We start from the raw sequence: 57671 nt of genomic DNA on the forward strand, positions 1-57671 counted from the left end.
GCAGTTCCAATACAGCATGGGGAGTATCATAGGCCAAGTACATAAAAAAGGGTTGATCTCCCTGCTTTTGTTGGTGCTCGACAATATATTTTTTGGCGACAGCCGTAAACAAATCCCCTGTATAGCATTTGTCCAGTGCACGGCTTATCTCATTGTTGTTTTCCCACACTTGTTTACTACCCCTGTATATCCCCTCTTTTGGATAATGCTCATGACCATCGACATGCGCTATATATCCAAAATAATAGTCAAACCCCCGTTTTAGTGGATGAGCTGGCCAATGGGGAGGTTCACCTTCTCCCTGCAATCCCCACTTGCCAATCGCGGCAGTGGTATATCCCGCTTTCTGCAGCACATTACCCAGGGTATAGTTGTCTTCCAATGCCTTATCAAACTGGTTGTCCCGGACATTGGCATGTCCCTGGCTGACTCCCAAAAGTAAGGATGCCCTAGAGGGAGCACACACAGGAGCTGCTGCATAATGATGAGACAGTATAGCTCCATCCTTTGCCATCTGATCCAGGTTTGGTGTCAACAGCCATGGGTCTTTTTCTCCGGGTTTGTGCTGTCTCGTTTTTTGAAACAATACCCCTAGATCTCCATAACCTAAATCATCGACAAGAATAAAGATAATATTGAGTTTCCGTGCAGTGACCTGTTGTGACCATGCGGTGTCCACTCCGCATCCCATCAGACAAAGTATTAAGAGTATTTTTTTTATATCCATCTGCATCTTGCTAGCCATTTGAGTTTTCCGTCAATATCATCATTCCAAAACGAGCATTTGATTTTTTATTTCAAAGACTTGACTATGTCACGGAAATTGATCACACTTTGTGTGACATCAGGCACATTATTATCCCAATTGTATTCGTATTCGGCCGAGATCATCCCCTTAAACCCTTGGCGTTTCAATTCAGCCAAAACACCAGGAATGTTGTTAACTCCCGTACCCCAATGTACATCATGGGCTTTCTTATTGTTCTTTTCATTCAAATCCTTGAAATGCAGATGATAGATTTTTCCCTCCAACTTCTTCAAGCACTCCACCGGATCCAGTCCTGAGCGTACCCAGTGGCCTATATCTGCCGCTGCCCCCATCCTCGTGCTTTTGCCTTTGAGGGATTCCAGAACAGTGTCTGGGTTCCAATAATAGGAAGGTTTCGGATGATTGTGGATAGCAGCCTTAATATCATATTTATCGCATAATCTGGACACGGCATCGAGTGAACGTACATCGGGTTCGCACGTAATGGTTTTGACGCCCATACTTTTGGCAAAAGCAAAGATTTCCTCCCACTCTGCATCATCCTTTGCCTTGACTACACCATAGGCTTCCACCGTAATATTTTTCTTCTTCAATAGATCTCTAACATATTGCTTGCTACGCTCGGACATCCGTGGCCCCATCTTTTCGTCGATACCTCCACCTATTTTTTGCTGCGGATAGGCTTCTACATACCGAAGACCACAGCTTTCGATTTTATCCACTGCTTCGGTAAAGGTGAAATTTTTAAACGTGTAAGCTTGCGCCCCCAGATGCCATCCTAAACTGGATTCCGGAAAGTTGGCTTGTTTAGTTGGCAAATTAGCATTTGAAGCACATTGGCTAAAAACTAATAAGATTATAAATGCCAAACTTTGCATATGCATATGCTTCCAAAGTGTCAAAAAAGATATTATACGTGTCATATTCATTTAAGCTTTTTTAAAATAAGATTTTTTCGTTCTTAAATGTACCATGGCTCACCTAATAAATCGCGATATAATTAACGTTATATTATGGTCGGTACCTAAGTAAATAAGAAATCGACAACTTCCCTACCTCAAAAATATCTATTATTAACAAAAGGAGTGTAACGATTATTTTCTTATCTATCCAACATCTTATCATTTTACAAAGAAATATAAACCGTATCACACCAATAAATCCTATACCCAAAAGATTATCCTTTTTTTGTTGCAGAATATTTTTTTGAGCATATTTTGGAACTCCCCTTTGGAGTTCAATAATTGGTTTTGTACGGTCTTTCGGGATATTTTCAGCAGGTCACTTATTTCCCGGGTCGAATAATCGTCTTCATATCTGAATCGGAATATCTCTTTTCTCTTTCTGGGAAGATTATCGTACCAGGCCGCAAACACACGCGCTAGTTCGGTATCATGAAGCCGTGTATCCGCATACTCACTTCCTACGATTATTTCAGCAAAATCATCGACGACTTCTACTGTATGAATATTTTTTCTAAAATAATCGATCACTTTTTTCTTGACACAATTGGTTAGATAGCCCATGAGATTGTCAATACATCTCACCTCACGCTTGATCCAGATATCCAGGTAAATCTCTTGTAAGATATCTTTTACTGCATCTTCATCTTTCAACCTGCTATACGCTATAGCGTAAAGTAAATCCCAGGTTTTGTCATAGATCAAATCAAAGGCATCCTTATCACCTTTCTTTACAAGGGTGTACAGTTCATCTAATGAAGGAATGTATGTCATAACGATCTCCTTTCCTTTATTATCCATATTCTTAACCCGGGGTTTAAGCACCCGGAGTTAAAGAATATTACAATTCGCGAAACCCCTCTATTCTGTGAAAGGTTAAAAAGTTCGCATCATGGTTATTTTTTGCGTCCACTTTACCATCGTTATATGCTGTCCGGCAAAGTACGATCATATCATTTCCTTCAAATAGCCAATCGACATACTGAAAGCCATGATTAATGACATCTTCATGTTCCAAAACAACTTTTACGTCCTGCCAATTGATCAAATCTTTGGATTTCCGAAGCATCAGTACATTTCGGAAACCTGCAGGGTTACGTTGTGGATATTGTTTACTATATTTTTCGAGTATAGAGTTGGTTAATGTGTAGTAATAATCCGATGTAGCATCATATTTGATGACAAATTTTTTACTACCCCCATCAAATGGAATAAAATCTTTCTTGGGGTCAAATGACAGTTTTTTGCCATCCTTGGAGATCTCGACCATCGCTGCTTTTTCCTGATGTGTCGTTTTATCATCTACACGCAGGATATTCCACAACCGATTGTCCTTCCCTACCACAAAATTACCTTCCAACCAACCAGTAAAGTTTCCATCGAGGTAAGTCGAGTCAAAAAACAACGTACTGCTCGTCCGCCAGGATTTCGCATCCATGAGGTCTGAATCTACAGAAGCCGACATTACCATAGCACCATAACGTTCACCCCATTTGAGAGAAGGGCCATGTGCAGTTTCCATAGGACGCCACAGACGTCCATTATGCTCAATGATCGGCATAGGCGCACAATGGTATTGGCCAGCGAGTACTATTCCATTTTGCCTATTGGTAGGTTGGGTCCAGGTTTTCCCCCCGTCTTGCGATTTACGGATCAATACTGTACCATGGTGCCTATCCGGCCCTAATAGGTAAAGGTCTCCTTTGTGGACAAAGAGCGAACTCCAGAATGCACCATGGACCGTGCTGATCTTTTCCCACGTTTTTCCTCTGTTTTTCGAGTGGTATACGACTGTTTCTGCCTGTTGCCATTCCGAACTCTGCGGACCGAAAAAATCATGTGAAGCGACATAATCGCCATTAGGAAGTATGACCAAACTCGGAGAGCCGATATACTTTTGTGTCGCTGTAGGTTGATACGTGACCACAGTGCCTGGTACATGAGCAAACTTTTGAGCGAAAGTGTCACACATCCCACTCAAGATAAATACTATTAATAAAAAGTAAACCTTTCTCATTTTTTTTTTAATTTTAGTCGTTTCGCTGATGTCATTTTAAAGTTACACATCTTCGTAACGGAGATCATAAGTCTTTTCACAAAATAGGCTAACTATTTTATAACGGTTAGGCCTTTAGGAGCAACTGCTGATTCTTCAATTCTATCCGTTAGTTGTTTATCTAATTTTTTTATCAGATCCCCATACTGCTGTGCCCCTGAAAGATTGTTCATTTCTTGTGGATCGGAGAGTCTGTCATACAATTCAGTCATATTTGGCCCATCTTTTCTCCACCGCGTATACCGATACTTTTCTGTCCTTAATGTGTATCCTCCTCTGACTTGGCTAAGTGCACTCTCCCTTGTTTTATAATTTGGGTCATCCAATACTTTCTTAAAACTTCTACCGGAAATATATCCCGGTGTCTTTATGCCTGCGAGCTGGCTCAGTGTTGGATATAAATCAATCATTTCAACGATAGAATTGCTGGTCTTTCCTCTGCTTTTCATACCAGGATAAGAAATAATCAGGGGGATTCTGTCGGAATCTTCAAACAAAGTGCTTTTTTGGTAGTGTCCGTGTTCGCCCATATGATAGCCGTTATCTGAAGTAAATACAATGATGGTATTATCACGCAACCCTAAACTGTCCAACGCCGCTAAAACCCGACCTACTTGTGCGTCTAAAAAAGAAATAGTAGCATAATACGCCTGTGCCGCACTTCGAGCCAGGGAATCGGGTAAATTTACCTGCTCTTTGTGAGCCTGTAATATTGCTGTAGCAGGCTCGGGTAAAGTAGCCAGATAGTTTTTAGGAACCTGCGGTACTTTTATATCATTTGTTTTGTATAGGTCAAAGTATTTAGCAGGAGCAACAAATGGGGTATGAGGTTTGTAAAATCCAATACCCAGAAAAAAAGGCTTGTCTTCTGATTTATACTTCCCAAGCAATTCAATGGCCTTAGTGGCCACTTTACCATCTGTATGCTCTTCGTCACTACCTTCTGCGGCTAACCAGCTTAGAGTAGCGCCAAATTTACCAGGCCTTAATGAGAATATCTTTTTTTCGATATCCTTATCTATACCGCGCGGATAATATCGTTCATTCCAAGATACAGAATCATCGTGGCCGGGAGTCCCAATGCCCGATGGATTATCATAATGATAAATTTTACCCACCCTTGCGGCAGTATATCCTGTGTTCATAAAATTTTGCGACATAGTTACTACATCCGGTACATGCTGCCGGATATGATCACGTAACTTATAATGCCCCGTCTGGTCGGGATACAGTCCTGTCATCATACTTGCTCTTGAAGGTCCGCATACAGGAAAGTTGCAAAAAGCATTATTGAACTGCATGCCATCTTTTGCAAGTTGATCAATATTAGGTGTTTTAACTAAATAATGATCGTAAGTTCCGAGATTACAATTCAAATCATCAGCGATTATAAATAGCACGTTCATTTTTTTACTTTGTGCCTGCACTTGAAAAGAAGTGAACAGCCCACTAGTCAAAAGAACGAGTATCCACCTGATTATATTAAAATTATCCATTGTTAGATTGTATCAAAATTATTCGTCATGTTCATCTCGGCTTACTATTCAGAAAATCAATCCGTCGGATCTTATAGTTGAAGAATGATCAACTTGCCAACACGCCAATTTTCTCGCTAAGCACCTGGTAATCTTCAAGCAAGATATCCAGTTGCTTTTTGGCATTCTCGTCTGGAAGTTTAGACGGTGTACGGCTAAAGGTACCGATAGCAATTCCTCGCTTCTGCAACACATACTTAGCCGATACAGGATAGGTATCATGCATCACATCCATATTGTCGATCAGGAACTGCTGTACTTGATCTACCTCATCTTTCTTTTCTAAATTATCAAAATTGTCGCACAACCAGACGACCATCTCCGGAAAATAGTTTCCCTGTATACACGATAGACCGGCAGAGCCAGCTTTCAATGTTTCTACAGCGTGAGCCATATACGCATCATACAAGCCGAAACTCTCATCATCTTTTGTCGCAACAATTTTTGCCCGGACACTGTTGATATCCAATGACGTATCTTTATGGTATTTGATACGGCCTGTTTTCACCAGTTGGCCTAAGAAATCTGCCGATAGAACCCTTTTATAAGGAACCGGACATTCGTAAAATCCTAGAGGTACATCGTCTGTTAGCGCGAGCAACTTCTCTACGTTTGCACGGAAAGTCTCTTCGCTGTCGTCTTCTTTGGCCAGCAAACCGGTTATCACAATAACAGCATCGACGCCGGTGGCATACATCGCTTTAACAAACTCTGCCTGATTTTCAATAGTATCCTCAAAAGTCCCTGTCGCTACGATAGGTACGCGTCCGTTTACTTTCTTCACGATGAACGATACGGACTCTAGCCTTTCTTCCTGCGACAATTGGTACATCTCACTGGACAAGCAGTTGGCAAACAATCCCCCTGCACCCGCCTCTAAATAGAAATCTACCAGATTATCCAACGTATTATAATCAATACTTCCATCTTCCTGAAAAGGCATAAGCATCACAGGAACAAATTTTTTATCCTTCTGAATCATTGTAAATTTTATATGTTTAGTTTATTTTAAATCTATCATCATATGTACGGGCGAAAGATTTTTCGCCCTTACCTTATTTCCTGCTGGCGCAAGCTTGTAGCTTGTGCCTCTTACTCCTTTGTCCTTGATCTTTGTTCCCTTATCCTTGCTCCTTCGCTTTCTCCCTCAACTTCCTGCTTAAATTTCCCGCCAGGAAAATCGACAAAGTCCCTACCACAATAATCATATTCGCATGCAGTGGATTTCTCAGATAAGCATATTGATCGGGTATCAGATAAGAGAATGTCATCCACAATATCACACAGATACCAATTATTGTTCCGATCAGCGCATCATTGTTTTTTACTTTTTTGCTGATCAGACCGAGTAAGAACAATCCCAGCATACCCCCCGCAAAAATACCGGACAGTGTCCACCAAGCATCCAATATACTTTCCACACCTATCATGGCAATTCCTGCGAGCATCCCTATCGTTCCAAAAACACCCGTACCGATTAAGAGTATACGCAAGCTTTGCTTATCAGAAGTTTTGGGATTGATATATCGCTTGTATATGTCTTCAGTAAATACCGTCGCCGAGGCATTCATACCCGAACTGATCGTACTCATCGCAGCAGCCAAAATAGCCGATACGATCAACCCTACGATACCAACCGGGATATGCGTAACCATATAGTTTGGCAATACCTTATCTCCATAGTCCGCAGGAGTGAGACTACCGATGACAGCACTTCCATTCAGTCCCCTTTCTTGAAGAACCTGCTCCTTAATCGGTGTCAATAAATCCTGATTTACATCATAATAAGCATACAAACATGCCCCGATGATAAAAAACAAAAGTGAGATAGGTACGTATAACCATACACACATCCAAACAGACTTCGCTGCGTCCTTTTGGTTAGGTGCAGCATGATAACGCTGCACATAGTTCTGATCCATCCCAAAATTCGTCATATTAATAAAAACCCCATATAGCAAGATCACCCAAAAGGTCGATGAACTAAAATCCGTCAACGAAAATGAGCCTAAGCTAAACTTATCATCCCGAATTCCAATATCAACGATCGTGCTCACTCCCCCAGGGATATTATAAACTAATGTGCCGATGATAATCAACGCACCTATCGTAAGAAGGATACCTTGGGCTACTTCTGTCCATATTACAGCCTCCAATCCTCCCAGTACCGTGTACACAATGATACAGACCCCTGTCACAATCATGATAAGGGCCATATCAAACCCTGTCAATGCCTGCAAGGTGAGTGAAATGCCAAAGAAAATAGATCCCATTCTTGCAATCTGAGTCAATAGAAAACAGATCACCGCATAACTTCTAGCCCAACGTCCAAATCTTTTTTCCAGATTTGTATAGGCTGATACTTCCGTATGGCTCCGATAGAAGGGGACAAAATATTTGGCCGCAAACCAGGCTGCTATCGGCATAGAAAGACTAAACACAAAAGCATTCCAATTTGACCCAAAGGCTTTACCCGGAACACCCAGAAAAGTATTGGAACTCAAAAAAGTCGCATACAAAGAAATGCCTATGGCCCAAGCAGGAATTTTTCCTGCGGCTTTGGTGTAAGCATCGGAGGATGTATTCCTCCGGGAGAAATAAACGCCGACCAATACCATAGCAATAAGGTATATAATGATGATAGAAATGTCTAATACGGGTAAATTGTTCATGTTTATAAATTGGTTAATGCTCTGTATCTCTTGTATAAAATATCATAAATTCTTTGTTTGGTGCGATCGGGTTCGTACGTGTGGGCTACCTGTGCTGCCATCACCGTTTTGGCGTCTTCTATATTTCTATACGCACCGCCGACTACAGCCGCAAATATAGCCGAGCCCAACGCACAAGTCTGGTCACTATCCACCACTTGTATAGCGCATCCCAAGACATCAGCCAACACTTGCACTACATAAGGCGACTTATTGGGAATACCTCCCGTCGCAATGACCGTTTTTATCGGAATATTAAATTCCCGGAAACGGTCGATAATAGCTCTGGAACCAAATGCCGTCGATTCGACAAGAGCCTTAAAAACATGGCCTGCCTGCGTAGCCAAGGTAAAACCATAAGCTGCTGCTTCTTTGGTAAAGTCTGCATCGGGCGTTCTTCTTCCATTGTAATAGTCCGTAAAGACCATATCCTCCTCTGTCACGGGCAACGCCGAGGCTTCTTTTGTCAAATAGCCAAATACCTCCTCTTCCAACAGTTGTTTTTGTTCCATCGTCAATCGTTCGCCCAGAATACCATGTACAGGTTTTAGGAGAAACTTTCGAAACCAATTATAAATATCTCCAAAAGCCGATTGACCTGCTTCAAAGCCGATCATGCCTGGATCTATGGAGCCATCCACCTGTCCACAGATACCTTCGACCAAAGGTGGGTTATCCCCTTGAGGGACAACCAACATATCACAGGTTGAAGTACCGATCACTTTGACCAATGCATAAGGTGCACTTCCCGATCCTACTGCCCCGTGATGGGCATCAATCGCACCGACAGTGATGATCGTCTCCGGATGAAAACCATACTTTTCGACGAAATAAGGTGAAATCTTGCCAAAAACCTCATCCGAAGTATATGTAGTAGTATAAAATCTATTGACTAAATGGTAAAAAGAAGGATCCAAAGAACAGAGAAATTCGGAGGATGGCAAACCGCCATGGTTCTCATTCCACATCGCTTTGTGTCCCGCAGCACAGCGGTTCCTTTTTATGTCAGCAGGTTTTTGCGTACCTGTCAGATAAGTGGGTATCCAATCCGATTGTTCTACCCAAGTAAAAGCCCTTTCCTTGATCTGAGCATCACGCCTATTGGTATACAGGATTTTGGACCAAAACCATTCGGAGGAATATATACCTCCGCTGTAAAGAGTATAATCGATAGGCCATCTTTTGGCTAAAGCATTGATCTCGTCGGCTTCTTGGATAGCCGAATGATCTTTCCAAAGGATAAACATGGCATTTGGATTGTCCTTAAATCCGTCCAATAGAGCCAATGGCTGACAATGTTCATCTATGGCGACGGGAGTCGATCCGGTTGTATTCGTTCCGATCGCTACAACATCTTTGATCAGATCCGGATCGATGCTTTGAAACAATCCCGCGAAAACCTCATCGATCGCTTCCATATAATCCAACGGATGCTGCCGGTATTGATCCTTCGAAGGATCACAATAAAGCCCTTGTGCCCATCTCTTAAAATACGAGATCGACTTCGAAAGGATTTCTCCGGTATACGGATTGACCAGTATACCTCTGGCCGAATCCGTTCCAAAATCCATCCCTATGACTAATTTATTGTTCATTGTGCTTTTATAAAAAAACCTGACCTTTACTGTCCGTAGTGTTAAGCGTAGCGCACTACGAATTTAACATATCCGAGGAGTCTCAGACTCCTTATTGCTTTTTCGAATCCATAGACACCCCTCGGAAGTGTACGGACAGTACCGAGAACTTTTCCAAAGTTTAAAACTTTGGAAAAGTTAATTATATCCCACAGTAATTAACCTTAATCCCCATCGCATTCAATGTCGTTGCCTTGATAGCTGCCGCACGCTTCACGTCAAAATCTCCATCTACATAGACCACTTGGATATGGTTGGCCTTATGCTTGGCCATCATCTGATCCCTGCTCACACCGTCCAGCACACCATGCATGATGGGCCATTGCTTATCTGTCAGGTTCCATCTCCTTTCGGTTTCTTCTTGCGGCAATTCAACCACCCTACCTGTTCCTATATCACACCAAAGCTCATCATTCTCTATATACACACGGCTCCAAACAATCTTACCCGGCCGGCTGACACCACGTAGTGTGCCACCACCTTTTTTAAAGAACATCGGAGGCTGACGCAGACTGTCTGCACCTTGGTATCCTCCAATAAAATGCGATGCTGGAGCTGCTCCCGAAATCAGAAACACCCACACAAATTCTTCTTGTCCATTGACCACAAAATTTTCACCATAGCGTAGGTCATGCAAGGTATTGTCTCCGTTCAGACCCAACTGCCTCCACAAATGGTATGTGACGTATCCATCTATACCGGCACATTCATCCACTTCGTTAAAGTGTGGTAGAGCTGCACCTGCATAAAGTTCTTTACCCTGCTCATCGTAGACCGGCGGCCTCTCAGTATTGTTCAACAACCCCTCAACCAAGTCGCTCGCCGGAACTAAGTCTTTCAATCCTTGCTGATATTGAATACCGACAGTGTCACACCCAAACTCATCGGCAAGACGCAATGCCGCGATATACATTTTACATTGCTCCAAGGTTTGCTCTTTTGTCAATTCATTGACATGATCCGTACCCCAAGCGAATTTCATACCTTTGGCCAGCATCCATTCCAATACCACATTGGCTTCTGCATCAGAGACGGTCAACATTTTAGCATATAAGGTAGATTGGCTCAATCGCTCTTTGAAAATTCCTAACTGATGGATCAAAGCATCCGGTACAATGGCATTGAACATCCCCATACAACCTTCGTCAAATACTCCCATAATGACTTTATCGCTCAGTATCTTGCTGGCGAACTGCTCTGCCAACACACGATCTTCTGCCGAAACAGTTTCCGGATCAAAAGGCCTAACATGCGAATAGTCCTGCGTGACTGTTCCTGTCTCCAACCATTCCTGAAGCCTACTGTTAAAAAAATCATCACTGAAGTCCTTACTCCATAGAAAACTGTATTTTACATTTGCCTTAGTCAACGAACCTGTCAAATTCAATGCACCGACCAAGCCGGGATAAGTACCATCCCAATTGGCCACAATCAAAATCGGCCCTTCGTGCGCAATCAATCCCGCCAAAACATGGTGGCTATATTGCCATACACTCTCCGCCACAATCAAAGGAGCCTTCTTATCAATCTGCCTGAAAATCTTTACACCGATATGCTGATAGTCGATAAAACCATGCCCTTTCTCTTCGTTATACCCATGTGCCCGCTTTGACGACCAGCCCATACTGTGTAAGGCCACGTTCAATTTTTCTTCCATCTGCTGCTGCATAGGCCAACATTTGATATTGGCAGAAGGTCTTAAATCTCCACTACAAACGACTAATACTTGCTTATTATCTATTACTTCCATGAGATATTTATACTTGGTTATACAATCACTACGACAAATATCCAAGAAAATAGCAGACAATTAGTTTCATAAGTTATCCTCTTATTCCAACATATTATCATAAATTTGATTATTATAAGGAAGTAATATAAATTAGTTAGCACAATTATACAGGGCTTCAGCCCGGAAAGAAAAATATAAAAGCCTATGAAACCCAAGTTCCACCAAGTCCCAAAGCCTCTTGACCATACCTTCAGTATCAGACATGATGTGCTTCCACATTTTGGTACGATATGGCATTATCACCCCGAGATCGAACTGCATTATCTTATAAAAGGGGACGGTATTCGGTTTATAGGAGAAAATATAAGCAACTTTGAAAAAGACGAGCTAATCTTGTTGGGGTCGAATGTACCCCATACCTGGAAATGCAATGTCAAGCAGGACAGCAATGACTATGTCGAAGCATTGGTCATGCACTTCCACCCCGAATGTCTGGGGCGGGATTTCCTTTCCCTTCCTGAGACCAAAAGCATACAAAAATTGCTGGTTGTGGCCAATCAGGGCTTACTGATCCAAGGAGAGACCAAAAAGAAAGCACGGAAACTCATGATGAAAATGAAGGACGAGCAAGGTGTAAACAAAATCGTTTTTCTATTACGTATTTTTGACATTCTTGCCAACTCAGATGAATACGAAGTGATTTCTTCCAATTATGACAGTACCAAATTCAATAAAATCGACGAACAAAGAATGAACAAGATATTCACATACACGTTTAGCAACTTTAAGAACAAAATACTAATAGAGGAACTTGCTGAACTCACTAATTTGAGTATTACCTCATTCTGCCGATATTTCAAAATGACGACCAGTAAGTCTTACTTTGATTTTCTGACCGAACTGAGACTGAACTATGCCTGTCGGCTATTGATCAACAGCGATCTGACTGTGAAGGCCATCGCCGAAGAAAGTGGTTTTGAAAACACCTCCAATTTCTATAGGCACTTCAAGAATTTCAAAAATTGTACCCCTAAAGACTATAAGGAAAGTTATATGCAATAAGGTGGGTAAACGGTTAACTCATGAGAAGTTGTAACAAGGAGTAACAAGAACAGTATTTAATAAACACTTCTTTCTAATATCCTCAAAAATTCTCATAACAGTCAAAAAATAAATCTCATCTTTGCAATAGAGATGAACAGTACATTCGAAAAGGACAATAATGCTTCTGGACCTATTGGCATATTTGATTCCGGATACGGTGGTTTGACCGTATTCAAGGAGATACATCGTATACTGCCCCAGTACAACTACATATATCTTGGGGACAATGCACGCGTGCCTTACGGCACACGTTCTTTTCAAACAGTCTACGAATATACCAAAGAATGTGTCTTCAAATTGTTTGACCTCGGATGCAATCTCGTCGTTCTCGCTTGTAATACGGCTTCCGCCAAAGCACTACGCACCATACAACAGCAAGATCTACCTCCCGGAAAAAAAATATTAGGTGTCATCCGTCCTACCACCGAAAGTATAGACCAATATACAAAAACGAATAAGATCGGGATCCTCGCCACACAGGGAACTGTACTCTCAGATTCCTATAAAATCGAAATCAATAAGTTCCACCCCAAAATTGAAGTCTTTCAACATGCCTGTCCTTTTTGGGTGCCGCTGGTGGAAAACAATGAAATAGACAGTTTAGGTGCACACTATTTTGTCAAAAACGACATAGAACAATTATTGACACAATCCAAGGAAATAGACACGATCGTATTGGCATGCACACATTATCCTTTACTACTCCCCATTATCGAAAAATATACACCGCAAGGTATACAGATTCTTGCCCAAGGCGAACTCGTCGCCCTTAGCCTGGCAGATTATCTTCAAAGACATCTCGAAATCGAAAAGAAATGTTCCAGAGGAGGAGATTTGCAATTCTATACGACTGACGATCCCCGAGCTTTCGAAGAAAAAGCCGAAATATTTTTTGGACAAAAAGTCCACGCTGCGAATATAAAGGTATAATCTATCAAATGATCTTGGGCTGCAGCCTAAGGAAGGAATAAAAACTATCGCTGGCGCAAGCCTCCTTCGTGTGCCTTTAACTACAAACTCTCGCCGTCTCTTTTAACCTGTGGCCTGCAAAGTCAATGCGTACAATTTCATTTGCTTGACCATAGACAACAATCCGTTGGCACGTGTGGGAGAAAGATGCTCCTTAAGCCCTATCTGGTCTATGAAATACAGGTCACTTGCGACGATCTCCTGTGGCGTATGTCCCGAAAGCACCTTGACCATCAGACTGACTAAACCCTTGGTGATCACGGCATCACTATCGGCCGTAAAATAAACTTTACCATCCTTTAATGTGGGGTACAACCACACCTTGGATTGACAGCCTTTGATCAGAAACTGGTCCTGTTTGTATTGCTCGTCGATCAAAGGGAGTTCTTTGCCCAATTGGATGATATGCTCATATTTTTCCATCCAATCCGAATAAAAAGTAAAATCCTCGATCAATTCGTCCTGTATTTCGTTTATAGTCATTTTTTTATTTAGTGATCAGCAGTCCGTTACCACAATCAAAAATCGTAATTCGTAAATCAAACCAACATTCCTACAGCCCGCTTGATTCCTTCCGTTAGCCTATCAATCTCCTCCTTAGTATTGTACATAGCCAAGCTGGCTCTTACTGTCCCCGGTATACCAAACTGATCCATTACGGGTTGAGCACAGTGGTGTCCGGTACGTACGGCTATTCCCAATTTGTCGAGGATCACGCCAATATCGTAAGGGTGCACACCTTCGATGACAAAAGATAATACCGAAGATTTAGATTTTGCCGTTCCTATCATTTTTAGACCTTCGATTTCTGTCAACCTTTGTGTTGCATACTCCAACAACTCATCTTCGTACGCCTTGATACGATCTAGCCCTATAGCCTCGATATAATCGATGGCAGCAGCCAGACAGATACCAGCCTCAATATTAGGCGTACCCGCCTCAAATTTAAATGGCAAATCGTTATAAGTAGTTTTTTCGAACGTCACATCCTTAATCATGTCCCCACCACCTTGATAAGGAGGAATGGCATTTAGCCACTGTTCCTTACCATACAGTACCCCTACACCCGTAGGACCATACATCTTATGCCCCGAAAACACCAGAAAGTCAACATCGAGATCCTGCACGTCAATTTTCAGATGCTGTACAGCCTGAGCAGCATCGATCAACACAGGTGTATTGTTTTGATGCGCCAAACGGATAATTTCTTTAACGGGATTTATCGTCCCCAATGCATTGGAAACATAGGTCACAGCCACCATTTTGGTTTTTGGAGAAAGTAAGGAACGGTATTGCGCTATGTCCAATTCGCCTTGCTCATCCATGGGAATGACCTTCAAGACAGCCCCTCTGTCTTCACAAAGCATTTGCCAGGGCACGATATTCGAATGGTGCTCCATAGCTGAGATAATGATCTCATCACCGGCATGTACAAAAACTTTACCATAACATTGAGCGACAAGATTAATACTATCCGTAGTACCTTTCGTGATGATAACCTCATGGTCATGCCCTGCATGAATGAATGCTTGTACTTTCCGACGTGTGACCTCAAATGCATCTGTCGAAATCTGGGACAAGTAATGTACCCCGCGATGCACATTGCTGTTCATATCTCGGTAGTAATGTGTGATGGCATCGATAACCTGCTGAGGTTTTTGTGTTGTCGCACCATTATCCAAATACACCAAAGGCCGACTATTTACCTCCCTACTCAGTAAAGGAAAATCAGCCCGAACACGTAATATATCAAAGTCTTCCAAACCTGCTAAATTCAAGATAATAAGACAAAGTTAGCATTTATATCCCCAAAATCTGTCAATAATATGTATTCTTTCTGAAAAACGGTAATCAGTGGTCAGTAACCAATAGTCAGTAACCTTGAAACACAAAACCCTAACTCAATACGCATATCTCAATACGCAATACTCACTACTTCATACTCAATACCCAAATATGACTTTCGTCATCTCTGTGTTTTTTTGACAAAAAAGAAAAGATGAATTTGCCCTAATTTATCTACCTTTGTCTAATATGCAAGAGAAACCGTTAAATATCCCAGAAGGATCGAGAAAAGAGGTCATGGCCTATCTCGAGCCGTTCATGTTGCATGAAATGAGCGAGTACTTAAAACCTGTGGAAGAAATGTGGCAACCTGCTGACTTTCTTCCCGATGCCTCTCGTAACACCTTTCACGAAGAAGTTCGTGAATTGCAGGAAAGTGCCAAAGAACTTCCGTACGATTTGGTAGCCGTATTGATCGGCGACACCATCACCGAAGAAGCACTTCCAACTTATGAATCGTGGCTTACCATGGTCGAAGATGTGGAAAAAAACGAACAAGGAGGCTGGATGAAATGGGTACGTGCATGGACGGCCGAAGAAAATAGACACGGTGACTTGCTCAACAAATACCTGTACCTGTCCGGACGTATCAATATGCGGGAATTCGAGATGAGTACGCAATATCTGATCCAAGATGGTTTTGATATCGGCACAGGTGCTGATCCTTATAGAAACTTTATATACACCTCATTTCAGGAATTGGCTACCAACATCTCCCACAGACGTGTAGCCGGTATATCCAAAAAAAGTGGAGACAAGCTATTAGCAAAGATGTGTGGTGTGATCGCCTCAGATGAAGCAAGGCACGCCAAAGCATATATGTCCTTTATATCCAAAGCCATCGAAGTAGACCCTAGCGAGGTTATGTTGGCCTTCGAGGATATGATGCGCAAAAAGATTGTTATGCCTGCACATTTTCTACGCGAATCCGGTGAACCACAAGGCGAAGCCTTTGCACACTTTTCGGATGCTGCCCAACGCATGGAAGTGTACACCGCGTTGGATTATGTAGACATCCTCAAAGAACTCATCGTCGAATGGAAAATAGATAAGGTATCCCACCTCAACGAACAAGGAGAGAAAGCCCGGGATTATATCATGAGATTACCCGACCGCCTGACCCGTTTGGCCGATCGTATCAAAATCCCCGAACTACAATACAAGTTCAAGTGGATATATGGATAAAACAAATCGAGGTGCGGTAAAAACTGTACCTCGATTTGTTTTACGCTATTTTGACTTTTAGCCATTCTTTTTCTCATTTTTTAAGCATATATTTGTTATACTAATTATTGTTATGCTAAAGGAAAAATATAATCAATATTCTTTCATTCTGGACAGGACAGCCAGGCGTGTCAAACAGTATGCTCAATCGGCTTTTAGCCAACATAATTTTGATCTCACAGTAGATCAATGGACAGCGTTGCGTACACTATACGAAAATCCAGAATGCACGAACAAAGAACTCGCCGAGTTATGTGGAAAAGATCAGCCTACATTGACCCGGATAATCGATCTGCTGATCAAAAAAAATTTGGTGGCCCGTGTCGACCATCCTTCGGACAGACGCTGTTTGAGCCTACAGTTGACCGATAAGGGACAAAGCAAAATTTTGGAGATTGCTCCCAAAGTAGCCGAATTCCGCATGCAGGCATGGCAAAATCTTACAGAAGAAGATTTTGCACACTTCACCCGGATTTTAAACACGATTTACGATAATTTGACTATAAAACAAAGGGATAATGGAGATGGAAGTTATGATTAGGATCTCGCCCAAATAACTTCTATAACCTTCATCACATACATAACTTTCATCACTTTAACACAAAGCACCATGATAACAACAGATATTTGCATCGTAGGAGCTGGTCCCGTCGGACTATTTGCCGTTTTTGAAGCTGGCTTGTTAAAAATGCGTTGCCACCTCATAGATGCCCTGCCTCAAGTGGGTGGACAGTTATCCGAAATATACCCCCACAAGCCTATCTACGACATTCCGGGATACCCCATCGTCACTGCACAGCAATTGATCGACAACCAAATGGAGCAGATCAAGCCATTTGCTCCGACCTTTACATTGGGCGAACGAGTAGAACAACTAGCTAAGCAAGCGGATGGTTCCTATATCGTCAGCACATCCGAAGGTACAGATGTACATTGCCAGGTCATCGCAATTGCCGGTGGACTCGGATGCTTTGAGCCCCGTAAGCCTGATCTGCAAGATATCGAGACTTACGAACGAAAGGGAATAGATTATATGGTCAAAAATCCGGACAGCTACCGCAACAAAAAACTGGTCATCGCAGGTGGTGGAGATTCCGCATTGGATTGGACGATTTTCCTAAGCGATATTGCCCAAAGGGTAACCTTGGTACATCGCAGCGACAGCTTTCGTGGAGTACCAGATTCGGCAGACAAAGTATATGAATTGGCACAACAGGGTAAGATAGATCTCCTGCTGTCCCACAACCTATTGGGGGTACATGGCAATGGTGTACTTACGCACGTCAAGTTGTCCAACAAAAACAAGGAAGAATTTAGTATAGAAGCTGACAATTTGATTCCGTTATATGGTCTTACACCAAAACTAGGCCCTATCGCCGAGTGGGGGTTGCATATCGATAAAAACGCGATCGAAGTCGACACATTCGATTATTCGACAAATGTAGAGCGGATTTATGCTATAGGTGACATCAACACCTATCCCGGAAAATTGAAATTGATCCTTTGCGGATACCACGAAGCCACATTGATGGTACAGAGCGCATTCAAATATGTGTACCCTGAACAAAAATTGAGTTTTAAATACACAACCGTAAACGGTATCCATGCTTTTTAGGAAAAAAAAGATGGGAGTGATGATGGTTATAGAGGTTATAAATGGTCATGATATACGGTGATTCCATAACTTCCTTCACCATCATAACTTCGTAACTTTAAAATAAAGAGACAGAGGTGGTAAACGTGAAGATGAGCACGATATTTCTCACAAAGCTTTTTCTTAGCGGCTCTGCGAGGAATTTTGAGACGTAAAGAGATGTTTGTCGTACACCTAAACAAAAACCTCAATTAAAGAAAATCAATGGAAGACAACATAATTGACATACACATCGAAGATAGGGATGGCACTATACAAACAGTGGCCATACCTACTGATGTCAACCTCAGTCTGATGGAGATTCTCAAAGCGGCCGAATACGATATATTGGCCACTTGTGGAGGAATGGCATTATGCGCAACATGCCATGTACAGATAAAGTCCGGAGCAGAACATCTTCCTCCTCCTCAAGACCAGGAACTGGATATGCTGGATACGTTGCCGGACGCCGATCTCGACAGTAGATTGGCTTGTCAGCTAAGGCTTTCAAACGACAACGACGGCTTATCCTTCAAAATAAGGGGAGCCTTACAATAGGCATCCATACACATGTGTATATATTACACTATGTATATCACGGTTTTAGCTTAAAAATTTGCAGAGAAAATTAGAAATAGCGGTATTATCAAGCAAAAACAAGGTTATAAATCACAAAATAAAAATAAATATTTTATGATTTTTTGAGATATTTGTCACATATTAGAAAAAACACGAATAAGACATGTTGTTGAATCGTTCAGAGCGTTCTTTCCCTCGTATCATCGTTATCGGTGGCGGTTTTGGTGGTGTAGAAGTGGCACGCACATTAAAAGATAAAGATGTAGAGGTGCTTCTTATTGACAGAAACAACTTCCACACCTTCCAACCACTCATGTATCAGGTTGCTACAGGTACACTGGCCGAAGATTCCATTTCCTTTCCCCTTCGTAAAATGTTCAAGTCCCAGATGAATTTTAAATTTCGTCTGGCCGAAGTACAACATATCGACAACGAGAAAAAAGAAGTACATACATCTATCGGGATACTCGATTACGACTACTTGGTCATTGCGACTGGCGCTACAACAAATTTCTTTGGTAACCAGGAAGTGGAAAAATACGCTCTTCCGATGAAAAGTGTCAAAGAAGCGTTGAATATCCGTAGTTATGTATTACAAAATCTGGAAGAAGCCGTTTTGCGCAAAAATATCGCCGACAGAGAACGTTATCTGAATTTCGTAATCGTAGGAGGGGGACCAACAGGTGTCGAACTGTCCGGAGCTATCGCCGAAATCCAGTTGCATATGCTCAAAAAAGATTACCCCGAATTGAGTGAACACGAAATGAAAGTTTACCTTATCGAAGGAACAGACAAGATCCTGGGAGCTCTTTCGGAAAAATCTTCCCGTGATGCCGAACGGTATTTGAAGGAGCTTGGCGTGAAGGTCAAGCTCAACACCCAAGTGACAGGTTACGACGGCAATACCATTACATTCAATAACGGCGAAAGTATCCCAACAAAGACCGTGATATGGGGAGCTGGCGTAAAAGGACAGTTTCCAGACGGCCTTCCATCCGAGCTCATCGAACGCGGCAATCGTATCCGAACCAATGGTCAATGTCAGGTCGAAGGCATGAAAGACGTATATGCCATTGGTGATGTAGCCGCCATGATTACCGACGATACACCACGGGGGCTTCCAGGCGTAGCGCCGGCAGCACAGCAACAAGGTAAATACGTTGCCCAGCATATCCTGAATTCCGTCGATGGAAAGCCCAATGAAGAAGAATTCAAGTACTTCGACAAAGGCTCCATGGCTACAGTAGGTCGCAACAGAGCTGTAGTAGACGTAGGCAAGTTTCACATGAAAGGCTTTATTGCCTGGATGATATGGATGTTCATCCATCTGGTCTCTATCTTCGGATTTAGAAACAAAGTCGTCACTTTTGTCAATTGGACCATCAAGTTCCTGACAAAAAATTCGGGAATACGGCTCATCGTCTATCCATACAACCGGCCACGGCCCACCTCTCCAATAAAATAATATCCTGTAGAGACGCGATTAATCGCGTCTCTACGAATACAATAATTCCCATATCTGTCTTTAGAGTTCCGAAAGATCCTACGGACTTTTTAATAGAGATATTTTCTTATTTTTGGAAAAACGACAAAATAAATCCTGCTATGGACAATAAAACGATTGCACGTACTTTTAGGCTTTGCAGCCAATTGATGGAATTGCACAACGAAAACCCTTTTCGCACCAAAGCAATGGCCAGTGCATCGTTCAAAATAGACAAATTACCTTTCTCCGCTATTGAAGCCAACATCGAACAGCTGAGTGCCCAACAAGGTATTGGAAAAAGTACAGCCGAAAAAATCAAACAGATCGTGGACAAAGGATCTTTTACCGAGTTGGATAGCCTATTGGAGAAAACGCCAGAAGGAATCTTGGAAATGCTCAAGATCAAGGGTCTCGGACCCAAGAAAATTCAAATTATTTGGCAAGACCTTCAGATCGAAAGCGTAGGCGAGCTCTATTATGCCTGCAACGAAAACCGACTGATCGAAGCCAAAGGATTCGGTCTCAAAACTCAGGAAGAGATCAAAAAAGCTATCGAATTTACATTGGCCAATCAAGGTTGGTATCTCTATGCAAAACTGTTACCTGCAGCAGAAAATGTTTACAGGCACCTCTCAACAAGCCTTCCCTCTCATCAGATCTCATATACAGGAGCTATCCGACGAAAATGCGAGATACTATCCCATATAGAGGTCATCTGCGATGCCACACTGGAAAACCTGTGTACGGCCATTCAGCAATTGGACAACGAATGGAAGATAGAGACAAAAGAAAATACGATCTCTTTCCGGGACGAAAACAATTGCCCATTTGTCATATATAGTACCACAGCCGATCTTTTCGCCTTGGATTTATTATTGACGACAGGTTCCGAACAACACCTAAAACTTCTGCAACACATCAAAACACCTATTCCCATTGGCAATAGTGAGCAAGACATATATCGGTCCTTAGGACTTGCTTACATCGAACCCGAACTACGAGAGGGGCTCGACGAAATCGAATGGGCAAAAGACAATCAATTGCCGACACTGATCACCTTCGACGACCTCAAAGGCTCTCTACACAACCACTCCACCTATTCGGATGGTGTACATACATTGGCCGAAATGGCCCGATACTGCAAAGAAGAATTGAATCTGGAATATTTTGGTATCTGTGACCACTCCCGTACTGCCGTGTACGCAGGAGGCCTGTCTGTCGAAAGCGTGGAGCGACAATGGGCGGAGATAGATCAGCTAAACCAACAGATGGCCCCTTTCAAAATCTTCAAAGGCATTGAAAGCGATATTCTTTCTGACGGTACTCTGGATTATCCAGATGAGATATTGGCACAATTTGACTTTGTCGTTGCATCTATCCACAGCAACCTTAAAATGGATGAAGATCGAGCTACGACACGCCTGCTAAAAGCCATTGAAAATCCCTATACGACGATATTAGGGCACCCTACTGGCCGGCTTCTTTTATCCAGAAGTGGCTATCCACTGAATTTTAAGAAAATAATAGATGCTTGTGCGGCCAACCAAGTTGTCATCGAGATAAATGCCAATCCTTTACGTTTGGATTTGGACTGGCGCTGGCATCGATATGCACTGGAAAAAGGGGTACTCCTCTCGATCAATCCTGATGCGCATCGCACAGAGGGATTACTAGACATGCACTATGGTGTGTATGTAGCACGAAAGGGAGGATTGACCAAGGAAAAATGTCTAAATGCCTTCTCATTGGCTGAAATTACGACATACTTTAAATCAAAAAAAACATCTTAATAGAGACGTTGCATGCAACGTCTCTATTAAATAAAATTAACAATTTCCTGCAATCTGACACCCAAGCCTTCGGATATCTGGTAGAGATAATAAAATGAAGGGTTGATTTTTCCCTTTTCCAATCTCTGTATGGACTGCTGGTCCTTATTAATGGAATAAGCCAACATTTCCTGTGTTATCCCCTTTTCTTTTCTGATGTATTTTATACGTTCTCCCAACTTTCGGAGTGTGATCTGCCTGTCTTCCATAGTAGGTAAAGGAAAGACTATTGAATTTTAAAACTTACAACGAATATGTTGTATTTTTCAAGGGTTTGTGTACCTTTGATACAACCAAACATTATTCATTATCAAACTCTATATATGAATAGCTATAAAAAAAGTATCGATATCTTACATCGCAGATTGATAAGAGTGAGGGTATTTTGTTTTGTTTTAACTATAGGTGTAATACCTCTATTTTATTTTTTCGGCGAAATCACATGGCATCACGCCTTCATTATCGGAATAACATTCGGCTTAATCGTTTTCCAGTCTTTTCATTTTAAATATGCTATCGAACAGAAAGCCTTAAAGAACTATGTCTATCATCTCGAACATAAAAATAAGGAAACCGCCCTTCATTGGGGAAGAAAATACTATGCTATCAAGCGCTTGGGAGCCCTAGGTATTCGGCATATGAATATTTCAATAGAGGACGAACAGACCATCAGCCATGATATACGGAAAAACCTATAAGGCTTTGTATCTATATTACCTTAGACTAGGATCACTAAAAGTATCTCCCGCATGAATATCCCCCGTTTCATACCCTTTCTTAAACCAATACATCCGCTGTTCCGATGTACCATGCGTAAAAGATTCCGGATTAGCGTGGCCATGTGCCTGCTCTTGAATATGATCATCCCCTACGGCAGCCGCAGCACGCATACCATCCACAATATCGTCATAAGTCAACTCAATATCCGTCATTTTGTTGACATAATGTGCCCACACCCCTGCATAGAAATCTGCCTGTAGTTCGGTCATGACAGAAATCTTATTATACTCCCTTTCACTCATTTTGGCACGCATCGCATTTGTCTTCTGCAATACACCAAGTACTTGCTGAATATGATGCCCCACCTCGTGTGCAATGACATAAGCCAACGCAAATTCGCCTTTTGCACCGAATCGTTGGGACAACTCCCGATTAAAACTCAAATCCAAGTATATTTTTTGATCACCTGGACAATAGAACGGTCCAAAGGCTGATTGCCCATAACCACATCCTCCCGTTTCTGTACCTTGTGTGTACACGACCAACGAAGGTTTAGGATAAGCCTGTCCCGATTGTCGAAACAATGCTGTCCAAATATCATCTGTACTGACCAACACAACATCGGCAAAATCAAGCAATCTATCCTCCTCCGGTGTAGACTGATACTCGCCTTGCTGTGTAGCTGCACCTCCGGCATTCTGCATCTGTTCCAACAATTGGGTCGGATCGCCCCCCATAAAAAGACTGATCAACAAGACGATTACCCCTCCGATACCACCAAGGGCAACTTTGCCACCGGTAGACATCCTTCTCCTATCTTCGATATTGCCGCCTCTGCGGCCCCCTTGCCATTTCATAATTCTGTTTGTTTCAAGTTAAAACAATTATACGAATTCTTTGGCATATCCTTTTTATTTTTAAACTGGGATTGTTATTTTTTTGTAGAGATGCAATGCATTGCGTCTCTACTACAAATTTTATTACCTTTGCCGCAATGAATATCGAACAACAACTCAAGGAACGCAGTCACAATATCTGCGAATTATGCGGCAACACGAATGGGCTCTCTATATACGAAGTACCTCCGGTCGATATACCCAATGTCAACAATTGTATCTTGGTATGCGAGACATGCAAGTCTCAAATAGAGAAAAAAGAACAATTGAATCCCGACCATTGGAAAACCTTGACCGATACTATGTGGTCCGAATATCCAGCAGTGCAAATAGTTGCATGGCGTATGTTGAGTCGCCTCCGCAATGAAAGCTGGGCAGCAGACAACTTAGAAATCCTTTATTTAGACGATGAAAATCTCGAATGGGCAAAGAAAACCGGTGACCATGAGCAAGACGGAACCGTACAGTTCCACCAAGATTCCAACGGGACAAGACTTTATGACGGCGATACTGTCGTGCTTATCAAGACATTGGATGTAAAAGGATCCTCTTTAAGTGCAAAATTGGGTACAGTCGTTAAAAACATACGATTGGTACAAGACAATATCGAACAGATCGAAGGGAAAGTCGAAGGACAAACGATCGTTATCCTTACCAAATACCTCCGAAAAGGGTAAATAGCATAAAAATATTAAAGGAGGAACCTCTTGTTCCTCCTTTAATATTTTATCGGATAATCTTCGATAAACTCAAACTTATAATCTTGCTTTTGTAAGCTATCTAGTAATTGCAAGAGCAATTGTTTGCCTTTACGTGTCTGAAACATATCATCATGCATGAGTAGCACCACATTATTAGGTCGCATGGACGATTTGTTGTTCATAAAGTTTCGCATACGATTAAACACTTCATTCAACGGTTGCACAGGGATACCCGTCGTACTCTGTATCCTCCACTCCACATCCCAACCGTAAACACGATAACCATTCGAATACAGTAGATCTGCTGTACTTGCCCCACTTTTCAAGTCTATTTTCCGTACATTATCGTAGATCCAAATATTACGTCCCGGAAGCCGGACAATTTTATGTTCTAGTCTCAAATCCACTTCATTCTTCTCAAAGTCAGCCAATGCTGAAGTCGGATTGCTATAAAATGTATTGAACCTATTGTACGCGTGTGTAAAACTATGGTTATAACAAGCCACATAAGGATTGGCCTTATACCTTTCCAAATCTCTTTGACGCCCTTTGCCCATACCCGCATGGCGACCGACCAAAAAAGCACTTACTTTGATCTTTCGGGCACGTGCAATAGAGTCTATCGCGGCACTGCCCACCAAGGGGCCATCATCAAAAGTCAAAAATACATGTTTAGGGTGCTTGTTAAATTCTTTACGAAGGGAGTCCCTCAGCAGCCTCTTTTGCACTTTAACATCAACAGGACGCAACGAGTCCACGGGAAAAATAACCAAATTCTTTTGCAACGAATCCCATTTGTCCAGCAGAAGAGGTGTAGGCTCAGGCTCAGCTTCCGGAATCGTATCTATCCCTTCTGGTTGCCCCTTTCGCGTATTTTTAAGACTGTCTAAAGTCGTACTGGATATATTCTGGCAAGAAGAAAAGCAAAACAGCACAATAGCCAAACCAAACCATCCCATGGACATCATCCACCCACGCTTATTCATGTATTTTAATTTAAAAAAATATTTTCAACAAAATTAGCATAAAAAAATGAAAAGCAACATCTTTATTGTTTAACTGTTTAAGGGTTTAATCGGTTAACTGACAGCACATCTCCTAAGCAGTTAAACTTTTAAACGATTAACCCTTAATACGTACAAAATTCACTATCTTTGCGCCAAAATAAATCAAAATTATGCCACAGATATCACAGAAAGGCATCAATATGCCTGCATCTCCGATCCGAAAACTAACACCTTATGCAGATAAGGCTAAAAAAGAAGGAAAGAAAATATACCATCTCAACATAGGGCAACCCGATATCGAAACTCCTCAAGGCATGTTGGACGCCTTGAAAAACTGTGACTTCAAGGTATGGGCATACACCCCTTCCGAAGGGACAGCGTCATATAGGAGCAAGTTGGCTGAATATTACAACAAGCTTCACTACAACATTACTCCGACGGATATCCTTGTGACCAATGGTGGATCCGAAGCGATTACCATCGCGATGCAAGCCTGTCTCAATCCCGGCGAAGAAGTCATCATTCCCGAGCCATTTTATGCCAATTACAACGGCTTTGCATGTTCGGCCGATGTCATCGTCAAGCCCATCATGTCTCACATCGAAAATGGATTTGCCTTGCCCTCCATTGCCGAATTTGAGAAGGTCATCACCGACAAAACGAAAGCTATTGCGATATGTAATCCAAACAACCCAACTGGATATCTCTACTCTCGTGAAGAATTGGAAGCTTTGCGTGAATTGTGTCTCAAGTATGACCTCTACCTCTTTTCCGACGAAGCCTATAGAGAATTTTGCTACGATGGCCGTGAATTTATATCACCCATGCATCTGCAAGGTCTCGAAGAGCATGTCGTGGTATTCGACACCGTTTCCAAACGGTACTCGGCATGTGGAGCACGCATAGGCTGTATCATCACCAAAAACAAGTCTCTCTATCAGACAGCCCTCAAATTTGCGCAAGCGCGATTGAGCCCTTCTCTGGAAGGACAGATTGCCGGCGAAGCGGCGGTGGATACACCAGACTCTTATTTTGAAGCTGTTTCCAAGGAATATACCGCACGTCGGGACACGTTGGTCAATGGTCTCAACCGTATCGAAGGTGTGTTCTGTCCCAATCCGGGAGGAGCATTTTATGTTGTCGCCCGTCTACCAATAGACAATGCCGATGCATTTTGTCAATGGATGCTGGAGACATTTGCTTATGAAAACGAAACGGTCATGATGGCTCCCGCAACGGGTTTCTACAGTACACCCGGGGCAGGCACGAATGAGGTACGACTGGCATATGTACTGAATCAGCAAGATCTCCATAAAGCCCTTGTATGCCTCGAAAAAGGCCTGGCCGAATATCCGGGAAGGACTATTTAAAACGTAGAGACGCAATGCATTGCGTCTCTACATTCTATTTCCCCATACCCCTCTTTTATACCTTCTCGCTTCAGCCTGCAATTCCTGGAAAAAACCCGCATGTTTCACATTCGGAGGGATAGTCAGGATCACAGCATAACCATTTTTTATCAATTCGGCATTGACAAATGTGCCGTCCTCCAAGTAGGCATAAGCCAATGTTCGTCCAAAACGATCCAGTGAATCCACATCACTTACAAGCTGAACCCATTCACCCAACAAAAGCTCAGTCAGATATTCCTTAGCCTCTTCCCCATAATACCCCACATCTTTATGACCGGATTTCCTTGTTTCGGGCGCATCCAAACCGATCAGACGTACTTTAACATCTCTGGGCGAACCATTGCTCACCCAAAACGTATCTCCGTCGACCACCTTTGTCACACGATAATAGTCACTTTCATCTCTTTTGGTGCCATTGGCCTCCAAACAAGAAGTTTGAACCCCAAACACAAAAATAATAACAGTAATTCTTAATATTCGGTATAGCATTGTCTTTACTTTCACGAAACTTATGATATGATTAAAAGTTCACTTCCATCTTAACTTCCTCGACTATTAGATTTCTAAAGAAAAAAATGTAATGTATTAAAATCAAATTTACAAAAATTATCCTAGTATATCCATTGAACTTTGGAACTCGATTAGAGCAATATAATTAGGTCTCAATAAACAAAAACAGTATATCGTAAGGAGAAAAAGGTCATATCGAAATATCTGATAATTTCTTAGTTAAATCCCCTGTTGAGGATTCAAAATATTGAATTATTATTATTTTTTAAAAATAATTTATAAAAATTTATCTTTGCATCGAAATAATTAAACACCAAACGCAATAGACCTGTACGAACTATCTCCAAAAAGGATTAATAAATTCAGTTCGGACAAGTTTTATCATGGTTAAAAAAATTTACACTTATTATGAAAAAAATCTTTACAATATTACTAACAATAGTAGTAGGTTTCAGCGTCTACGGTCAGAAAAAAGAAAGACAACATACCGGATTCTTCTTATCGATGGGTCTTGGAGGCGTTTTCGGCCCTATCCACATGAACAGCAACGTAGATGGAGAGTACGACATGAGTGGCGTCGGCGGCTTGTTTGACCTCAAGATAGGAGGAGCGGTAAAGGAAAACCTTATTCTCTCCATGCCACACTACTTTCCAATTCGTTGGTGGGTCCAAAAATTACGGTTGCTGGCGGAAGTACGAAAACATCAAATCAGGTATCCATAAGTGAAACTATGTTTGGAGGTGGGGTTACTTACTATACACCCTCCAACCTGTTTGTTTCAGGTTCTTTAGGTTTAGGCAATTTCAGCATTTTAAATCAGGAAAATAATTATAGTGCCTCGACAGAGCATGGACTGAGTTTCCAACTTAAAGCAGGTAAAGAGTGGTGGATTTCCCGCCGATGGGGACTTGGTGCCGCTATCACTTATGGAAAAACCAGTGTAGATAGCAAACCAAGCAATGATCTACGAGAAATATTGAATAGTAATCGTTTTGGTATTTTGTTTAGTGCCACGCTTAATTGAGACTTATCAACAAAGAAAGTGATAAAGAAAACTTCACGGATTGTGAAGTTTTCTTTATCAGACCTTACCCCTTCTTCCCAACAACTACCTTTACCAACTTTTCAAAATCAAAATACCGGATAGCGATATCCTGCACACGCGAAGGGCTCATATTGGAAATGACATCGACATAATAATCGTAATAGGATAGATCCATATTGGACAGGTACACCGCTTTGAACTTGTCCACATGCGAAAATATACTTTCTAGACTGCCCAACATCCCTCCTTGCAGATAGCGGAACACCAAGTCGATCTCCTCCTGCTTCGTCTTCTCCTGCCGCAAAGTTTCAAACTCTCTTTCAATTTCGACCAATGTAGCATCCGTCACATCCACGCCTACTTCGGAAGCCAACGTAAAGAAACCTGTATGCTTCAAGCTACTCACCGCTGAGCCAATACTGTAGGTGTAGCCTTTATCCTCTCGGATATTGCGCATCAAACGTGAGCCGAAGAATCCTCCCAACAATGTATTTACAAACTGTATCGCAGGAAAATCGGCATGTGTACGGTTGACCGTCAAACTTCCCATACGAATAGCCGACTGCAAGGCCTCTGGCTTGTGCTCCAACACATTTTTTCCGGACATTTCGGTCAGGCTGACCAGATTATTGCCCGAAAGCTCGGCTATACCCTGCCAATCTTCACCAAAATAGACCTTTACCTTTTCCAATACAGTAGCATCCACATTTCCGGCAACGAACAATGTACAGTTATTCGGATGTATTTGCCGTTGGAAAAGATGGATCAAATGCGCACGGCCGATCTCATCATAGCTCTCCAGGGTCGGAATAGTTCCATACCTGTTTCCACCAAATATATTCTGGTAAAAAAGCCTTCGTGCCAACACTTCATTTTTTTGAAGAGCTATCTGCAAGGCCTGCTTGCTGTTGCGCACAAAAATTTCCAGTTCCTTCTCCGGAAAGATACTGTTTTTCAATACATCACTCACAATAGGCAACACCTTATCCACATACTTGTACATAGTGTACACGGTCAATGTCGTATGGTCAAGACTATATTCAGGAATCAGATAAGCCCCATAAAAATCTATTTTTTCAGCTATCTCCGCACTCGACAAAGATACTGTCCCCTCTTTCAGCATAGCTGCCATAGCCGTGTTGACAAGAGGATGTTCGTCCGCATCAAATACATTGTCAAAGACAAACTCAAATTTCATCAGTTCCTGTTGAGGCGCTTGAAATACAAAAGCCTCCAACCCGTTACCATATTTGACCGATTCGGGATGGATCAGTGTCAATGGTTTTATCGGGTTAAAATCGGGAGCTACAGATCTATTCAACATGCGGACCTCCTTTGGCTTTATAGATCAATGTTGATGAATTTTCCTTTCTAAATAAGTATTGTGCCATATTCTGGATCTGTTGAGGCGTTACGGCCAAATATTTTTCAACCTCTTTATTATAATCTTCTGCCCTGCTGATAGTTTCGTAATACGCAAGATTCATGGCTTTATCCAAAATAGACAATTCAGCAAAGAGCATGGTAGACTCGATCTTGTTTTTTACTTTTTGCAATTCTTCTTCCGATACCATTGTTGTACAGACTTCGTCCAACTGCTTCCATATAGCCTGTTCGGCTTCTTCCAAAGCGACATGAGGCAACGGTTTTCCTTCGACCACAAACAGATTGGGATCTATACTGCCCAACACATACGCATTGATCTCACTGAACAGTCGTTGATCCTTGATCAGGGAACGATAAAGCCGGGATGACGAACCGCGAGAAAGAATATCAGAGATCAGATCCATAGTTTGATAATCGTCCGACAGTCGGTCTGGCCCATGAAATGCGACATAAATACTGTCAGCCGGTACTTCAGCGACCACCTCTTCTCTCCTCGGCTCAGTCTGTACAGGTTCGGCAGGCAGATCGCGGACAAAACTTTCGCCTTTCGGAATATTGCCAAACCATTTTTCGGCCAGTCGTTTTACTTCTTGTGTATCCACATCTCCCGCCACGACCATGACAGCATTTTGAGGTGTGTAGTATTTTTTGAAAAATGCCTTGACATCATCCATCCTGGCCTCTTCGATATGTCGGAGTTCCTTGCCAATCGTCGCCCAGCGATAAGGGTGTACCTTATAAGCCAAGGGTCTCAAACGCAACCATACATCTCCATAGGGTTGGTTCAGATAGCGCTGCTTAAATTCCTCACACACCACCTGTCGTTGGATCTCTAGGCTTTGTTCGCTAAACGCCAGACTCAGCATACGGTCACTTTCCAACCAAAAAGCTGTTTCCAGATTATTGGCCGGCAATGTCAGGTAATAATTTGTGATATCATTGCTCGTAAAGGCATTGTTCTCCCCACCTACTTGCTGTAAGGGGGTGTCATAGCTTGGGATGTGGATAGATCCACCAAACATCAAGTGTTCGAACAAATGGGCAAACCCCGTTTGTTCGGGAGATTCGTCCCTCGCGCCCACTTTGTACAGGATATTGATTACCGCCATCGCCGTCGCACGATCCTCGTGGACCAATACGGTCAAGCCGTTGTCTAATGTAAATCTTGTAAAATCTATCATAGTTTTTAAATTATGAATGAAAAATTACGAATTACGAATGGAGAAAGTTTGAAATTCATAATTCCCAATTCATAATTCATAATTTCTAAGCCCAATCTATTCCTTTCCTCAGCAAATCCAATGTATGTTGTTCGTTTGAATCAGGTTTGGTTTTGAAATCATACAACCAACTGGCCTGGTTTGGAAGGCTCATCAGTATGGATTCTACACGGCCATTTGTCTCCAGGCCAAATTTTGTACCGGCATCATAGACCAAATTGAACTCTACATATCGGCCACGTCGAAGCAGTTGCCATTCCTTCTCTTCCGACGAGAAGTCACGATGCCGGTGTCTATTGACCAGTTCGGTATATATGGGAGCGAAATTGTGTCCCAGGTCACAGGAAAAATCAAAGATCTGCTGATAGGTGAGACCTGTTTTCAGTGGAGTCAATTTATCATAAAACACCCCTCCTATTCCCCGGGTTTCATTCCTGTGTTTGATAAAAAAGTAATCATCAGCCCAAGCCTTAAAATCCCTATAAAAGTCGGGGTGGTGTCTATCACAAACCGCTTTTAGCTGAGCATGAAAATACCGGGCATCTTCCTCCACAATATAATGTGGTGTCAGGTCAATACCTCCGCCAAACCACCTGATCTGCTCGTTCAACTCGAAATACCGGATATTCATGTGGATAATAGGTACGTGCGGATGGTTCGGATGGATGACAATAGACACGCCTGTAGCAAAAAAATCATCTTCATCTACACCGAGTGACTTTTTAATGACCTCTGGTAGCTTTCCGTGCACCGCCGAAAAATTCACACCTCCTTTTTCCAATATAGTACCGTTCTGGATAATGCGCGTACGTCCGCCGCCGCCACCGTCCCGTTCCCATACTTCCTGTTCAAACCTGGCTTTGCCATCAAGGGCCTCCAAAGCTGTACAAATCTCATCCTGTATATGCCGATACACTTCGGCAATGCGTTCTTTATCTATCATCTTATGTAAAGTTTTCGGCCAATTCTGCAACCGCTATATGGGCAGGTCTGTGCCTGTACAGTACGTCATAGACCATATTGCAAATTGGCATATCCAAATTTAGTTGATGGATTTTGTGCTGTATACAACTGGAAGCATAGAATCCCTCTGCTACCATATTCATTTCCAATTGCGCAGACTGCACGGTATAGCCTTTGCCGATCATATTACCAAACGTACGATTTCGGCTGAATTGCGAATAAGCCGTGACCAATAAATCCCCAAGATAAGCCGACGCATTGATTTCACGTCCTCTTGGCTCTAGCTTCTCCATGAAATGCTCCATCTCACGGATGGCATTGGATACCAGTACCGCCTGAAAATTGTCCCCGTATCCTAGCCCGTGGCATATCCCTCCTGCCAGAGCATAGATATTCTTGAGGACAGCTCCGTACTCAATTCCTATGGTATCAGAGGACAACACTGTCTTGATATAGCGGGTGCTAAATAAATTGGCAATCCACGCGGCCTTATCTATATTCCGGCAACCGAAGGTAAGATAAGACAATTTTTCCTGAGCCACTTCCTCTGCATGGCAAGGGCCTCCGATCACGACAATATTTTCTTCCTGAACAGCATACTGCTCTGCTAGATATTCGCCCACGATCAGGTTTTCATCCGGAATGATGCCCTTTATGGCGGAGACAATGATCTTGTCCTTTAGGTCAGTGGCATGTATATCTGCCAATGCCGCCTTCAGGTAGGCAGCCGGCGTGTTGAGTACCACAATATCCGACTGCTGTACGACCCACTTCGCATCCGAACTAATGGATCGTGGAGGAACTTTTATCTCAATCGCACTCAGATAGGTAGGATTATGCCGATAATTCCGGATAAAAGCGATATCCTCTTCTTTGCGTACCCACCAAAAGACAGGTTTGCCCGCATCATTATCTGTCAACATTTTTATCATAGCCGTAGCCCAACTACCGCTACCTATTACACCGATCTTTGCATATTTATCCATTCCGGCCAAAGATACTTAATAATAAATTAATAGTAAACCTATAAGGTTTTTACCCCTATTTCCACACGATATCTACCAAAAATGGTATTTTTGAAACAACTTGATTCACGAGCATGAAGTCCGAAAAAGAAAAAATGATAAATGGCGAACTCTATTACGCCAACACAAAAGAACTCACAACCCTACGGCTGGAAGCCCAGCGAGCCTGCTTCCGATATAACCAGATTGACCCGAAGCATCACAAGGAACGCAAAGCCCTGATCAAAAAACTGTTTGGAACTACCGGAACAATGTTCTGTGTCGAACAACCATTTTACTGCGACTACGGCTTCAATATCCACATAGGAGAAAACTTCTTTTCCAACTACCACCTTACCATTTTGGACTGCGCTCCGGTCAAGATCGGCAGCAATGTCATGTTTGGCCCTAACGTCTCCATCTATACAGCCGGACACCCCATAGAGGCCGAGGAACGCAACAGTGGATTGGAGTTTGCACTACCTGTGACTATTGGTGACAACGTGTGGATCGGCGGTAATACGATTATCAATCCCAACGTAAGCATAGGTGACAATACCGTCATCGGTTCCGGTTCCGTCGTGACCAAGGATATTCCCGCCAACGTCGTTGCCGTAGGTAACCCCTGTCGGGTATTGCGGGAGATTACAAAAAAAGATAAAGTAGAGACGTAAAATCTTACGTCTCCATAGACGCACGCCCCTACATAAAAAAATCCCGAGGCGGGGAGCCCCAGGATTTTACCAAACCAATTATTAACCTAAATATGAAATTATGAATCTTAAATTCACGTAAATTTGAACAAACATTATGCCAAAAAACCAACACAATATTGCCTTAACATTTTTTAACAGATTTATTTTTCATCCGGATCGGGAGCCAGTATATCGACCACTTTGTTTTTGATCTTCGTGATATCCGACTTGAGTCCCACCATGATAGTCAATGCCTGAAAAGGCTTTTTCTCTATTTTATCAAAATTGTACATATACCCCAGCTCTGTGCATAGAAAAAAACCTTTGAACTTATAGTCTGCTCCGAAACCTACTTTTGTACCAAAAGCAATGGACCTTAAGCTTTTGACACGAACTACATCCCCCTCGTCCACAGCCCTAGGCTCACTGACCAAGCCAATCGTTGGCCCGGCGTATACATACGTATTCAGACGGTCATACTGCCTACGACTCCCTCCCGCCAGACTCAACATATACACACTGGAAGGCCCATTCTCAATGATTTTATTGTATTGTGGATCCGGATACTGCTGTTTGTACTTGAAGGAAAGCATGTACAGTGCCGGATAGACATAATACTTCGGGTTTTTCAACGTAAAATCCACACCCATACTCCCTGCAAATACCTTGGGAGACAACACTTCCCTAGTCTTGCCCAAGGGTATCCCCAATCCGGTACCGGCAAAATAATACACTTTATTATAATGTATCGTATCCGCTCCCTTTTGGGCATGACTATATAGAAAAGATGCGGATACAACAACCAACAAAATCAGTCTATTCATAGGTTTTTTTTAATGGGAGCTGTCTCAAAAGTCAAACATTATCGTCATTCTGACCGAAACGAAGTGGAACGGAAGACCGCCGAAGGCAGCTGCGAAGCAAATCTCATCATGGTCAATCCCCATTTAAAATGAGATGTTTCGACTTCGCTAGGCTTCGCTCAACATGACGAGGACTTTTGAGGTAGCTCTTCAAATAAACATCATCTTCTGCCAAATTGTTTCAAAAAGCCAATTTCCCACTACAAATAAAGCTTACTCTGTGGCCCTTGATTGAAGAGCAAATCCAGAATACTCAGATCCGGGACAAATCCATGCCTATCCTCAAATATCTGATAATAAGGTTTTTCCGATGCATATGCACTTTCTTTTTTGGGGTGGATAGCCTCTCTATAATCGATCATGGACTCCGGTGATTTTTCATAGCTTTCCGTAAAAGATATAAAACGGTTTATTTTCAGAATTTTCAAGATAAGTTCCAATTGAGCCACATTGTAGTCCAACAGAAATTCATGCTTTTCCTCAAAAAAAGGCACAAAATCAGCTTCATAATACTCAAAATAAGCCGAACTCCTGTAGGCCGTCTGTATGCTCAACCAATGCAACCGCTGCCAATCGTGCTCATAGTTGATACGGATATCCTTCATCGACACACGCTCCTTACGACCATGGCGTATCGGCACGATCAAGTCCAGTACTCCATTTGCCGTAGCTATTCGAGTCCTATTGCGATAGGTTTGTTTCGGATAATGCTCGTGTTTCTCCAACAGAATGGGCAATTCGTCCTTTTGGATAGCATGAAAATAAGATATGCAGGGAAAGTAATTCGCAGCAAACAATAAAGCTAATGACATACTAAAAATTTAACCTGAAAATTTTGAACAAAAATAAGGATATTTGCAATAGAAAAAAGATCTTGAAACGCCCGAATGAGAAAAAGTATCCTTTCAGCAATTATATGGACTTTGTCGTTATTGCCGTTTTGGGTACTCTACAGGATATCGGACATATTGTACGTCCTTATTTTTTACGTCATCGGTTACCGAAAAAAAATCGTCTATACCAATCTTCGAAATTCCTTTCCTGAAAAATCAGACCAAGAGATACGACACATTGCCAAAAAATTCTATCGCTACCTTCCCGATATAGTCGTAGAATCCATCAAAATGCGTACAATCTCCAAAAAACAGGTAAAGGAGCGCATAGAATTGCTGAATGAGGAAGAAGTCATCCGTCATTTTGAAGCGGGCAAAGCAGTCATCGGTGTGACCGCACATTATGCGAATTGGGAATTGGGCATACACCGGCTTTCGTTAATGACCGACTATCCCAAGCTCATTATCTACAAACCCTTGAACAGCAAAGTTTTTGACGACATACAAAACCAGATACGCTGCCGCTTTGGGGCGATCATGGTACCTATGAAACAGATATTGCGACATATTGTCCGATTGAAGGGTCAACCCCATATCAGTATGTTCGTTGCCGATCAAACACCCTTATACCAAGATTCAGATTATTTCATGGATTTTCTCCACCAAGAAGCATTGGTATATACCGGCACCGAACGTATAGCCAGATTGACCAGTGACCCTGTTGTGTTTTGCCAAATCGGCCGAAAGAAAAAAAGAGGCTATTATTTCTGTAAATTTACTACTTTAGTAGAAAATCCGGAAATGTACACCGAACACGAAATTACCCAGTTGCACAATCGTTTTACCGAAGAGGTCATCCGGCAAGAACCTGCATACTGGCTGTGGTCGCACAATCGTTGGAAGCGCAAGAGGAGAGCTATATGAGGACAGCATATCCAAAAGTTGCCGTGGTCATACTGAACTGGAACGGCCGTTTTTTTCTTGAGAAATTTTTGCCTTCGGTGTACAACAGTACCTATCCGAATGTGGAATTCGTACTGGGTGACAATGCCTCCACAGATGATTCGGTAGATTTTATACGCAAAACATATCCCAATATTACCATTATCCAAAACGAGACCAACCATGGATTTGCGGGAGGATACAACCAGATCCTGGCACAAGTAGGTGCCGACTATTTCATCCTGCTCAATTCTGACGTAGAGGTAAGTCCAGGATGGATAGAGCCCATGATTGCGCTCATGGAAAAGGAAGGGTATGCAGCCGTACAGCCAAAAATCAAATCCTATCACCAAAAGACCCATTTCGAACATGCCGGGGCTGCGGGAGGTTTTATCGACACCTTTGGATACCCTTTTTGCAGAGGTCGCATATTGAATGTCTGCGAAGAAGATCATGGACAGTATGACCAGAACCGGGAAATATTCTGGGCATCAGGAGCAGCAATGTGCATAAGTTCCACCGCATGGCGCGAGGTCAACGGCTTCGATACGGACTTCTTTGCACACATGGAAGAAATAGATCTTTGCTGGAGACTGAAAAAACAAGGACACAAGATCGGTTATACCTACGAAAGTACCGTCTACCATGTCGGAGGGGGCACGCTCCCGACAAGCAATCCCCGAAAGACTTACCTCAACTTCCGCAATAACCTGGTCATGCTTCAAAAAAATCTCCCCTTTTGGCAGGCCGTATGGATTATAGGCTGCCGATTCTGGCTTGACCTGTTCGCGTTGGTACGTTTTCTATTCGAAGGCAAAAAAAAAGATGCTTGGGCCGTCAGTCGCGCACATCAATATTTTTGCCTCAAGTTCTTCCAAAATGCAAAAAAAAGAGAAAGAGCAGAGCGACATGAAAACAAAAAAGGAAAATATAAAAAGTGCATAATTTGGGATTTTTATATAAATAAAATACGCAGATATTCGGATTTGAACGAAAAAGATTTCACATAAAAGCCAACCAACCGAATACAGAAGATCAGCCCAGACACCGTGTTTTCCCTATTTGTAACCCTATTTTTTTAAAAATTATTTTTAGGTTTTAAAATTTCTTAATTTCGCTTCGATGTCACGCGATATTCAAGAAAAAATAGCACAACTTACACAAGAGCTGAACGAATATAATTACCAATATTATGTTCTGGCCAACTCCGTCATTTCGGATTATGACTTTGATATTAAACTCAAGGAGTTGGAAACCCTGGAAAAACAATTTCCTGAATACAAGGATCCCAATTCGCCAACCGCAAAAATCGGTGGCGACATCACGTCCAAATTTGAGACGGCAAGACACCGTTGGCCCATGCTTTCCCTAAGCAATACCTACAACGAACAAGAATTGCGGGACTTTGATGAGCGTGTACAGAAAGCCATAGGCACCCAGGTTCAATACGTGTGTGAGCTCAAATTTGACGGATTGTCCATATCGCTTACCTACGAACACGGTAAACTGGCTAAAGCCGTGACGCGTGGTGATGGTATACAAGGAGATATCGTGACGCAAAACGTGCGTACCATACGAAATATCCCCCATCAACTCAAGCACGGCTCATATCCCGACACTTTCGAAATCAGGGGAGAGATATTCATGCACAAAGCCGCCTTTTTACGCCTCAACAAAGAGCGTGCTGAAAACGAAGAGCAGACCTATGCCAACCCTCGAAATTTTGCCTCCGGCACAATAAAATTGCAGGATTCGGCCGAAGTCGCCAAGAGGCCATTGGACTGTTTTCTCTATTTCCTTTACGCCGACAATAGAAGCAGGATATTCAGTAGCCATTGGGAAAGCCTAATGGCCGTCAGATCATGGGGATTTCCGATATGTGAGCATGTCAGCTTATGCAACAATATAGATGAAGTCTTGGACTTTGTACACCTGTGGGATACACAACGGCACCAGCTCTCCTATGACATCGACGGGATTGTCGTCAAGGTCAATGACTTTGCCTATCAGGAAGAGTTGGGTTTTACGGCCAAATCACCCCGATGGGCTACCTCGTTCAAATTCAAGGCTGAGCGCGTCGAAACGACCCTGAAAGCCGTGACCTATCAGATAGGCCGTACAGGTGCGGTCACACCTGTAGCCAATCTCAAACCCGTGCTTTTGGCCGGTACCACCGTCAAAAGAGCCTCTTTGCACAACGCCAACGAAATACAACGCCTCGATTTGCACGAAGGGGATACGGTGTATGTAGAAAAAGGTGGAGAAATCATCCCCAAGGTCATGGGAGTCAATTTTGAAAAAAGACCCGAAAACGCCGCCGTTATCGTCTATCCCACCACTTGTCCCGAATGTGGTACTCCCCTGCTCAGACAAGAAGGCGAAGCTGTACACTATTGTCCCAATGAATATGGTTGTAGACCACAGATCGTGGGCAAATTGCAGCATTTCATAGGTCGCAAAATGATGGATATACAAGGTTTGGGCAACGAAACAATAGAAACATTCTATTCATTAGGGCTTATTTCGAAAATATCCGACATTTACACCCTAAAAGACAGGAAAGACGAGCTTGTACACATCGAAAGATTTGGACAGAAGTCTATCGAAAATATGTTGACAGGTATCGAGCAATCTAAAGAAAAACCTTTTGAAAAGGTACTTTTTGCGCTTGGTATCCGTCATGTAGGTGAGACAGTAGCCAAAAAACTGGCCGCACATTTCAAATCCCTGCAAAACCTACAAGCCGCCTCTATCGAAGAACTGGCTGCTGTACAGGATATCGGGATACGCATTGCCGAGAGTATCCATCATTACTTGAAGCAGGAATCTCACTTGATCGAACTTCACAAGTTGGCTGAAGCCGGATTACAGTTTGAAATAGTGGAAAAAGAGGTCGTACTGGCAGGTAATGGCCTATCAGGCAAGACCTTTTTGATTTCGGGAGTTTTCGAAAACTATTCCCGCGAAGAATTGACTGCCCTCATCGAGTCTCATGGCGGCAAAATGCTGAGTGGTATTTCTGCCAAACTCAACTTCTTGGTAGCAGGAGACAAAATGGGGCCTTCCAAACTCGTCAAGGCTGAAAAAATGAAAGTTCCCATTATTTCGGAGCAGGATTTATTAAACATGATCAATACATAACAATTTAAATATTACAAACAGAAATGAACGAGCTTAAAGGAGCAGGTGTGGCATTGGTTACTCCATTTGATGCAGACGGAGCCATTGATTTTGAGGCCCTTGGCAATCTGATCGAATATCAGATCACAGAAGGCATGGACTATCTCGTTTCGCTGGGAACAACGGGCGAAACGGCGACTCTGACTTCTGAGGAGCGAAAGCACGTTTGGAAATATACTGCCGATAAGGTCGCGGGACGTGTACCGCTGGTCGCTGGTATCGGTGGCAACAATACCGCCGAAATTGTCAAACAAATCAAAGAATTTGACGTGGCCGGGTATTGCGCTATCCTATCTGTATCTCCTTATTACAATAAGCCCACACAGGAAGGCATATATCAGCACTATAAAGCTATCGCCCAAGCCTCCTCCCTACCCGTCATACTATACAACGTACCGGGCAGAACAGGAAGCAACATCGCCGCAGCAACTACGGTCAGATTGGCCAGAGAATTCAACAATATCGTGGCGATCAAGGAAGCTTCGGGCAATTTTGCCCAGATGTCGGAAATTATGCGTGACAAACCGGAAGATTTCCTATTGATTTCGGGAGACGATCCGGCTACCCTGCCCATGATGGCCTTAGGCGCTGTCGGAATCATCTCCGTAGTAGGAAATGCTTTCCCCGCCAAAGTGGCCGAACTGGCCAGGCTATGCGCCGAAGGCCGTTATGCCGAAGCTCGGACAATCCACGCCCAATTGCTGTATATCACAGACCTCTGTTTTGTAGAAGGCAATCCCTGTGGTGTCAAGTACATCCTCCAGCAAAAAGGGTTCGGAAAAGACTGTGTACGCTTGCCTTTGGTTCCTGTCGGCGAACAGACACAGCAAAAGATAGATAATGAATTGAGGAAAATATAATTATAGTATGTAGAGACGCAATGCATTGTGTCTCTACATATTAAAAAAATACACTATCTTTAATCTGAATTAACGATACTATTAGTATGGAGGAAATCAATACAATAGAAAAAAAAGGTTCAAAAATAAAATCATTTTTGGGCTGGCTACTCGTCGTACTGCTATTGTCCATTGCTGGAATAGTGTATTTCAAATATTACTTTGTATTCGGCGAAGGTGTCAAATCCGGATATCTGAACTATGCCGTAAAGAAAGGCAACCTGTTCAAGACCTATGAAGGTAAATTGATACAGGAAGGTTTTGGCAGTGGTCGTACAGGTACGATTACGAGCAATGAATTTATTTTTTCCATAGAGAACGACTCGATTTTTCATCTTTTGGAAAGCAATAGCGGAAAGTTCTTCGACTTGCATTACAAGGAATACCACGGCGTACTGCCTTGGCGTGGCAATACCAAGTATGTCGTCGACAGGATTGTTCAGATGAAATAACCAATAAAAATTCCACTGTGATCAATCTTTGTCCATCTTCCATAATTTCATTTATTTGCAAATGTCTGGTGTGTTGTTGTCTCCTCAGTGTTTGGACAAACGAGGCATACGCTCAAAAAAGAAAAAAGCAACGGGTACAGATCGAACAGTCTCCGAGACAAACATTGGTCTACGCCAACAAGAATTACCTTCCCGAAATTCGTACGGTACAGTTTTACCCTGTAGGCCAGGAAAGCTCGCTTCCTATCTATACGTTGGGCAGTACCGAACAGCTTTTCTTATCCTTTGATGACTTACGCGGAGATGTACGCACCTATTTTTACAGTATAGAGCATTGTGATGCAAATTGGGAACCCAGTAGATTGAAAGCACTGGATTACGCTACTGGTTACAACGAGGATCGCATCGACAAATATGCCGTGTCACAAGGTACTCTTCAACCCTATACCCATTATGAGCTCCGCTTTCCAAACGAATATATCGCTCCGAAAGTTGCTGGAAATTACCTATTGAAGATTTATGAAGATGCCGACAAGCATCGCTTGGTCATCACAAAACGATTTTATGTCGTCCGCCCATTGATACAGGTCGAAAGCAGTATTATTCCCTCCTTGCAGGCCAACAAAAGGCTGACCAACCAAAAACTGAATGTCAATATCCGAACGTCGGCCCTGACGATCAACAACCCGCATCGGGATGTACAGTTGCATGTCTTCCAAAACCAACGGGAAGACAACAAGATGCTGCTTACTTCACCCATGTTTATCGGGCAGAATGAAATAAAGTACAACGGCAATGAAACATTGGACTTTTTAGGCAATAATGAATTCCGATATGTCGATCTGCGGAGTACCCAATCGGCTTCCGGGCAGGTCAAAGAGTTAAAACTGGACTCGGCAGTACATGCCATTCTCTTTACGGACGAAGACCACAGTTCCATGGCATATGCGACCACGTACGACGAAAATGGCCGTTTCTATATACGAAACATGGACAACCGTGATCCCGAAACCCAAAGTGATTACAGCCATGTACGATTTACCCTGCAAACCAGCCAGGATATCAAAGGCAAGATTTTTGTCGTCGGTGGTTTCAATGATTTTCAGCGAAACCCCGAAAACCAATTGGTGCTCAACAAACAAACAGGATTGTGGGAAGCCAATATCATGCTCAAACAAGGGCTTTACGACTACGAGTACGTACTGGAGACTCCTGACGGCAAAGTGATAACGGATGCATTTTCCAACACCTTCTATTCGACCGGCAATGACTATGTCATCCTGGTGTATCACCGCAGGACAGGAACCTATTGGGATGAGATATTGGGCATAGGTCATGTCTCTATACACAATAAACCCAACAAAAACCTCTAAAGCCTTGGAACAACCGAAAGAAGAAAAGAAGTTAAAGCGCGGATTGAGCAATCGACATATACAGTTGATTGCTTTGGGCGGTGCCATCGGTACAGGTTTGTTTTTGGGTATAGGACGGGCAGCAATATTGGCGGGCCCTTCAGTCATTCTGGGATATGCCTTGGCCGGTATCATTGCCTTTTTCATTATGCGCCAATTGGGCGAGATGGTCGTGGAAGAGCCCGTATCAGGTAGTTTCAGCTTCTTTGCTCATAAATACTGGGGATCATTTGCCGGATTTGCTTCGGGATGGAACTATTGGATATTGTACATTCTCGTTAGTATGGCCGAGCTGACCGCTATTGGAGTCTATGTACAGTTTTGGTGGCCCGAAATTCCATTATGGGTATCCAGTCTATTCTTTTTTATCGTCATCAACACCGTCAACCTCGCTTCGGTAAAAGTATATGGCGAGACCGAATTTTGGTTTTCCATCATCAAGGTCGTGGCGATCATTGCAATGATCCTGTTCGGTTCGTATCTCTTGATAAGTGGCAGTGGAGGCGAGCGGGCCACCGTCGCAAATCTATACAACGATGCCGGTTTTTTTCCAAAAGGATGGCTCTCTATAGCCGGAGATGGCAGCTATCAAGGTCTACTGGCCGCATTGGTCATCATCATGTTTTCTTTTGGCGGGTTAGAATTGGTAGGTATTACCGCTGCCGAAGCTGAAAACCCACAAAAGAACATCCCTAGAGCGACAAACCAGGTGCTGATCCGCATATTGATCTTCTACGTAGGTGCACTGTTTATCCTCTTTTCATTAATGCCTTGGCGGTCTATCACAGCTCATACAAGTCCGTTTGTAGAAGTATTCAACACATTGAATAGCTATCAGTTTGCCCTATGGGGAAAGACTTTTTACTTTACATCCATCATCGCCAATGCCTTGAACATCATCGTACTGACCGCTGCATTATCGGTTTACAACAGCTGTGTGTATAGCAATTCGAGGATGTTATACGGATTGGCTGAACAGGGCAATGCCCCTCACTTCTTAAAAAAACTGAACAAGAATCATGCACCAATCATAGCTATATTGGTCTCGGCAGCATTGGTATTCGTATGCATTATTGTCAACTGGATCATCCCCGAAAAGGCCCTGGAAATACTGATGTCTCTGGTCGTTTCCTCTTTGATTATCAATTGGATCATGATCAGTTGGACACACCTCTTTTTCAAAAAGAAACTAAAAAATCAAAACAGAAAAACACTCTTCCCCAGTTTTCTCTATCCATGGAGCAATTATCTCTGCCTCTTATTCCTATCCGGCGTACTGGTCATGATGTGGTTTACAGGGCTCAAAGTCTCCGTCGAATTGATACCGATATGGCTGATATTACTCTGGATTTGTTATCGGTTGGTCAAGAAGAAGAAAGGCGATTAATTCAAAATAATAACCTCTACCCTTCTGTTTTTTTCACGACCTTCGGGTGTTTTATTATCGGCGACAGGTTTTGTCTGGCCCAAGCCTTTGGTAGATATACGTGAAGCAGCTATTCCGGCACTTTCCAGATGTGCTTTGACCGATGCAGCCCTCTTTTCTGATAGCCATTGATTATATTGCTCCGTACCGGTTGCGTCGGTATGGCCATCGACCCTTATTTTTTTTCGGGCATCCTCTTTCATGATTTTCACCAATTTATCCAACTCGGCTTTAGCTTTTTCTGTCAAATAAGAGGAATTGGTCGGGAACAATAAATCCGAGGATAAAGTGAACTTGATACCTTCTTCTGTCCTCGACGCATCTTTAAATTCGCTCTTTACATTTTTCAATCCATCGTCTGTCCCGTCTTTGGTGACGACTGCTCCCGGATTGACTGTCAATAAAGGTTGTTTGCAGGCAGCAAAACTTAAACTCATGGCGACAAATGCACCCCATATTATTCTTTTCTCCATAATCTTCATTAAAGGTCTAAATATATAAATATTATTCTTTAAAAGACTTCTGAAGTTTAACTTTAATCTTTTCATATTTTTAATGGCCAAGTTGAAGGCCTAGCCGTTTGAAAACTTCAGAAGTCTAATGGCTATCAAACAATTTACTCCTTGCCCACTGCAATTCGGGTATCTGTGTATAAAGATCCCAAATCAGCCCTGTCCTCGCATTTTCGATCATAATGGCCAATGTAGACTGGTTAGCGGCAAGGTACTCGTCCGACACATCGTCGTTTCGGAGGTCCAGCCACGCTCTAAACCCATATTCTGTAAACAGGTTCTTGCCAAAATTGCGGTATAGTGCCAGTAAAGCTCCTTCCCCGATCTGTCTATCCACGATGATAGAAGATGGGCCGATAACCGGATTGATCCTAAAATTACCTTCGCCTCTTCCATATTGATAGAAGCCCCAAATATCGCTATCATTGACTCCTACCCCCAATTCATTATCCCTACGTTTGACAAAGTGGGCATAAGATCTGAGTATCTCTTCCCAATGAAAGATCGAATCCGATACGATCTGTGGTCGGATGGTGAGAAAAGGCCTGTACAGATCGAGCAGGCTCCCTTTCATATCGCCCAGTAGCACACGTTCCCCGTATCTGAAAAGCGTGTCTAGGGCAGAAACACGTACCAACGTATCCATCTGTCGCAGGACTTGAACCTGGTTTTGGACAACGGAATCCGTTGAAAGGCTATCGGTGTACACGTCAATATCCAATTTTTCGAGTGTATCCATCCGAACGGAATCATACACATGGTACACAGAGTGCGTATAGGATGAAACAGGTAGATTATACTTAGGTGATCCGATAGCCAGTATATACGTATTCATCGCATAGTTGGGCCCTGAGATGGGCTCATTTCTATCTTCAAAATTGGCTTTGTCCGCAGCAATATTTTTACTTAATACCTCACTCGAATCCTGCATGGTGAGCAAAGGCCAATTGATACGCTCGTACAAAGCCGATATACGATTTCGTAGATTATATTCCTCATCATTGTCCTTCGAAAAATACTGACGCGCAACCAATAAAGCCTCTATGATGGAGGAAGTGGCCGAAACATCGTATTTTCCCCCACCTAAAACATGCTCAGGCATGGCCTTCCGTCCATCGAAATAAGCAGGAAAAATACCGTGGTAATTCTGTGCTTTTGACAAGAAGTCCACCATTCGCGAAAGCCTATTGAAAACAGCCTGTCTGGAAATCTGCCCTCTCTCTACCCCCACGATCAAGGACAGGATGGCTCCCCCTGTCTCCTTTGTGGACACTACAGCCTTTTCCTTCAATCGATATGGCATATACATACCACTGTTGACATCATAGTTTTCGATAAAATAGTTAACATGTGCCAACTGTATCAGATCAAGGACCCGGGCAGTTTCCATTTGCTTGGTCTGCACTTCCTTAGCTACTGAAAATGGAGATTCATTATAGTTGTAGTCCAACCAAGTCAGTTTATAAAAATACTTTTGGCCAATAATAGGGACATCATCCAGACAGGACTGCATGTGTATAGGTTTTATGCCCACAGGAACATAATCCTTGCCATCCATAGAACGATAGATCTTAATATACCGAATACTGGGCGTAAGGGGCAATTGCCATTTCAGATGCACCATCTTATCGTACGCTTCAGCCGAAATCAATACAGCCGGTGAAGACAGCTTCACCTGCGAATACGATTTGGGCAAAAACTCGATTTGGTCCAGAAAAAAATGATGGACGCCGGAGGACACCCCTTTTTGAGACAGCGTAATACCACTGATCGGCTTATCATTGTCCAACCCCTTAAAATCCTTACACGGAATCTTGACCACAAGCCAAGTGTCGTATTTGAATTCGGCAATATACTTTGCGATATCTACAGAGGCTATATGCATACGCCGTTGGCTGAGGGATATCTGCGGCAAGACTTCGGGTTTTGTTCCATTGGATTTGATAAACAGGCGAAAAGTCAAAAAATCCGAATCAAGTACACGATAAAGGATTTTCTGCCTACTGTAGCGAATGTTCACCCGCCAATCACCTTCCTCCGCTGAAATATACTTTAAGGAAAGGGCATTGCCCGGTGTAAAAAACAAGGTATCTGAAACCAATAAATGCTTGTTTACATTTTCCACCCAACTTTTGCCAGAGTATTGCACATAGCTTCTGGCATAAGAACCAGATATCAAACTATTGTCAAACACCACTTCGGGGTAGGTATCCGCAGATACATACAGCGGCAAAAACAATAATACCGGAATAAGCCGTTTAATCCATTTCATTGTACAAAAATAGGCAAAAACGATACCATAGATATCACAATCAAGTAAATTAGTGCCTTACGTAAAAATTAATTTACACAAATTGAGCTTATTATGGGTAGGAAAAGCGGAAACGATTCTAAAAATTTCATTTATTGAATTTTCTACATATATTTGCAGCACATCAAGCGAAAGTAGCTCAGTTGGTAGAGCACAACCTTGCCAAGGTTGGGGTCGCGAGTTCGAATCTCGTCTTTCGCTCAGTTGCTCGGATGGTGGAACTGGTAGACACGCGGGACTTAAAATCCCGTGACCCCTAAAGGTCGTGCGGGTTCGATTCCCGCTCCGAGTACAGTTATTAAAAGGCCGTCTGGATAAGATGGCCTTTCTATGTATGTATTAACGTGATTATATACTTTGCATAATCGACCATAAATAACATCGTCATTCAGCTATTCTTCCCCACCCTTATACCCACGGGATTTATACTTATCCGCTTCGTGTTTATACCCTATTTTGGCCTTTGAGCGAACTATAAGCATATCTGAATTGTCCTTCTTGAAACAAAATGGAGGATAACATGGAAAATTTAAATCAAGATCAAGCAGACTTGCTGAATCAACTGGTAGAAATCAACAATGACCGCATAGAAGGGTACGAAAAAGCAATTACATTATTGCCTACCGAAAATAATTATGGATTACAAGGTATTTTTCAGAAATACAGGGATCAGTCCGTTCAGTTTAAAAACGAATTAAGTCCTCTGGTAATACGTGAAGGAGATCTCCCTACACAAGATACACGCACGAGCGGCAAGTTGTTTAGAACCTGGATGGAGATCAAGTCCGCTGTTGCTCCATATACCATCAAGGCAATACTTGAAAGCTGTGAACGTGGTGAAGATGAGTTTAAAAAAGTATACAAGGATGTCATCCAGAAAACCCAGGGAATACCTATGCATACCCTTTCTATCATTCAAAGCCAGGCGGATCTGCAAAAACAAGCGCATGATCATATTAAGGAACTCAGAGATAATATCGATCGGGAATAATTTTTCCGGTTTCTCATCAAGGAGGTGTCTAAAAAGCCCTTCATGCCGTCATTTCGAGGAGATACGACGAGAAATCTATGGTTAAGCAATTTTTCAACTTGTTGAAAATAAGTTAATTAAGGTACACTCGTGCGACTCTTCTTCCCCGATAAATCATCTTCTTCATCAACCAAACCTAATCTTCGGTCATAAAACTTATTATTTCATTCGAATCCCTGTTGCGGAAACTCAAGGATAAGCGTTCATTAAATCCATGCAACTTCTCGTATACAGGATTCTTAGCATACTGTTCTTCCAGTTCACAAAATGCCCGGAGTACCTGATCATCATCCGGATATTCACCACACAAAGCTTCGGCACTGGTCTGTCCGCCAGCAGATTGCACACTTTTGATAATCCGTATTCGGCGTTCTGGAATAGCTTGTTCCATATTTACTTAATTGGCTAAAGAGACTGCCCTGCAAACCTAAATTATATTATATAAAAATCATTGTTATTGTATGGAGGGCAGCTCTTATGATATCAGTTCCTATTTATTCTGCTTTCGAATTGAGATTGGTGTCAGCTATACTGGTCAGTAACTCATCACATTTCTTTTCCTCCTTCAATGTTTCTAACAACAGCTTCAACCCTTCTTTATGACCCAGTACTTTGGCAAAAGCCGCCAGTGTACCGTATGTAGCAATCTCATAATGCTCTACCTTTTGTGCCGCGGCAATAATTCCGGCATCACGCACAGCTCCTTCTTCTGTTTCCTCCATGATACCTTTTCCTTCTTCTATCAACCCTGCCATCGCATCACATTTCTCGGCTTTAGCCTTTTGCCCCATACTCTCGAAACATTTCTCCAAACGTTGCACGTGCATCTCCGTTTCTTTAATGTGTTGGGTAATAGCTTTTTTGAGTTTATCCGAAGTAGCGTTCTTTTCCATCTTTGGAAGCGCTTTAAGCAATTCCTTCTCTGCCCAATAGATATCTTTCAGACCGTCCTCGAACAAATCCTGGAGATCTTTTGCTGCATCAGATTTCGCCTTTATCTTTTGCATGCCCCTATTCGAAGATTTGCCGGTCATGCCTGTCTTAGCTTTTGTAGCTGTAGACGATGTCTTTGTGGAAGCTTTTGTAGTTGCCATAGTAATAAATTTTAAGGGCTTTGCAGCCATAATCACTATGCAATAAACAACCTATAAGCAAGTCGGTTTATCCATTTCCCATACAAACGGTATTAGTCGGATAAAAACCCGTAAAAATACGTTCCACTATCTTTAGTAAATACGTATATAGCTAGGATGTTCTCAACATTATCGAAGCACTATACCTTCGGGGGTCGGTAATCCAATACATATTTTTAGGAAGTTATTCTATTTCGTCACAGGTTTCCCAAAGAGACATAAGCTACAAACCTACACCATCAATCGAATAGACATCCACATTATTATTGAAAAAGGGGCTTTGGACAAAAAATGTCCAAAGCCCCTTTCCTATCTCTGAGTGGATGCTCTTAACGAATGTATATATAATTATACACGTTTCGTACGAATACGAGCAGCTTTACCAGTAAGTCCACGCAAGTAGAATAGTTTTGCACGACGGACTTTACCATAGCTGTTTACCACGACTTTGTCAATGTTTGGCGAATTTACAGGGAAAATACGTTCAACACCTACACCGTTGGAGATTTTACGGACAGTAAAAGTAGCGTTACTACCTACACTGTTTAATTGGATAACCACGCCTTGGTACACCTGAACACGCTCTTTATTTCCTTCGCGAATTTTATAATGTACGCTAACGTTATCTCCTGCTTTGAAAGCGGGAATTTCATTTTTTACGACCGCTTGTTCTTCTACAAATTTTACTAAATCCATGATTTTGAGTAATTATAAACGATTTATGTCCTGTAAAAATCGGAATGCAATATTACAGCTTTTATTTTAATTTTTAAAATGTTTTTTTTACAAATACTTTTTCCTTTTTCCAAAGAAGCTGCAAAGATAAGAAAAAAAGGATATAATTATATACATTATAGCTGACATTTTAAGCCAATAGAGCTATGAACCTACCTGCAAAGACACCCCTTATCATCCTTCATGCCTACTTGTCCAAAAAATTTCTACCCGATCTCCCTCTAGTTGTCCATCATATAGACTCGTAGAGCTTATCGAAGGATGTAACGCGAAGTTAAAAATTTATAACGCAATAAATCAGCGTTTTAATGTTTTTATATAGGCATACTGTTGACAACGATTATTTTTGCGCGTATATTTGTGCCACACAAAACAAAGGTGATACCTTTTCGGGGTGTAGCGTAGCCCGGTATCGCGCCACATTTGGGATGTGGAGGTCGTAGGTTCGAATCCTGCCACCCCGACCGAGAAGCTCGACGAAAGTCGGGCTTTTTTGCTTTTAGCCCATTTTTCAGAGGTCTATCCCAAAAACTTAGCCATTGTCACACCTCTGTATTACGCTCTGTTCAAAAACCCATTGAGCAGTGAAAAGAGGTCACTATAAATAGATAATTCATCACAGCCATAGAAACTTCTATTGCGTCCCACATGCCCTTGATTTGTAAATGCGGAATTGAATTCAATTGGGTTTAAAAACTCCATCCTATTAGGGGGCATATGGTAGCTGACCCATTCCACCTGATCCATCGGTAAGAATCTGACAACCGCAATTTTCTTCGATTGAGCATACGACAGCGCACCTTTTTGTAAAGCAGAAGTAGACACAAAGATGGCTTTGACATTATCTCCAGCTATTTGTTGAATTTTCGAATGAAACTCTTCCATATCATCTACCGGAATTGTACCATTACCGCCTTTACATTCAATTATAGTCAACAAACTATACTCATCTGCGCCGGGAATAGAAGTTTCTATAGAAATATCAGTTATTATATCGCTTTGCCTATCTCTTGAAAAATATCCTTTCTTTTGAAAAATCCTACTGGTTTTCTGTGGCACAAATAGATTGTCCTGGCTTAATGCCTCTTGAAGATAAGCATATACCCTATTTTCAAAATTGTTCCCTCGTTTTGTTGTGTTCATATTATTATCCATTGTTGCTTTTCAAAGCTGTATCTCTTATCGTTAACAGATGATCATTATATAAAAATTCTACCTTTCAGCCAATGGGGGAATAGCTTCTCAACAGATCGCCGACATCATTTCGTTTATCCATGAGCATTTTTGCATAATCAATTACTTCATCTGTTAGGCTATATTGGAGCGTGTAATCTTACCCTAGCTAGCTACACCCAAAACTAAAGAATTCCAATCAGTAGATTACAAGCGCCTTTAGATCTTTACCTTGTTCAGACATCTGGTCAAAAGTATCTTCTATCTTAAAGATACTCTCTATACAAGATAGGCTAACCTCTTCATGATCGGGAAGGTGAAAATCGTTATCAAGAAAGTGATCAAGTGACTCCAAAACCAAGTATGATCGTACGGCTGGAATAGGATGAGAAGATTTTTTTAGGGAATGTGGTTGATTGAGATGCCCGAAAAACCTAAAATAAGTATAAATAGGCAAATACCAAAATTGCAAAGTCGATTTCCAATCTTTGAAGTAAGGTTTTAAAAGCGGGTTCACGGGAAATTTTCCAAGTTGCGTATCATGTAGCAAATGGAGACATCCGAAAATGGCAAAGTCATCCGCCTGCAATTCTATTGTCTGTTGAAAAACCGGATTATCAAAACCGACAGCATACGTTGGTTGGATCTCAAACAACTTACAAACCCGTATTGTATCGATGCAATAGTCAATGTGACCATCTATAATGTGGGCATACTCATGGAGCACGATGAATTCTATAATCGATTTAAAGAAAAAGGAAGCCGCGGCCAATCTAGTCTCGTCCTGTGGTGTGAGGTCCTCATTAAAATCATCAAGCAGTGTTTGAATGTCTCTAATCTGTGCATCATGGATCTTTCGTGTTACCCTTTCTTTGGAGGCATCACCGACCTCTGTCAAAATACTGTTGCTGGAGAACATTCTAAAAAGCATGTTGGACAACAAGACCAATACACCTACGTTAATGCCTATATAGTACCTTTCGCCTTTCTTTCCTACACAGGCATTGATGGAAAAGTTATCAATGACATCCACATAAATATCAAGATCCCTTGCTCTCTCAGATGTTTTGAATCCCTCTATCAACTTGTCAGCAAGAAACAGCATAGAATGGAACTGAGTCTGTTCGACAATTTTACCTCTGTAAATTCCACCCTCTTCCCTAAAAAGATGGTTGAACTCAATTTCCTGATCACTCATTCCCCGTAAGTTCATTCTTAAAATTTTATCACTTTCACTATACGATAGTAGCTATTATCACGATCTGCAAAATATCCGTTTAACCAAAGATATGTTTTTTTACCATCTTTTGGATAAACCTGTCAGGAACTACCACCTTTATTTAATTGCTACATTTTATTTCAAAAACCCACAAAAACTCCTATCTTTGTATCCCGTACATAAGGCAGATTTAGAACCTCTTTTGAGGTCCAAAACAATAGAAAATTCCATTAATTGCTATGACAAAATACATCTTTGTTACGGGCGGCGTAACCTCGTCGTTAGGAAAAGGCATTATTGCAGCATCACTTGCAAAGCTCCTTCAAGCTCGTGGCTTCAAAGTTACCATCCAAAAGTTTGACCCTTACATCAACATCGATCCAGGAACACTAAACCCCTATGAGCACGGAGAATGCTATGTGACCGAAGACGGTGCCGAGACTGACCTGGATCTGGGGCACTATGAGCGGTTCTTGAACGTTTCTACCTCGCAGGCCAACAACGTCACGACCGGACGTATATACAAACACGTCATCGAGCAAGAGCGTGCAGGAGCCTATCTCGGCAAAACCGTACAGGTCATCCCCCATATCACAGACGAAATCAAACGCAGGATGCAGTTACTTGGACAATCGGGCGAGTACGACATCGTGATTACTGAGCTCGGTGGCACCGTGGGCGACATCGAGTCCCTTCCATTCATCGAAGCCGTTCGTCAGCTACGCTGGGAATTGGGCAGCAACGATTCGTTGGTCATACACCTGACCTTGGTACCTTATCTTGCCGCAGCAGGAGAGCTCAAAACCAAACCTACCCAACACTCTGTCAAAACATTATTGGAATATGGCGTCCAACCCGATATATTAGTCTGCAGAACAGAACATAAATTGAATCAGGATATCCGCAAAAAATTGGCTTTATTCTGCAATGTCAACGTCAATGCTGTCGTGGAGTCCATCGATGCCTCTACCATATACGATGTACCTTTGCTCATGCTCAAAGAACAGCTGGACAAGACCGTACTGACGAAACTGAAGCTTTCGACCAAAAACGAGCCTAACCTAGAAAACTGGAAAGCATTCCTTGGTCGTCTGAAAAACCCGACCACAGAGATAAATATCGGTTTGGTTGGCAAATATGTCGAGCTTCCCGATGCTTATAAATCTATATCAGAAGCCTTTATACACGCTGGATCCACCAATGAGAGCAGGGTAAAAGTCAAATTCATCGCGGCCGAAAGTATCAACGAAAACAATGTAGCCGACAAGCTCAAAGGATTGCATGGTGTACTGGTTGCTCCAGGGTTTGGAGAACGCGGCTTAGAAGGAAAATTGAGTACCATAAAATATGTCCGCGAAAACAAAATACCTTTCTTCGGGATATGCTTGGGCATGCAGTGTGCCGTCATCGAGTTTGGACGCAATGTACTTCACCTTAAAGATGCAAACAGCTACGAAATGGATGCCAACACGCCAAACCCGGTCATCAACCTGATGGAAGAACAAAAAAACATCAAAAATATGGGAGGTACGATGCGCTTGGGTGCTTACGATTGCGACATCAAGAAAGGTACAAAGGCTTTTGCCATATATGGCAAAGCAAAAATTTCCGAACGCCATCGCCACCGCTACGAATTCAACAATGCCTACTTAAAAGATTACGAAAAAGCAGGAATGGTGGCATCGGGTTTGAATCCCAAGACAGGATTGGTTGAGATTGTCGAACTGAAAGACCATCCGTTCTTCGTCGCCGGACAGTTCCATCCGGAATTGAAATCTACCGTAGCCAATCCCCACCCACTCTTTGTCAGCTTTGTAGCTGCAGCAATAGCTTATAAAAATCAGTGATCAAAAAACTTTAATATCGAAATTAACTCTTTTTAAATGGATAGAAATAATATCATAGGACTAGTACTCATCTTTGTGATCTTTGCAGGTTCCTTTTACCTAATGAAGCCTTCCGAACAAGAAATCAAACAGGAGCAAGCTTTACAGGACTCTCTCAAAAAGGTAAGAGAAGGGATAGTAGACACATCGGCAAATAACCAGCCCGGTAATACGACAATCGCTACGGTAGACTCTGTCGACCTCTCCAAACCCTTTGGCGGATCCAAAAGCGGAGACGAAAGATTTGTCACGTTAGAAAACGAATTGATCAAAGCAGAAATCACAACCAAAGGAGGAAAAGTAAAAAAGGTACAACTCAAAGAAGAAACCAATTTTGATGGCACACCTCTGTATCTGGTGGAAGGAGAAAACAATAAATTTGGCTTTCTTTTCAATGCCGCAGGACAAAATATCAACACCGATGACCTTTACTTCTCTTCGGTCAATAGCACATCCAACAGCGCAACATTTAGACTCAATTACAGTGACGATCAATACCTGGAATACACCTATACCCTACAACCCAACTCCTACAATCTGGGGTTGAATATACAAGCCGTAGGAATACAGAATCTGATCGACATCAAACAAAAGAGTATCCTACTGCAATGGGAATCTACGTTATTGCAGAAAGAGCCGAACATCAAGTCCGAACGTGACAAATCCACTATTTTCTATAAAAACACGGATAACGACATCGACAACCTGTCAGAGACAAGTGATGATGATGAAAAATTGGAGAAAGAAAAAGTAGAATGGATCGCTTTCAAACAGCACTTCTTCTCTTCGATCCTATCCTCCAAGCAGCCTTTGGAAAATACAGAATTGGCCGTTACCTACCTAACCGTAGACAATGTCGTCAAGCATTACAAAACTACAGCAGAACTTGCATTCAACACACAATCCAACAATCAGTACGAATTCAACTTCTTCTATGGACCAAATCAATACAAAGTCCTTAAATCAGAAGACAAATCATACGAAAAAATCATCAACATGGGTTGGGGACCTATGGGCTGGATCAACCGCTTCATAACTGTACCGCTATTTGATTTTCTGGACGGTTTCCACTTGAGTTACGGCATCGTGATCCTGATCTTGACCCTATTGCTCAAAGGAGCCATGTTCCCATTGACACGCAAATCATACCTTTCCATGGCCAAGATGCGTGTACTCAAGCCACAATTGGACGTCATCAAAGAAAAGGTAGGCGATGACAACGCTATGTTGTTGCAACAAGAGCAGATGAAACTATACAAACAGGCCGGTGTCAATCCTTTAGGAGGCTGTCTGCCGATGTTGTTGCAGATGCCTTTTACAATAGCTTTCTTCTTCTTCTTCCCAAACCTTTTTGAATTGAGGGGAGAAAGTTTCCTATGGATGAAAGACCTGTCCACGTATGATGCGCCAATCACGTTCTCTCCTATTTTTGGGATCGGCCACATCTCATTGATGTGTGTGCTCATGACAGCTACGACATTGCTGACCACTTGGTATAACAATGCTACAGCCGGAGCAGCAGCTAACAATCAGATGAAATACATAGGTTACATTATGCCGTTGTTATTCTTCTTTATGCTGAACAGTTTCCCCTCAGGTCTGAACTACTATTATTTCTTGGGTGCGGTATTCACATTCTTGACCCAGGTGCTCATCCGTCAGAGCATTGACGATGAGAAGATACTGGCCAAACTGGAAGAAAACAAAAAGAATCCGAAAGTACAGAAAAAATCCTCTTTCCAAACGCGTATGGAAGAGATGATGAGACAGCAACAAGCCGCTCAACAGCAAAGCAAAAAGAAATAAAAAAAACAATAAAAGGGGGATGCATAAAAACATCCCCCCCTTTATTATTGTCTAAACAAAAGAACTATTTGTTGACTATAGGTTTTTCAAAACCATCCTTCGTAGCTTTTTGAGACATTTCTTCTACACGTTTTTTCGTATCGGGGTGCGAAGAAAACAATTTTTTTGAAAGTCCTCCATCTGATGCCCCTCCCGAAAGCTCCAACAATCGCTCAAAAGCCATCGCCATATACCATGGATTGACTTTATTATCCTTCAAAAATTTGTATCCGTAATCATCCGCAAGGCTTTCCTGCTTACGTGAAAAACTCATGTTAGCCACCTGTTCTCCAAGTTCGCCCAATTGCGAATCAGTCAAGGTCGCTGCTGTACCTCCTTGTGAACTCACACCATCTTTCAGCGCCGAAGTCAATAGCGCCGTACGAAAAGCATCTTTGGAATCTTGATTTTTGACGTGTCCAATCTCATGACCGAGCACACCGAGCACTTCATTGTCATCCATGACTTCCATCAGTCCCGCGCACACACGTACACTTCCATCAGCACAGGCAAAAGCATTCACATCCCGCACTAGATATACCTTAAAATTCAATTGTTGTCCATCATAATTGGAAAGGTTCCCGGTCAATTTTTGCAAACGCTTTGCCAATTCATGATCAGCAGGTGCTACCGGATTATGCTCATCCATCCATGTGATATATTCTTTCGTATAAGCGATCACATCATCATTAGATAGTGTCGCTGCTTTTACGGCTTTTGCTGCCGAACCGATGGATTTCGTGTTGATTTTGATCTGAGCGTGAGCCGCTACAACACCTGAGCCTACAAGAGCCAGTGCTAATAGTGTTTTTCTTAGTGTCATATGATATAATTAGTGTTTAACAAATCTGTTACAATAAATATACCAAACTTACCGGAACAAGGATGAAAGACCTAATCCTTAAGAAAGAACAAAGAATAAGGAGCAAAGAACAAGGACTGAGGGGTATCCTTGTTCTTTGCTCTTTTATCTCAATACGCTATACGCATCACTTGTCCCGATGTCGGGATCGCAATACTTACCTACTATACAAAAGCACTATACCCCGTGATACTACGTCCTACGATCAACGAATTGATTTCCTTAGTCCCTTCATACGAATAAATGGCCTCCGCATCGGCAAGAAAACGGGCAACATTGTATTCTAGCAAGATACCATTCCCTCCCATGACTTCACGCGCCCTCGACACAATGTCACGCGTCCGCAAGGTACAGAACACTTTCGCTAAAGACGCATGCTCATCCTTCAATTTACCCTCATCCTGCAACTCGGAAAGCCGGAACACCAGAGTCTGCATAGCTGTCAGATTGGACAGCATTTCTACCAAATGGTTTTGTATGAGTTGGAAAGACGCAATCGGTTTACCAAACTGTTCACGATGTAATGTGTATTCCAGCGCATTTTCATATGCCCCACGTGCACAGCCCACAGCCATCCAAGCCACCCCTGCACGTGTCATCTGCAATACTTTAGCCGTATCCTTAAAGGTCTGCGCATGTGGCAGACGATCCGATTCGGGCACCAAGCAATCCGTCAAGGTAATCAATCCATTCTGCACAATCCGCAACGCCATCTTGTCCTTGATCTTTTCCACTTGGAAACCCGGATTTTCCTTGCGTACGATAAAACCTTTGACCTGCCCATCATCCAGATCTCGCGCCCAGATAATAGTCATATCTGAAAACGTAGAGTTTCCGATCCATTTTTTCTGACCGTTCAATATCCAATCTTTACCGGATCGTTTGCATGTTGTCGTGAGACCTCCTGCAGTTCCCGAACCGACCAGCGGCTCGGTCAACCCAAAGGCACCTATCTTTTGAAGCTTTTGCATGGGAGGGAGCCACTCCTGTTTCTGTTCTTCCGAACCACACATATAGATCGAACCCATTGCCAATCCACTTTGTACACCCAAAAAAGTTGCAATGGACGGATCGACACGGCCAAATTCGCTAGCAATGATCCCATCCATTAGGGACGTCCCACCAGCGCAGCCATAGCCTTCGTACACATAGCCACAGATATCCAGTTCCGCCAATTTAGGGATCAATTCAAAGGGAAATTCATCCCGTAGCCAATATTTGTTGACAATCGGTTTGACCTCGCTCTCCAAAAAGGCCCGTACCTTCAATTGCAATGCCCGATCTTCCGGAGACAGCCTTTCTTCCACCGCATAAAAATCTGCATTGATAG

The 57671-nt window shown here is 42.4% G+C and carries 54 protein-coding genes and 3 tRNA genes (2 of these 57 cut by a window edge); 27 read left to right on the top strand and 30 right to left on the bottom strand.

What is annotated here, in order from left to right; translation table 11 throughout:
- The 9 genes from G5B00_RS09390 to G5B00_RS09430 all read right to left on the bottom strand — a co-directional run.
- Positions 1 to 727 carry the start of a sulfatase-like hydrolase/transferase gene (locus G5B00_RS09390; RefSeq protein WP_240894442.1) on the bottom strand. Its footprint begins 1340 nt before the window's first position, so only the first 727 of its 2067 coding nucleotides appear in the window; the start codon lies at positions 725 to 727; the stop codon falls past the left edge of the window.
- Between the two features lie 65 nt (positions 728 to 792).
- Complete coding sequence (locus tag G5B00_RS09395; protein ID WP_240894443.1) at positions 793 to 1587, bottom strand: sugar phosphate isomerase/epimerase family protein; 795 nt, start codon at positions 1585 to 1587, stop codon at positions 793 to 795.
- A 345-nt stretch (positions 1588 to 1932) separates the two neighbouring features.
- Entirely contained in the window at positions 1933 to 2532 is a 600-nt protein-coding gene (locus G5B00_RS09400; RefSeq protein WP_163873990.1) for an RNA polymerase sigma factor, read from the bottom strand.
- A gap of 40 nt (positions 2533 to 2572) precedes the next feature.
- Positions 2573 to 3748, bottom strand: a complete 1176-nt coding sequence (locus tag G5B00_RS09405) for a sialidase family protein (protein WP_205966383.1) — start codon at positions 3746 to 3748, stop codon at positions 2573 to 2575.
- Positions 3749 to 3840: 92 nt separating this feature from the next.
- On the bottom strand, positions 3841 to 5283 hold the full coding sequence (locus tag G5B00_RS09410) for a sulfatase (protein ID WP_163873993.1): 1443 nt from the start codon (positions 5281 to 5283) through the stop codon (positions 3841 to 3843).
- 88 nt (positions 5284 to 5371) lie between these two features.
- Positions 5372 to 6304: a dihydrodipicolinate synthase family protein gene (locus tag G5B00_RS09415; protein ID WP_163873995.1), complete on the bottom strand. Its 933-nt coding sequence runs from the start codon at positions 6302 to 6304 to the stop codon at positions 5372 to 5374.
- Positions 6305 to 6443: 139 nt separating this feature from the next.
- Positions 6444 to 7994 (bottom strand): sodium:solute symporter, encoded by a 1551-nt coding sequence (locus tag G5B00_RS09420; protein WP_163873997.1) that lies wholly within the window; start codon positions 7992 to 7994, stop codon positions 6444 to 6446.
- A 2-nt stretch (positions 7995 to 7996) separates the two neighbouring features.
- Positions 7997 to 9628, bottom strand: coding sequence for a ribulokinase (locus G5B00_RS09425; protein WP_163874000.1), 1632 nt, complete (start codon positions 9626 to 9628; stop codon positions 7997 to 7999).
- A 181-nt stretch (positions 9629 to 9809) separates the two neighbouring features.
- Positions 9810 to 11417 (bottom strand): fucose isomerase, encoded by a 1608-nt coding sequence (locus G5B00_RS09430; RefSeq protein ID WP_163874003.1) that lies wholly within the window; start codon positions 11415 to 11417, stop codon positions 9810 to 9812.
- A 186-nt stretch (positions 11418 to 11603) separates the two neighbouring features.
- Here G5B00_RS09430 and G5B00_RS09435 point away from each other — a divergent pair, with 186 nt between their 5' ends.
- Positions 11604 to 12461: an AraC family transcriptional regulator gene (locus tag G5B00_RS09435; RefSeq protein WP_163874006.1), complete on the top strand. Its 858-nt coding sequence runs from the start codon at positions 11604 to 11606 to the stop codon at positions 12459 to 12461.
- 132 nt (positions 12462 to 12593) lie between these two features.
- Positions 12594 to 13433: a glutamate racemase gene (gene murI / locus G5B00_RS09440; protein WP_163874009.1), complete on the top strand. Its 840-nt coding sequence runs from the start codon at positions 12594 to 12596 to the stop codon at positions 13431 to 13433.
- Positions 13434 to 13535: 102 nt separating this feature from the next.
- On the opposite strand, the gene G5B00_RS09445 is transcribed toward murI, so the two are convergent.
- Together G5B00_RS09445 and G5B00_RS09450 are read right to left on the bottom strand one after the other, a co-directional pair.
- Positions 13536 to 13955 carry a SufE family protein gene (locus tag G5B00_RS09445; RefSeq protein WP_163874013.1) on the bottom strand — a complete coding sequence of 140 codons (420 nt, stop codon included), beginning with the start codon at positions 13953 to 13955 and terminating at the stop codon, positions 13536 to 13538.
- 56 nt (positions 13956 to 14011) lie between these two features.
- Complete coding sequence (locus tag G5B00_RS09450; protein WP_410510768.1) at positions 14012 to 15250, bottom strand: SufS family cysteine desulfurase; 1239 nt, start codon at positions 15248 to 15250, stop codon at positions 14012 to 14014.
- A 256-nt stretch (positions 15251 to 15506) separates the two neighbouring features.
- Here G5B00_RS09450 and G5B00_RS09455 point away from each other — a divergent pair, with 256 nt between their 5' ends.
- The 6 genes from G5B00_RS09455 to G5B00_RS09480 all read left to right on the top strand — a co-directional run bounded on the left by G5B00_RS09455 (position 15507) and on the right by G5B00_RS09480 (position 22029).
- The gene (locus G5B00_RS09455) at positions 15507 to 16502 is read left to right on the top strand and encodes an acyl-ACP desaturase (protein WP_163874016.1); all 996 of its coding nucleotides are present in this window, start codon (positions 15507 to 15509) and stop codon (positions 16500 to 16502) included.
- 112 nt (positions 16503 to 16614) lie between these two features.
- On the top strand, positions 16615 to 17082 hold the full coding sequence (locus G5B00_RS09460) for a MarR family winged helix-turn-helix transcriptional regulator (RefSeq protein ID WP_163874019.1): 468 nt from the start codon (positions 16615 to 16617) through the stop codon (positions 17080 to 17082).
- Positions 17083 to 17151: 69 nt separating this feature from the next.
- Entirely contained in the window at positions 17152 to 18156 is a 1005-nt protein-coding gene (locus tag G5B00_RS09465) for an NAD(P)/FAD-dependent oxidoreductase (protein ID WP_163874022.1), read from the top strand.
- Positions 18157 to 18399: 243 nt separating this feature from the next.
- Positions 18400 to 18732 carry a 2Fe-2S iron-sulfur cluster-binding protein gene (locus G5B00_RS09470; protein ID WP_163874025.1) on the top strand — a complete coding sequence of 111 codons (333 nt, stop codon included), beginning with the start codon at positions 18400 to 18402 and terminating at the stop codon, positions 18730 to 18732.
- Between the two features lie 184 nt (positions 18733 to 18916).
- A complete protein-coding gene (locus tag G5B00_RS09475; RefSeq protein ID WP_163874028.1) occupies positions 18917 to 20218 on the top strand; it encodes an NAD(P)/FAD-dependent oxidoreductase in 1302 nt (433 codons plus the stop codon).
- Between the two features lie 140 nt (positions 20219 to 20358).
- Positions 20359 to 22029, top strand: coding sequence for a DNA polymerase/3'-5' exonuclease PolX (locus G5B00_RS09480; protein WP_163874031.1), 1671 nt, complete (start codon positions 20359 to 20361; stop codon positions 22027 to 22029).
- 26 nt (positions 22030 to 22055) lie between these two features.
- Here G5B00_RS09480 and G5B00_RS09485 read toward each other — a convergent pair whose 3' ends face one another.
- Complete coding sequence (locus G5B00_RS09485; RefSeq protein WP_163874034.1) at positions 22056 to 22277, bottom strand: helix-turn-helix transcriptional regulator; 222 nt, start codon at positions 22275 to 22277, stop codon at positions 22056 to 22058.
- A 114-nt stretch (positions 22278 to 22391) separates the two neighbouring features.
- Here G5B00_RS09485 and G5B00_RS09490 point away from each other — a divergent pair, with 114 nt between their 5' ends.
- Complete coding sequence (locus G5B00_RS09490) at positions 22392 to 22766, top strand: hypothetical protein (protein ID WP_163874037.1); 375 nt, start codon at positions 22392 to 22394, stop codon at positions 22764 to 22766.
- A 15-nt stretch (positions 22767 to 22781) separates the two neighbouring features.
- Here G5B00_RS09490 and G5B00_RS09495 read toward each other — a convergent pair whose 3' ends face one another.
- Positions 22782 to 23645 carry a neutral zinc metallopeptidase gene (locus tag G5B00_RS09495; RefSeq protein ID WP_163874040.1) on the bottom strand — a complete coding sequence of 288 codons (864 nt, stop codon included), beginning with the start codon at positions 23643 to 23645 and terminating at the stop codon, positions 22782 to 22784.
- Between the two features lie 137 nt (positions 23646 to 23782).
- Between G5B00_RS09495 and G5B00_RS09500 the strand changes: the two genes are divergently transcribed.
- Entirely contained in the window at positions 23783 to 24361 is a 579-nt protein-coding gene (locus G5B00_RS09500; RefSeq protein WP_163874043.1) for a PhnA domain-containing protein, read from the top strand.
- 41 nt (positions 24362 to 24402) lie between these two features.
- Here G5B00_RS09500 and G5B00_RS09505 read toward each other — a convergent pair whose 3' ends face one another.
- Positions 24403 to 25371 (bottom strand): polysaccharide deacetylase family protein, encoded by a 969-nt coding sequence (locus G5B00_RS09505; protein ID WP_163874046.1) that lies wholly within the window; start codon positions 25369 to 25371, stop codon positions 24403 to 24405.
- A gap of 191 nt (positions 25372 to 25562) precedes the next feature.
- Here G5B00_RS09505 and G5B00_RS09510 point away from each other — a divergent pair, with 191 nt between their 5' ends.
- On the top strand, positions 25563 to 26762 hold the full coding sequence (locus G5B00_RS09510; RefSeq protein WP_163874049.1) for a pyridoxal phosphate-dependent aminotransferase: 1200 nt from the start codon (positions 25563 to 25565) through the stop codon (positions 26760 to 26762).
- A gap of 27 nt (positions 26763 to 26789) precedes the next feature.
- On the opposite strand, the gene G5B00_RS09515 is transcribed toward G5B00_RS09510, so the two are convergent.
- The gene (locus tag G5B00_RS09515) at positions 26790 to 27293 is read right to left on the bottom strand and encodes a thermonuclease family protein (RefSeq protein ID WP_163874052.1); all 504 of its coding nucleotides are present in this window, start codon (positions 27291 to 27293) and stop codon (positions 26790 to 26792) included.
- 558 nt (positions 27294 to 27851) lie between these two features.
- Between G5B00_RS09515 and G5B00_RS09520 the strand changes: the two genes are divergently transcribed.
- Both G5B00_RS09520 and G5B00_RS09525 read left to right on the top strand, forming a co-directional pair.
- A complete protein-coding gene (locus G5B00_RS09520) occupies positions 27852 to 28037 on the top strand; it encodes a hypothetical protein (protein WP_163874055.1) in 186 nt (61 codons plus the stop codon).
- 8 nt (positions 28038 to 28045) lie between these two features.
- On the top strand, positions 28046 to 28339 hold the full coding sequence (locus tag G5B00_RS09525; protein ID WP_163874058.1) for a hypothetical protein: 294 nt from the start codon (positions 28046 to 28048) through the stop codon (positions 28337 to 28339).
- 64 nt (positions 28340 to 28403) lie between these two features.
- Here G5B00_RS09525 and G5B00_RS09530 read toward each other — a convergent pair whose 3' ends face one another.
- The 4 genes from G5B00_RS09530 to G5B00_RS09545 all read right to left on the bottom strand — a co-directional run bounded on the left by G5B00_RS09530 (position 28404) and on the right by G5B00_RS09545 (position 32915).
- On the bottom strand, positions 28404 to 29684 hold the full coding sequence (locus G5B00_RS09530) for a M16 family metallopeptidase (protein WP_163874061.1): 1281 nt from the start codon (positions 29682 to 29684) through the stop codon (positions 28404 to 28406).
- Positions 29674 to 30927 carry a M16 family metallopeptidase gene (locus tag G5B00_RS09535; protein WP_163874064.1) on the bottom strand — a complete coding sequence of 418 codons (1254 nt, stop codon included), beginning with the start codon at positions 30925 to 30927 and terminating at the stop codon, positions 29674 to 29676. Before G5B00_RS09535 ends, G5B00_RS09530 begins: the two co-directional genes overlap by 11 nt.
- A gap of 85 nt (positions 30928 to 31012) precedes the next feature.
- Complete coding sequence (gene hemF, locus G5B00_RS09540; protein WP_163874067.1) at positions 31013 to 31909, bottom strand: oxygen-dependent coproporphyrinogen oxidase; 897 nt, start codon at positions 31907 to 31909, stop codon at positions 31013 to 31015.
- A gap of 1 nt (position 31910) precedes the next feature.
- Positions 31911 to 32915 (bottom strand): NAD(P)H-dependent glycerol-3-phosphate dehydrogenase, encoded by a 1005-nt coding sequence (locus G5B00_RS09545; RefSeq protein ID WP_163874070.1) that lies wholly within the window; start codon positions 32913 to 32915, stop codon positions 31911 to 31913.
- Between the two features lie 113 nt (positions 32916 to 33028).
- On the opposite strand from G5B00_RS09545, the gene G5B00_RS09550 reads away from it, so the two are divergent.
- A complete protein-coding gene (locus G5B00_RS09550; protein WP_163874073.1) occupies positions 33029 to 33607 on the top strand; it encodes a sugar O-acetyltransferase in 579 nt (192 codons plus the stop codon).
- Between the two features lie 182 nt (positions 33608 to 33789).
- Here G5B00_RS09550 and G5B00_RS09555 read toward each other — a convergent pair whose 3' ends face one another.
- Together G5B00_RS09555 and G5B00_RS09560 are read right to left on the bottom strand one after the other, a co-directional pair.
- Positions 33790 to 34452 (bottom strand): hypothetical protein, encoded by a 663-nt coding sequence (locus G5B00_RS09555; protein ID WP_163874076.1) that lies wholly within the window; start codon positions 34450 to 34452, stop codon positions 33790 to 33792.
- Between the two features lie 239 nt (positions 34453 to 34691).
- A complete protein-coding gene (locus tag G5B00_RS09560; protein ID WP_163874079.1) occupies positions 34692 to 35303 on the bottom strand; it encodes a WbqC family protein in 612 nt (203 codons plus the stop codon).
- A gap of 75 nt (positions 35304 to 35378) precedes the next feature.
- On the opposite strand from G5B00_RS09560, the gene G5B00_RS09565 reads away from it, so the two are divergent.
- The 7 genes from G5B00_RS09565 to G5B00_RS09595 all read left to right on the top strand — a co-directional run bounded on the left by G5B00_RS09565 (position 35379) and on the right by G5B00_RS09595 (position 43596).
- Complete coding sequence (locus G5B00_RS09565; protein ID WP_163874082.1) at positions 35379 to 36248, top strand: lysophospholipid acyltransferase family protein; 870 nt, start codon at positions 35379 to 35381, stop codon at positions 36246 to 36248.
- A complete protein-coding gene (locus G5B00_RS09570) occupies positions 36245 to 37276 on the top strand; it encodes a glycosyltransferase family 2 protein (RefSeq protein WP_163874085.1) in 1032 nt (343 codons plus the stop codon). The genes G5B00_RS09565 and G5B00_RS09570 overlap by 4 nt, the downstream gene beginning before the upstream one ends.
- Positions 37277 to 37388: 112 nt before the next feature.
- Positions 37389 to 39407 (top strand): NAD-dependent DNA ligase LigA, encoded by a 2019-nt coding sequence (gene ligA, locus G5B00_RS09575; protein WP_163874088.1) that lies wholly within the window; start codon positions 37389 to 37391, stop codon positions 39405 to 39407.
- A gap of 23 nt (positions 39408 to 39430) precedes the next feature.
- Positions 39431 to 40306, top strand: a complete 876-nt coding sequence (dapA, locus tag G5B00_RS09580; RefSeq protein WP_163874090.1) for a 4-hydroxy-tetrahydrodipicolinate synthase — start codon at positions 39431 to 39433, stop codon at positions 40304 to 40306.
- 86 nt (positions 40307 to 40392) lie between these two features.
- On the top strand, positions 40393 to 40797 hold the full coding sequence (locus tag G5B00_RS09585; RefSeq protein ID WP_163874093.1) for a hypothetical protein: 405 nt from the start codon (positions 40393 to 40395) through the stop codon (positions 40795 to 40797).
- Between the two features lie 164 nt (positions 40798 to 40961).
- Entirely contained in the window at positions 40962 to 42170 is a 1209-nt protein-coding gene (locus G5B00_RS09590) for a type IX secretion system plug protein domain-containing protein (protein WP_240894444.1), read from the top strand.
- Positions 42171 to 42174: 4 nt separating this feature from the next.
- Complete coding sequence (locus G5B00_RS09595) at positions 42175 to 43596, top strand: amino acid permease (protein WP_240894445.1); 1422 nt, start codon at positions 42175 to 42177, stop codon at positions 43594 to 43596.
- On the opposite strand, the gene G5B00_RS09600 is transcribed toward G5B00_RS09595, so the two are convergent.
- Entirely contained in the window at positions 43593 to 44108 is a 516-nt protein-coding gene (locus G5B00_RS09600; RefSeq protein WP_163874099.1) for an OmpA family protein, read from the bottom strand. The genes G5B00_RS09595 and G5B00_RS09600 overlap by 4 nt on opposite strands.
- Positions 44109 to 44232: 124 nt before the next feature.
- A complete protein-coding gene (locus tag G5B00_RS09605; RefSeq protein WP_163874102.1) occupies positions 44233 to 46419 on the bottom strand; it encodes a glucoamylase family protein in 2187 nt (728 codons plus the stop codon).
- 167 nt (positions 46420 to 46586) lie between these two features.
- Between G5B00_RS09605 and G5B00_RS09610 the strand changes: the two genes are divergently transcribed.
- The 3 genes from G5B00_RS09610 (at position 46587) to G5B00_RS09620 (ending at position 47449) form a co-directional block, all read left to right on the top strand.
- Positions 46587 to 46659: transfer RNA gene (locus tag G5B00_RS09610), tRNA-Gly, on the top strand.
- A 5-nt stretch (positions 46660 to 46664) separates the two neighbouring features.
- Positions 46665 to 46750: transfer RNA gene (locus tag G5B00_RS09615), tRNA-Leu, on the top strand.
- A 228-nt stretch (positions 46751 to 46978) separates the two neighbouring features.
- On the top strand, positions 46979 to 47449 hold the full coding sequence (locus tag G5B00_RS09620; protein WP_163874106.1) for a PA2169 family four-helix-bundle protein: 471 nt from the start codon (positions 46979 to 46981) through the stop codon (positions 47447 to 47449).
- Positions 47450 to 47624: 175 nt separating this feature from the next.
- On the opposite strand, the gene G5B00_RS09625 is transcribed toward G5B00_RS09620, so the two are convergent.
- The 3 genes from G5B00_RS09625 to rplS form a co-directional block, all read right to left on the bottom strand.
- Positions 47625 to 47879, bottom strand: a complete 255-nt coding sequence (locus G5B00_RS09625) for a hypothetical protein (RefSeq protein WP_163874110.1) — start codon at positions 47877 to 47879, stop codon at positions 47625 to 47627.
- Between the two features lie 103 nt (positions 47880 to 47982).
- Positions 47983 to 48582 (bottom strand): ferritin-like domain-containing protein, encoded by a 600-nt coding sequence (locus G5B00_RS09630; RefSeq protein WP_163874113.1) that lies wholly within the window; start codon positions 48580 to 48582, stop codon positions 47983 to 47985.
- A gap of 387 nt (positions 48583 to 48969) precedes the next feature.
- Positions 48970 to 49317, bottom strand: coding sequence for a 50S ribosomal protein L19 (rplS, locus tag G5B00_RS09635; RefSeq protein WP_163874116.1), 348 nt, complete (start codon positions 49315 to 49317; stop codon positions 48970 to 48972).
- A 429-nt stretch (positions 49318 to 49746) separates the two neighbouring features.
- Between rplS and G5B00_RS09640 the strand changes: the two genes are divergently transcribed.
- Positions 49747 to 49820, top strand: a tRNA-Pro gene (locus tag G5B00_RS09640).
- Between the two features lie 91 nt (positions 49821 to 49911).
- Here the strand turns inward: G5B00_RS09640 and G5B00_RS09645 are convergent.
- The gene (locus G5B00_RS09645) at positions 49912 to 50499 is read right to left on the bottom strand and encodes a restriction endonuclease (RefSeq protein ID WP_163874119.1); all 588 of its coding nucleotides are present in this window, start codon (positions 50497 to 50499) and stop codon (positions 49912 to 49914) included.
- A gap of 229 nt (positions 50500 to 50728) precedes the next feature.
- Positions 50729 to 51742, bottom strand: coding sequence for a hypothetical protein (locus G5B00_RS09650; protein ID WP_163874122.1), 1014 nt, complete (start codon positions 51740 to 51742; stop codon positions 50729 to 50731).
- Positions 51743 to 51987: 245 nt separating this feature from the next.
- Here G5B00_RS09650 and G5B00_RS09655 point away from each other — a divergent pair, with 245 nt between their 5' ends.
- Both G5B00_RS09655 and yidC read left to right on the top strand, forming a co-directional pair.
- The gene (locus tag G5B00_RS09655; protein ID WP_163874125.1) at positions 51988 to 53595 is read left to right on the top strand and encodes a CTP synthase; all 1608 of its coding nucleotides are present in this window, start codon (positions 51988 to 51990) and stop codon (positions 53593 to 53595) included.
- 36 nt (positions 53596 to 53631) lie between these two features.
- Positions 53632 to 55440: a membrane protein insertase YidC gene (gene yidC, locus G5B00_RS09660; RefSeq protein ID WP_163874128.1), complete on the top strand. Its 1809-nt coding sequence runs from the start codon at positions 53632 to 53634 to the stop codon at positions 55438 to 55440.
- Positions 55441 to 55504: 64 nt separating this feature from the next.
- Here yidC and G5B00_RS09665 read toward each other — a convergent pair whose 3' ends face one another.
- Both G5B00_RS09665 and G5B00_RS09670 read right to left on the bottom strand, forming a co-directional pair.
- Positions 55505 to 56302 (bottom strand): M48 family metallopeptidase, encoded by a 798-nt coding sequence (locus G5B00_RS09665; protein WP_163874131.1) that lies wholly within the window; start codon positions 56300 to 56302, stop codon positions 55505 to 55507.
- 203 nt (positions 56303 to 56505) lie between these two features.
- Positions 56506 to 57671: the 3' portion of an acyl-CoA dehydrogenase family protein gene (locus G5B00_RS09670; protein WP_163874134.1), read on the bottom strand. Its footprint extends 184 nt past the window's final position; the window shows 1166 of its 1350 coding nt (coding positions 185-1350); its start codon lies beyond the right edge, outside the window; the stop codon is at positions 56506 to 56508.

The organism is Parapedobacter sp. SGR-10, from assembly GCF_011030405.1.
Taxonomy (GTDB): Bacteria; Bacteroidota; Bacteroidia; order Sphingobacteriales; family Sphingobacteriaceae; genus Sphingobacterium.

What these genes read in the sequence shown, in the direction of transcription:
- G5B00_RS09525 (WP_163874058.1), top strand. Translation starts at nt 28,046, where the DNA reads ATGTTTGGAGGTGGGGTTACTTACTATACACCCTCCAACCTGTTTGTT.
- G5B00_RS09535 (WP_163874064.1), bottom strand. Translation starts at nt 30,927, where the DNA reads ATGATAGATTTTACAAGATTTACATTAGACAACGGCTTGACCGTATTG.
- G5B00_RS09475 (WP_163874028.1), top strand. Translation starts at nt 18,917, where the DNA reads ATGTTGTTGAATCGTTCAGAGCGTTCTTTCCCTCGTATCATCGTTATC.
- hemF (WP_163874067.1), bottom strand. Translation starts at nt 31,909, where the DNA reads ATGATAGATAAAGAACGCATTGCCGAAGTGTATCGGCATATACAGGAT.
- dapA (WP_163874090.1), top strand. Translation starts at nt 39,431, where the DNA reads ATGAACGAGCTTAAAGGAGCAGGTGTGGCATTGGTTACTCCATTTGAT.
- G5B00_RS09420 (WP_163873997.1), bottom strand. Translation starts at nt 7,994, where the DNA reads ATGAACAATTTACCCGTATTAGACATTTCTATCATCATTATATACCTT.
- G5B00_RS09520 (WP_163874055.1), top strand. Translation starts at nt 27,852, where the DNA reads ATGAACAGCAACGTAGATGGAGAGTACGACATGAGTGGCGTCGGCGGC.
- G5B00_RS09470 (WP_163874025.1), top strand. Translation starts at nt 18,400, where the DNA reads ATGGAAGACAACATAATTGACATACACATCGAAGATAGGGATGGCACT.
- G5B00_RS09625 (WP_163874110.1), bottom strand. Translation starts at nt 47,879, where the DNA reads ATGGAACAAGCTATTCCAGAACGCCGAATACGGATTATCAAAAGTGTG.
- G5B00_RS09645 (WP_163874119.1), bottom strand. Translation starts at nt 50,499, where the DNA reads ATGAACACAACAAAACGAGGGAACAATTTTGAAAATAGGGTATATGCT.
- G5B00_RS09500 (WP_163874043.1), top strand. Translation starts at nt 23,783, where the DNA reads ATGAATATCGAACAACAACTCAAGGAACGCAGTCACAATATCTGCGAA.
- G5B00_RS09600 (WP_163874099.1), bottom strand. Translation starts at nt 44,108, where the DNA reads ATGGAGAAAAGAATAATATGGGGTGCATTTGTCGCCATGAGTTTAAGT.
- G5B00_RS09650 (WP_163874122.1), bottom strand. Translation starts at nt 51,742, where the DNA reads ATGAACTTACGGGGAATGAGTGATCAGGAAATTGAGTTCAACCATCTT.
- G5B00_RS09410 (WP_163873993.1), bottom strand. Translation starts at nt 5,283, where the DNA reads ATGGATAATTTTAATATAATCAGGTGGATACTCGTTCTTTTGACTAGT.
- G5B00_RS09530 (WP_163874061.1), bottom strand. Translation starts at nt 29,684, where the DNA reads ATGTTGAATAGATCTGTAGCTCCCGATTTTAACCCGATAAAACCATTG.
- G5B00_RS09480 (WP_163874031.1), top strand. Translation starts at nt 20,359, where the DNA reads ATGGACAATAAAACGATTGCACGTACTTTTAGGCTTTGCAGCCAATTG.
- G5B00_RS09605 (WP_163874102.1), bottom strand. Translation starts at nt 46,419, where the DNA reads ATGAAATGGATTAAACGGCTTATTCCGGTATTATTGTTTTTGCCGCTG.
- G5B00_RS09665 (WP_163874131.1), bottom strand. Translation starts at nt 56,302, where the DNA reads ATGACACTAAGAAAAACACTATTAGCACTGGCTCTTGTAGGCTCAGGT.
- G5B00_RS09455 (WP_163874016.1), top strand. Translation starts at nt 15,507, where the DNA reads ATGCAAGAGAAACCGTTAAATATCCCAGAAGGATCGAGAAAAGAGGTC.
- G5B00_RS09585 (WP_163874093.1), top strand. Translation starts at nt 40,393, where the DNA reads ATGGAGGAAATCAATACAATAGAAAAAAAAGGTTCAAAAATAAAATCA.
- G5B00_RS09550 (WP_163874073.1), top strand. Translation starts at nt 33,029, where the DNA reads ATGAAGTCCGAAAAAGAAAAAATGATAAATGGCGAACTCTATTACGCC.
- G5B00_RS09435 (WP_163874006.1), top strand. Translation starts at nt 11,604, where the DNA reads ATGAAACCCAAGTTCCACCAAGTCCCAAAGCCTCTTGACCATACCTTC.
- G5B00_RS09570 (WP_163874085.1), top strand. Translation starts at nt 36,245, where the DNA reads ATGAGGACAGCATATCCAAAAGTTGCCGTGGTCATACTGAACTGGAAC.
- rplS (WP_163874116.1), bottom strand. Translation starts at nt 49,317, where the DNA reads ATGGATTTAGTAAAATTTGTAGAAGAACAAGCGGTCGTAAAAAATGAA.
- G5B00_RS09400 (WP_163873990.1), bottom strand. Translation starts at nt 2,532, where the DNA reads ATGGATAATAAAGGAAAGGAGATCGTTATGACATACATTCCTTCATTA.
- G5B00_RS09545 (WP_163874070.1), bottom strand. Translation starts at nt 32,915, where the DNA reads ATGGATAAATATGCAAAGATCGGTGTAATAGGTAGCGGTAGTTGGGCT.
- G5B00_RS09620 (WP_163874106.1), top strand. Translation starts at nt 46,979, where the DNA reads ATGGAAAATTTAAATCAAGATCAAGCAGACTTGCTGAATCAACTGGTA.
- G5B00_RS09515 (WP_163874052.1), bottom strand. Translation starts at nt 27,293, where the DNA reads ATGCTATACCGAATATTAAGAATTACTGTTATTATTTTTGTGTTTGGG.
- G5B00_RS09565 (WP_163874082.1), top strand. Translation starts at nt 35,379, where the DNA reads ATGAGAAAAAGTATCCTTTCAGCAATTATATGGACTTTGTCGTTATTG.
- G5B00_RS09505 (WP_163874046.1), bottom strand. Translation starts at nt 25,371, where the DNA reads ATGAATAAGCGTGGGTGGATGATGTCCATGGGATGGTTTGGTTTGGCT.
- yidC (WP_163874128.1), top strand. Translation starts at nt 53,632, where the DNA reads ATGGATAGAAATAATATCATAGGACTAGTACTCATCTTTGTGATCTTT.
- G5B00_RS09430 (WP_163874003.1), bottom strand. Translation starts at nt 11,417, where the DNA reads ATGGAAGTAATAGATAATAAGCAAGTATTAGTCGTTTGTAGTGGAGAT.
- G5B00_RS09445 (WP_163874013.1), bottom strand. Translation starts at nt 13,955, where the DNA reads ATGACTATAAACGAAATACAGGACGAATTGATCGAGGATTTTACTTTT.
- G5B00_RS09555 (WP_163874076.1), bottom strand. Translation starts at nt 34,452, where the DNA reads ATGAATAGACTGATTTTGTTGGTTGTTGTATCCGCATCTTTTCTATAT.
- G5B00_RS09495 (WP_163874040.1), bottom strand. Translation starts at nt 23,645, where the DNA reads ATGAAATGGCAAGGGGGCCGCAGAGGCGGCAATATCGAAGATAGGAGA.
- G5B00_RS09465 (WP_163874022.1), top strand. Translation starts at nt 17,152, where the DNA reads ATGATAACAACAGATATTTGCATCGTAGGAGCTGGTCCCGTCGGACTA.
- ligA (WP_163874088.1), top strand. Translation starts at nt 37,389, where the DNA reads ATGTCACGCGATATTCAAGAAAAAATAGCACAACTTACACAAGAGCTG.
- G5B00_RS09510 (WP_163874049.1), top strand. Translation starts at nt 25,563, where the DNA reads ATGCCACAGATATCACAGAAAGGCATCAATATGCCTGCATCTCCGATC.
- G5B00_RS09425 (WP_163874000.1), bottom strand. Translation starts at nt 9,628, where the DNA reads ATGAACAATAAATTAGTCATAGGGATGGATTTTGGAACGGATTCGGCC.
- G5B00_RS09485 (WP_163874034.1), bottom strand. Translation starts at nt 22,277, where the DNA reads ATGGAAGACAGGCAGATCACACTCCGAAAGTTGGGAGAACGTATAAAA.
- G5B00_RS09415 (WP_163873995.1), bottom strand. Translation starts at nt 6,304, where the DNA reads ATGATTCAGAAGGATAAAAAATTTGTTCCTGTGATGCTTATGCCTTTT.
- G5B00_RS09655 (WP_163874125.1), top strand. Translation starts at nt 51,988, where the DNA reads ATGACAAAATACATCTTTGTTACGGGCGGCGTAACCTCGTCGTTAGGA.
- G5B00_RS09560 (WP_163874079.1), bottom strand. Translation starts at nt 35,303, where the DNA reads ATGTCATTAGCTTTATTGTTTGCTGCGAATTACTTTCCCTGCATATCT.
- murI (WP_163874009.1), top strand. Translation starts at nt 12,594, where the DNA reads ATGAACAGTACATTCGAAAAGGACAATAATGCTTCTGGACCTATTGGC.
- G5B00_RS09460 (WP_163874019.1), top strand. Translation starts at nt 16,615, where the DNA reads ATGCTAAAGGAAAAATATAATCAATATTCTTTCATTCTGGACAGGACA.
- G5B00_RS09630 (WP_163874113.1), bottom strand. Translation starts at nt 48,582, where the DNA reads ATGGCAACTACAAAAGCTTCCACAAAGACATCGTCTACAGCTACAAAA.
- G5B00_RS09490 (WP_163874037.1), top strand. Translation starts at nt 22,392, where the DNA reads ATGAATAGCTATAAAAAAAGTATCGATATCTTACATCGCAGATTGATA.
- G5B00_RS09405 (WP_205966383.1), bottom strand. Translation starts at nt 3,748, where the DNA reads ATGAGAAAGGTTTACTTTTTATTAATAGTATTTATCTTGAGTGGGATG.